General features: G+C 61.8%; 49 protein-coding genes and 1 pseudogene (2 of these 50 cut by a window edge). 30 read left to right on the forward strand and 20 right to left on the reverse strand.

The features are described 5' to 3' along the window. Both V6M90_RS05350 and argB read left to right on the forward strand, forming a co-directional pair. Positions 1–1,059 (forward strand): annotated as a pseudogene (locus V6M90_RS05350) (phosphomannomutase/phosphoglucomutase); its annotated part reaches 345 nt to the left of the window's first position; the annotation flags it as partial. Between the two features lie 18 nt (positions 1,060–1,077). Then, positions 1,078–1,983, forward strand: coding sequence for an acetylglutamate kinase (gene argB / locus V6M90_RS05355; protein WP_003176913.1), 906 nt, complete (start codon positions 1,078–1,080; stop codon positions 1,981–1,983). A gap of 148 nt (positions 1,984–2,131) precedes the next feature. Here argB and pyrE read toward each other — a convergent pair whose 3' ends face one another. Beyond that, on the reverse strand, positions 2,132–2,776 hold the full coding sequence (gene pyrE, locus V6M90_RS05360) for an orotate phosphoribosyltransferase (protein ID WP_021492595.1): 645 nt from the start codon (positions 2,774–2,776) through the stop codon (positions 2,132–2,134). Positions 2,777–2,858: 82 nt separating this feature from the next. On the opposite strand from pyrE, the gene V6M90_RS05365 reads away from it, so the two are divergent. Next, positions 2,859–3,638, forward strand: coding sequence for an exodeoxyribonuclease III (locus V6M90_RS05365; protein ID WP_003176915.1), 780 nt, complete (start codon positions 2,859–2,861; stop codon positions 3,636–3,638). A 58-nt stretch (positions 3,639–3,696) separates the two neighbouring features. Here V6M90_RS05365 and V6M90_RS05370 read toward each other — a convergent pair whose 3' ends face one another. Next, positions 3,697–4,065 carry a DUF4870 domain-containing protein gene (locus V6M90_RS05370; protein WP_003176916.1) on the reverse strand — a complete coding sequence of 123 codons (369 nt, stop codon included), beginning with the start codon at positions 4,063–4,065 and terminating at the stop codon, positions 3,697–3,699. A gap of 22 nt (positions 4,066–4,087) precedes the next feature. After that, positions 4,088–4,810 (reverse strand): ribonuclease PH, encoded by a 723-nt coding sequence (gene rph / locus V6M90_RS05375; protein ID WP_003176917.1) that lies wholly within the window; start codon positions 4,808–4,810, stop codon positions 4,088–4,090. Between the two features lie 197 nt (positions 4,811–5,007). Here rph and V6M90_RS05380 point away from each other — a divergent pair, with 197 nt between their 5' ends. The 6 genes from V6M90_RS05380 to V6M90_RS05405 all read left to right on the forward strand — a co-directional run bounded on the left by V6M90_RS05380 (position 5,008) and on the right by V6M90_RS05405 (position 10,320). After that, complete coding sequence (locus V6M90_RS05380; protein ID WP_003176918.1) at positions 5,008–5,871, forward strand: YicC/YloC family endoribonuclease; 864 nt, start codon at positions 5,008–5,010, stop codon at positions 5,869–5,871. Between the two features lie 10 nt (positions 5,872–5,881). After that, complete coding sequence (gene gmk, locus V6M90_RS05385) at positions 5,882–6,502, forward strand: guanylate kinase (protein WP_003176919.1); 621 nt, start codon at positions 5,882–5,884, stop codon at positions 6,500–6,502. 167 nt (positions 6,503–6,669) lie between these two features. Further along, positions 6,670–6,933 carry a DNA-directed RNA polymerase subunit omega gene (rpoZ, locus tag V6M90_RS05390; RefSeq protein WP_003176920.1) on the forward strand — a complete coding sequence of 88 codons (264 nt, stop codon included), beginning with the start codon at positions 6,670–6,672 and terminating at the stop codon, positions 6,931–6,933. A gap of 60 nt (positions 6,934–6,993) precedes the next feature. Then, positions 6,994–9,099: a bifunctional GTP diphosphokinase/guanosine-3',5'-bis pyrophosphate 3'-pyrophosphohydrolase gene (gene spoT, locus V6M90_RS05395; RefSeq protein WP_003176921.1), complete on the forward strand. Its 2,106-nt coding sequence runs from the start codon at positions 6,994–6,996 to the stop codon at positions 9,097–9,099. A gap of 40 nt (positions 9,100–9,139) precedes the next feature. After that, entirely contained in the window at positions 9,140–9,520 is a 381-nt protein-coding gene (locus V6M90_RS05400) for a RidA family protein (protein ID WP_003176922.1), read from the forward strand. A 56-nt stretch (positions 9,521–9,576) separates the two neighbouring features. Next, positions 9,577–10,320: a hypothetical protein gene (locus tag V6M90_RS05405; protein WP_003176923.1), complete on the forward strand. Its 744-nt coding sequence runs from the start codon at positions 9,577–9,579 to the stop codon at positions 10,318–10,320. A 78-nt stretch (positions 10,321–10,398) separates the two neighbouring features. On the opposite strand, the gene V6M90_RS05410 is transcribed toward V6M90_RS05405, so the two are convergent. Then, positions 10,399–11,250 carry an SDR family oxidoreductase gene (locus V6M90_RS05410; protein ID WP_003176924.1) on the reverse strand — a complete coding sequence of 284 codons (852 nt, stop codon included), beginning with the start codon at positions 11,248–11,250 and terminating at the stop codon, positions 10,399–10,401. 189 nt (positions 11,251–11,439) lie between these two features. Here V6M90_RS05410 and exbB point away from each other — a divergent pair, with 189 nt between their 5' ends. The 6 genes from exbB (at position 11,440) to V6M90_RS05440 (ending at position 18,222) form a co-directional block, all read left to right on the forward strand. Continuing rightward, on the forward strand, positions 11,440–12,411 hold the full coding sequence (exbB, locus tag V6M90_RS05415) for a tonB-system energizer ExbB (protein ID WP_305428097.1): 972 nt from the start codon (positions 11,440–11,442) through the stop codon (positions 12,409–12,411). Between the two features lie 6 nt (positions 12,412–12,417). Continuing rightward, the gene (exbD, locus tag V6M90_RS05420) at positions 12,418–12,843 is read left to right on the forward strand and encodes a TonB system transport protein ExbD (protein ID WP_003176926.1); all 426 of its coding nucleotides are present in this window, start codon (positions 12,418–12,420) and stop codon (positions 12,841–12,843) included. Further along, on the forward strand, positions 12,840–13,589 hold the full coding sequence (locus V6M90_RS05425; protein WP_078826583.1) for a TonB family protein: 750 nt from the start codon (positions 12,840–12,842) through the stop codon (positions 13,587–13,589). The genes exbD and V6M90_RS05425 overlap by 4 nt, the downstream gene beginning before the upstream one ends. 147 nt (positions 13,590–13,736) lie before the next feature. Continuing rightward, on the forward strand, positions 13,737–14,660 hold the full coding sequence (locus V6M90_RS05430) for a hydrogen peroxide-inducible genes activator (protein WP_003176928.1): 924 nt from the start codon (positions 13,737–13,739) through the stop codon (positions 14,658–14,660). An 8-nt stretch (positions 14,661–14,668) separates the two neighbouring features. Beyond that, positions 14,669–16,744 carry an ATP-dependent DNA helicase RecG gene (gene recG, locus V6M90_RS05435; RefSeq protein ID WP_003176930.1) on the forward strand — a complete coding sequence of 692 codons (2,076 nt, stop codon included), beginning with the start codon at positions 14,669–14,671 and terminating at the stop codon, positions 16,742–16,744. Between the two features lie 77 nt (positions 16,745–16,821). Then, positions 16,822–18,222 carry an aminoacyl-tRNA deacylase and HDOD domain-containing protein gene (locus V6M90_RS05440; RefSeq protein ID WP_003176931.1) on the forward strand — a complete coding sequence of 467 codons (1,401 nt, stop codon included), beginning with the start codon at positions 16,822–16,824 and terminating at the stop codon, positions 18,220–18,222. A 176-nt stretch (positions 18,223–18,398) separates the two neighbouring features. Here V6M90_RS05440 and V6M90_RS05445 read toward each other — a convergent pair whose 3' ends face one another. The 13 genes from V6M90_RS05445 to tagH all read right to left on the reverse strand — a co-directional run bounded on the left by V6M90_RS05445 (position 18,399) and on the right by tagH (position 35,962). Then, positions 18,399–18,779, reverse strand: coding sequence for a hypothetical protein (locus tag V6M90_RS05445; protein WP_042945972.1), 381 nt, complete (start codon positions 18,777–18,779; stop codon positions 18,399–18,401). 124 nt (positions 18,780–18,903) lie between these two features. Beyond that, complete coding sequence (gene tagQ, locus V6M90_RS05450) at positions 18,904–19,833, reverse strand: type VI secretion system-associated lipoprotein TagQ (protein ID WP_003176933.1); 930 nt, start codon at positions 19,831–19,833, stop codon at positions 18,904–18,906. A gap of 82 nt (positions 19,834–19,915) precedes the next feature. Further along, positions 19,916–21,628, reverse strand: a complete 1,713-nt coding sequence (locus tag V6M90_RS05455) for a formylglycine-generating enzyme family protein (protein WP_332846178.1) — start codon at positions 21,626–21,628, stop codon at positions 19,916–19,918. Further along, on the reverse strand, positions 21,621–22,805 hold the full coding sequence (locus V6M90_RS05460; protein ID WP_141062854.1) for an FtsX-like permease family protein: 1,185 nt from the start codon (positions 22,803–22,805) through the stop codon (positions 21,621–21,623). The genes V6M90_RS05455 and V6M90_RS05460 overlap by 8 nt, the downstream gene beginning before the upstream one ends. Beyond that, positions 22,805–23,509 (reverse strand): ABC transporter ATP-binding protein, encoded by a 705-nt coding sequence (locus tag V6M90_RS05465; protein WP_332846179.1) that lies wholly within the window; start codon positions 23,507–23,509, stop codon positions 22,805–22,807. Before V6M90_RS05465 ends, V6M90_RS05460 begins: the two co-directional genes overlap by 1 nt. After that, positions 23,509–26,517 (reverse strand): serine/threonine-protein kinase, encoded by a 3,009-nt coding sequence (locus V6M90_RS05470; RefSeq protein WP_332846180.1) that lies wholly within the window; start codon positions 26,515–26,517, stop codon positions 23,509–23,511. Before V6M90_RS05470 ends, V6M90_RS05465 begins: the two co-directional genes overlap by 1 nt. Further along, on the reverse strand, positions 26,514–27,233 hold the full coding sequence (locus V6M90_RS05475; RefSeq protein ID WP_078826590.1) for a PP2C family protein-serine/threonine phosphatase: 720 nt from the start codon (positions 27,231–27,233) through the stop codon (positions 26,514–26,516). Before V6M90_RS05475 ends, V6M90_RS05470 begins: the two co-directional genes overlap by 4 nt. Then, positions 27,234–27,887, reverse strand: a complete 654-nt coding sequence (gene tagF / locus V6M90_RS05480; protein ID WP_003176939.1) for a type VI secretion system-associated protein TagF — start codon at positions 27,885–27,887, stop codon at positions 27,234–27,236. Further along, the gene (gene tssM, locus V6M90_RS05485) at positions 27,884–31,384 is read right to left on the reverse strand and encodes a type VI secretion system membrane subunit TssM (protein WP_332846181.1); all 3,501 of its coding nucleotides are present in this window, start codon (positions 31,382–31,384) and stop codon (positions 27,884–27,886) included. Before tssM ends, tagF begins: the two co-directional genes overlap by 4 nt. Then, positions 31,381–32,670, reverse strand: a complete 1,290-nt coding sequence (locus V6M90_RS05490; RefSeq protein ID WP_078735233.1) for a DotU family type VI secretion system protein — start codon at positions 32,668–32,670, stop codon at positions 31,381–31,383. Before V6M90_RS05490 ends, tssM begins: the two co-directional genes overlap by 4 nt. Before the next feature lie 6 nt (positions 32,671–32,676). After that, on the reverse strand, positions 32,677–34,011 hold the full coding sequence (gene tssK / locus V6M90_RS05495; protein ID WP_003176942.1) for a type VI secretion system baseplate subunit TssK: 1,335 nt from the start codon (positions 34,009–34,011) through the stop codon (positions 32,677–32,679). A gap of 18 nt (positions 34,012–34,029) precedes the next feature. Then, on the reverse strand, positions 34,030–34,539 hold the full coding sequence (gene tssJ, locus V6M90_RS05500) for a type VI secretion system lipoprotein TssJ (RefSeq protein WP_003176943.1): 510 nt from the start codon (positions 34,537–34,539) through the stop codon (positions 34,030–34,032). A gap of 55 nt (positions 34,540–34,594) precedes the next feature. Next, positions 34,595–35,962, reverse strand: a complete 1,368-nt coding sequence (gene tagH, locus V6M90_RS05505) for a type VI secretion system-associated FHA domain protein TagH (RefSeq protein WP_332846182.1) — start codon at positions 35,960–35,962, stop codon at positions 34,595–34,597. Between the two features lie 393 nt (positions 35,963–36,355). Between tagH and tssA the strand changes: the two genes are divergently transcribed. The 15 genes from tssA (at position 36,356) to V6M90_RS05580 (ending at position 55,880) form a co-directional block, all read left to right on the forward strand. Further along, the gene (gene tssA, locus V6M90_RS05510) at positions 36,356–37,375 is read left to right on the forward strand and encodes a type VI secretion system protein TssA (protein WP_003176945.1); all 1,020 of its coding nucleotides are present in this window, start codon (positions 36,356–36,358) and stop codon (positions 37,373–37,375) included. A 54-nt stretch (positions 37,376–37,429) separates the two neighbouring features. Then, the gene (tssB, locus tag V6M90_RS05515; RefSeq protein ID WP_003176946.1) at positions 37,430–37,936 is read left to right on the forward strand and encodes a type VI secretion system contractile sheath small subunit; all 507 of its coding nucleotides are present in this window, start codon (positions 37,430–37,432) and stop codon (positions 37,934–37,936) included. Between the two features lie 2 nt (positions 37,937–37,938). Then, positions 37,939–39,435 (forward strand): type VI secretion system contractile sheath large subunit, encoded by a 1,497-nt coding sequence (tssC, locus tag V6M90_RS05520; RefSeq protein ID WP_078735238.1) that lies wholly within the window; start codon positions 37,939–37,941, stop codon positions 39,433–39,435. A gap of 140 nt (positions 39,436–39,575) precedes the next feature. Then, positions 39,576–40,064, forward strand: a complete 489-nt coding sequence (locus V6M90_RS05525) for an Hcp family type VI secretion system effector (RefSeq protein WP_017526783.1) — start codon at positions 39,576–39,578, stop codon at positions 40,062–40,064. Between the two features lie 90 nt (positions 40,065–40,154). Then, the gene (gene tssE / locus V6M90_RS05530; RefSeq protein ID WP_042945974.1) at positions 40,155–40,670 is read left to right on the forward strand and encodes a type VI secretion system baseplate subunit TssE; all 516 of its coding nucleotides are present in this window, start codon (positions 40,155–40,157) and stop codon (positions 40,668–40,670) included. Continuing rightward, a complete protein-coding gene (gene tssF, locus V6M90_RS05535) occupies positions 40,667–42,526 on the forward strand; it encodes a type VI secretion system baseplate subunit TssF (RefSeq protein ID WP_003176950.1) in 1,860 nt (619 codons plus the stop codon). The genes tssE and tssF overlap by 4 nt, the downstream gene beginning before the upstream one ends. Continuing rightward, positions 42,490–43,533 carry a type VI secretion system baseplate subunit TssG gene (gene tssG / locus V6M90_RS05540; protein WP_332846183.1) on the forward strand — a complete coding sequence of 348 codons (1,044 nt, stop codon included), beginning with the start codon at positions 42,490–42,492 and terminating at the stop codon, positions 43,531–43,533. Before tssF ends, tssG begins: the two co-directional genes overlap by 37 nt. Beyond that, a complete protein-coding gene (gene tssH, locus V6M90_RS05545; protein WP_141062848.1) occupies positions 43,526–46,189 on the forward strand; it encodes a type VI secretion system ATPase TssH in 2,664 nt (887 codons plus the stop codon). Before tssG ends, tssH begins: the two co-directional genes overlap by 8 nt. Positions 46,190–46,577: 388 nt before the next feature. Next, a complete protein-coding gene (locus tag V6M90_RS05550; RefSeq protein WP_003176953.1) occupies positions 46,578–48,521 on the forward strand; it encodes a type VI secretion system Vgr family protein in 1,944 nt (647 codons plus the stop codon). 14 nt (positions 48,522–48,535) lie between these two features. Then, a complete protein-coding gene (locus V6M90_RS05555; RefSeq protein WP_003176954.1) occupies positions 48,536–48,970 on the forward strand; it encodes a DcrB-related protein in 435 nt (144 codons plus the stop codon). A 12-nt stretch (positions 48,971–48,982) separates the two neighbouring features. After that, the gene (locus V6M90_RS05560) at positions 48,983–53,359 is read left to right on the forward strand and encodes an RHS repeat-associated core domain-containing protein (RefSeq protein ID WP_332846184.1); all 4,377 of its coding nucleotides are present in this window, start codon (positions 48,983–48,985) and stop codon (positions 53,357–53,359) included. Beyond that, positions 53,353–53,904: a hypothetical protein gene (locus V6M90_RS05565; protein WP_332846185.1), complete on the forward strand. Its 552-nt coding sequence runs from the start codon at positions 53,353–53,355 to the stop codon at positions 53,902–53,904. Before V6M90_RS05560 ends, V6M90_RS05565 begins: the two co-directional genes overlap by 7 nt. Next, positions 53,901–54,209 (forward strand): hypothetical protein, encoded by a 309-nt coding sequence (locus V6M90_RS05570; protein ID WP_332846186.1) that lies wholly within the window; start codon positions 53,901–53,903, stop codon positions 54,207–54,209. Before V6M90_RS05565 ends, V6M90_RS05570 begins: the two co-directional genes overlap by 4 nt. Positions 54,210–54,817: 608 nt before the next feature. Then, positions 54,818–55,204 carry a hypothetical protein gene (locus tag V6M90_RS05575; RefSeq protein WP_332846187.1) on the forward strand — a complete coding sequence of 129 codons (387 nt, stop codon included), beginning with the start codon at positions 54,818–54,820 and terminating at the stop codon, positions 55,202–55,204. A 13-nt stretch (positions 55,205–55,217) separates the two neighbouring features. Continuing rightward, positions 55,218–55,880 carry a hypothetical protein gene (locus V6M90_RS05580; protein ID WP_332846188.1) on the forward strand — a complete coding sequence of 221 codons (663 nt, stop codon included), beginning with the start codon at positions 55,218–55,220 and terminating at the stop codon, positions 55,878–55,880. A gap of 126 nt (positions 55,881–56,006) precedes the next feature. Here V6M90_RS05580 and V6M90_RS05585 read toward each other — a convergent pair whose 3' ends face one another. The 3 genes from V6M90_RS05585 to V6M90_RS05595 form a co-directional block, all read right to left on the reverse strand. Then, positions 56,007–56,282 carry an HU family DNA-binding protein gene (locus tag V6M90_RS05585; RefSeq protein WP_003176958.1) on the reverse strand — a complete coding sequence of 92 codons (276 nt, stop codon included), beginning with the start codon at positions 56,280–56,282 and terminating at the stop codon, positions 56,007–56,009. Positions 56,283–56,473: 191 nt separating this feature from the next. Next, a complete protein-coding gene (locus V6M90_RS05590) occupies positions 56,474–57,622 on the reverse strand; it encodes an NAD(P)/FAD-dependent oxidoreductase (RefSeq protein ID WP_332846189.1) in 1,149 nt (382 codons plus the stop codon). 37 nt (positions 57,623–57,659) lie between these two features. Next, positions 57,660–57,671, reverse strand: partial view of a rubredoxin gene (locus tag V6M90_RS05595; protein WP_027616797.1) — the 3' end only. It continues 156 nt past the right edge of the window; the window shows 12 of its 168 coding nt (coding positions 157–168); its start codon lies off the right edge, out of view — the gene reads right to left on this strand; the stop codon is at positions 57,660–57,662.

Consider the following 57,671-nt stretch of genomic DNA (forward strand, 5'->3'; position numbering starts at 1 on the left):
TCGGACTACAACGGCTTCAAGATCGTCATCGCCGGTGACACCCTCGCCAACGAGCAGATCCAGGCCTTGCATAACCGCCTGAAAACCAATGACCTGACCAGCGGCAAAGGCAGCATCACCAAAGTTGACATCCTGCAGCGCTACTCTGACGAAATCACCCGTGACGTCAAACTCGCGCGCCGCTTGAAAGTGGTGGTGGACTGCGGCAACGGTGCGGCCGGGGTGATCGCCCCGCAACTGCTCGAAGCCCTCAATTGCGAAGTGGTCCCGTTGTTCTGCGACGTTGACGGCAACTTCCCCAACCACCACCCAGATCCGGGCAAGCCTGAGAACCTGGTGGACCTGATCGCCAAGGTCAAGGAAACCGCCGCCGACGTCGGCCTGGCCTTCGACGGTGACGGCGACCGCGTGGGCGTGGTGACGAATACCGGCGAGAACGTGTTCGCCGACCGCCTGCTGATGCTGTTCGCCCGCGACGTGGTGGCGCGCAATGCCAACGCCGAGATCATCTTCGACGTTAAGTGCACCCGCCGTCTCACGCCGCTGATCAAGGAATATGGCGGCCGTCCACTAATGTGGAAGACCGGTCACTCGTTGATCAAAAAGAAAATGAAGGAAACCGGCGCGCTGTTGGCCGGCGAAATGAGCGGCCATGTGTTCTTCAAGGAGCGCTGGTTCGGTTTCGACGACGGCATTTACAGCGCCGCTCGTCTGCTGGAGATCCTCAGCAAGGAAAAATCCACGGCGCAGGAGCTGTTTCAGACCTTCCCGAACGATATTTCTACGCCAGAGATCAATATCCATGTGACCGAGGAGAGCAAATTCAGCATCATTGACGCACTGCACGATGCGCAATGGGGTGAAGGCGCCAACCTGACCTCCATTGATGGTGTGCGAGTCGATTACGCCAAAGGCTGGGGCCTGGTTCGCGCGTCCAACACCACACCGGTGCTGGTCCTGCGTTTCGAGGCGGATACCGAGGCCGAGTTGCAGCGCATCAAGGACGTGTTCCACGCCCAGTTGAAACGTGTTGCCCCTGATCTCCAATTACCGTTCTGATTTTTACCGGAGCCCTGAATGACCCTCGAACGCGAAGCCGCTGCCAACACCGCCAAGGTCCTGTCCGAAGCGCTGCCTTATATTCGACGCTACGTCGGCAAGACGCTGGTGATCAAGTACGGCGGCAATGCCATGGAAAGCGACGAGCTGAAAACCGGCTTTGCTCGCGACATCGTGCTGATGAAAGCCGTGGGGATCAACCCGGTGGTGGTCCACGGTGGCGGCCCGCAAATCGGCGATCTGCTCAAGCGCTTGTCGATCGAGAGTCACTTCATCGATGGCATGCGCGTTACTGACGCGCAGACCATGGACGTGGTGGAGATGGTCCTCGGCGGCCAGGTGAACAAGGACATCGTCAACCTGATCAACCGCCATGGCGGCAGCGCCATCGGCCTGACCGGCAAGGATGCGGAGCTGATCCGCGCGAAAAAACTGACCGTGACCCGTCAGACACCGGAGATGACCCAACCGGAAATCATCGACATCGGCCAAGTGGGCGAAGTGATCGGCATCAACACCGACCTGCTCAACCTGCTGGTCAAGGGCGATTTCATCCCGGTGATCGCGCCGATCGGCGTGGGTGCCAACGGTGAGTCCTACAATATCAACGCCGACCTGGTGGCGGGTAAGGTTGCCGAGGCACTGAAGGCTGAAAAGCTGATGCTGCTGACCAACATTGCCGGCCTGATGGACAAGCAAGGCAAGGTACTCACCGGCTTGACGACCCAACAAGTGGACGACCTGATCGCCGATGGCACCATCTACGGCGGCATGCTGCCCAAGATCCGCTGCGCGCTGGAAGCAGTGCAAGGCGGCGTTGGCAGCTCGCTGATCCTGGATGGTCGGGTGCCGAATGCGATTCTGCTGGAAATCTTCACCGATACCGGTGTGGGCACGCTGATCAGTAACCGCAAGCGTCCTTAACCGCTGAAAACTAAAAAGCCCCCGTTCAATTCAATTGAACGGGGGCTTTTTGCATAGGCCTTGAAAACACCGAAGATCAAATGTGGAAGGCGGTGCGACGATTCGACTTGCCCCCTCCCACACAAGCCCTCACACAATGGGTTCTGTGTCAGACGCCGAACTGCTCGCGGTACGCCCGTACTGCCGGCAAATGCTGCTTGAGCTGCGGGTCATCTTCCAGGAACTGCAACACCTGGTTCAACGACACGATGCTCACCACCGGGATGCCGAAATCGCGCTCCACTTCCTGGATCGCCGACAACTCACCGTTGCCACGCTCCTGGCGATTCAGCGCGATCAACACGCCAGCTGCCTTGGCGCCGTCCTGGGAGGCGATGATCTGCATCACTTCACGGATCGCAGTACCGGCGGTGATGACATCATCGATGATCAACACATCGCCAGTCAGGGGGGCGCCGACCAGGCTGCCGCCTTCACCGTGGGCCTTGGCCTCCTTGCGGTTGAAGCACCAAGGCAAATCCCGCCCATGATGTTCCGCCAGGGCCACGGCCGTTGCGGCAGCCAGGGGAATGCCCTTGTAGGCCGGGCCGAACAGCACGTCGAAGGAAATACCGCTTTCAACGATGGCTGCCGCGTAGAAACGACCCAGCTGAGCCAGGGCCGAGCCCGAGTTGAACAAGCCTGCATTGAAGAAGTACGGGCTGGTGCGCCCGGACTTGAGGGTGAACTCACCGAAGCGCAAAACGCCGCGATCGATGGCAAAACGAATGAAATCGCGTTGATACGCCTGCATGAAAAAAGCCTCAGATACCACGGATTTAGCTAATTAGGTAGACGGCGTGTATCATACACGCACGCGATTTTTGGGGCCATTTATGCGGATCATCAGTGTGAACGTTAATGGTATTCAGGCTGCAGTCGAGCGTGGTTTGCTCAGTTGGCTGCAAGCCCAGAATGCCGACGTCATCTGCCTGCAGGATACCCGCGCCTCCGCCTTTGAACTGGACGACCCAGCCTTCCAACTGGATGGCTACTTCCTTTATGCCTGCGATGCCGAAGTCCCTGCCCAAGGTGGCGTGGCTTTGTATTCGCGGTTGCAACCCAAGGCGGTCATCAGCGGCCTCGGCTTCGAGACAGCCGACCGCTACGGGCGCTACCTGCAAGCCGATTTCGATAAGGTCAGCATCGCGACCTTGCTGCTCCCTTCGGGGCAGAACGGCGATGAGGATTTGAACCAGAAGTTCAAGCTAATGGACGACTTCGCCCGTTACCTGGATAAACAGCGGCGCAAACGTCGCGAGTACATTTATTGTGGCTCGCTGTATGTGGCGCAACAGAAGCTGGATATCAAGAACTGGCGCGACAGCCAGCAATCACCGGGCTTCCTGGCGCCGGAACGGGCCTGGATGGACGAGATTGTCGGCAACATGGGCTATGTGGATGCCCTGCGCGAAGTCAGCCGCGAAGGCGACCAGTACAGCTGGTGGCCGGACAACGAACAGGCTGAGATGCTCAACCTGGGTTGGCGTTTTGACTACCAGTTGCTGACCCCAGGCCTGCGCCGGTTTGTTCGCAGTGCACGCTTGCCGCGCCAGCCGCGCTTCTCGCAGCACGCGCCGCTGATCGTGGACTACGACTGGACACTGACCATCTGAGGTCTTTTTCCAGGCACAAAAAAACCGACATCGCTGTCGGTTTTTTTGTGGGCGCTCATTATTTGACCAGACGCCAGGTCAAGGGATAGCGATAGGCAATCCCCTTGTTGGCTTTGATCGCACCAATGATCGTCAGCACCACGCTCGCGATTGCCAACGCAGTCATCAGGAAGAACCCGATTACCGCGAAGGCCAGCACGATGCAAACGATCCAGGCGATGGCCACGGTGAGCTGGAAATTCAGGGCCTCCTTACCCTGATCATCAATGAACGGGTCCACTTCTTTTTTCATTTGCCACAGGATCAGCGGGCCGACGACACTGCCGAAGGGGAACACAAACCCCAGGAACGCCGCGAGATGACACAACATGGCCCCCTGACGGACTTCATAGGAAGGCGTGGGTACCGGCATCTGGTTGTCATTCATGGCGTTTCTCCTTGAGGCCGGTTCAGTCAGCCAGCGCGGCGTTCTGCAGGGCGAAGATCTCGGTCATGCCTTTCTGGGCCAAGGCCAGCATGGCGTTCAGCTCGGCCGGCTGGAAAGGCGCGCCCTCGGCGGTGCCCTGCACTTCGATGAAGCCACCGGTGCTGGTCATCACCACGTTCAGGTCGGTCTCGGCAGCCGAGTCTTCCAGGTAATCCAGGTCCAGCACGGGCTCACCCTGATACATGCCGACCGATACCGCGGCGATCATCTGCTTGAGCGGATCACCGCCCTTCAGGCCGCCACGTTTCTTGATCACTTTGAGTGCGTCGACCAGGGCCACCATAGCGCCAGTGATCGATGCCGTGCGGGTGCCGCCGTCGGCCTGGATCACATCGCAGTCGACATACAGGGTCACGTCGCCCAGCTTGGACATGTCCAGGGCAGCGCGCAGGGAACGACCGATCAGACGCTGGATTTCCAGGGTACGGCCGCCCTGCTTGCCACGGCTGGCTTCTCGCTGGTTACGCTCGCCGGTGGCACGCGGCAGCATGCCGTACTCGGCGGTCAACCAACCCTGGCCCTGGCCCTTGAGGAAACGCGGCACGCCGTTTTCGACGCTGACGGTGCAGATCACCTTGGTATCGCCAAACTCGACCAGTACGGATCCCTCGGCGTGTTTGGTGTAGTTGCGGGTGATGCGGATCGAGCGGAGCTGATCGGCAGCGCGACCACTTGGACGTTTCATAGGGGATACCTGTACGGAGGACGAAAAACTGCCGAGCATTATAGAGCCGCGAGCCGATTCGGGGCACTTCTAAAAAATTCGGTTACGAATGGTCAACTATTGCCCATTGCTTGGGCGCGCCCGCCCCACTGCGCTACAATCCTGCGCCTTCTTAATCATCAGCCCGTGTTTGCGGGACTGCAACGCGAGGTACCTCCATGGTGCACAGCATGACCGCCTTCGCCCGCGTCGAAAACGCCGGCGCCCAAGGCACCCTGAGCTGGGAACTGCGTTCGGTCAACAGCCGTTACCTGGAGCCGCACCTGCGCCTGCCGGAATCGTTCCGCGACCTTGAGGGCGCCGTGCGTGAAGCGCTGCGCCAAGGCATCTCCCGCGGCAAGCTGGAGTGCACCCTGCGCTTTACCGAAGAGACCACCGGCAAACCGCTGCAGGTCGACCGCGACCGCGCCGCGCAGCTGGTCGCCGCCGCCGAAACCATCGCCAGCCTGATCCAGCAGCCGGCCGCACTGAACCCCCTTGAAGTGCTGGCCTGGCCCGGCGTGCTGGTGGCCGACGCCGCCGACCCGCAAGCCCTCAACGCCGACGCCCTCGCCCTGTTCAACCAGGGCTTGAAGGAACTCAAGGCCGGCCGCGAGCGCGAAGGCGCCGAACTGGCACGCCTGATCAACGAGCGCCTGAGCGCGATCGAAGAAGACGTGATCACCCTGCGTGAGCTGGTGCCGCAGATGCTCGCCACCCAGCGCCAGAAAGTCCTCGACCGCTTCACTGACATGAAGGCCGACCTCGACCCGGTGCGCCTGGAACAGGAAATGGTCCTGCTGGCACAGAAGAGCGACGTCGCCGAAGAACTCGACCGCTTGAGCACCCATATTCTTGAAGTGCGCCGCGTGCTCAAGTCCGGCGGCGCCGCCGGTCGACGCCTGGACTTCCTGATGCAGGAACTCAACCGCGAAGCCAATACACTCGGCTCCAAGGCATTTGACCCGCGCAGCACCACGGCTGCGGTCAACCTCAAAGTGTTGATCGAGCAGATGCGCGAACAAGTACAGAATATTGAGTAAGGCACCCTCCATGACCCATAGCACCGGCACCCTCTACATCATTTCCGCCCCTTCGGGCGCGGGCAAAAGCAGCTTGGTCAAGGCGCTGACCGACACCAATGACCAGATCCGCATTTCGGTCTCCCACACCACCCGCGCCATGCGTCCGGGTGAGGTGAACGGCGTGCACTATCACTTCGTCGAGCGCACCGAGTTCGTCAAGATGATCGAACACGGTGACTTCCTGGAGCGCGCCGAAGTGTTCGGCAACCTCTATGGCACTTCGCAAAGCCACCTGCAGCAGACGCTGGACGAAGGCCACGACCTGATCCTGGAAATCGACTGGCAGGGCGCCGAGCAAGTGCGCAAGTTGATGCCCCAGGCGCGCTCGATCTTCATCCTGCCGCCTTCGCTCGAAGCCTTGCACCAGCGCCTGACCAACCGTGGCCAAGACAGTGACGAGATCATCGAAGGCCGCATGCGTGAAGCCGTCAGCGAAATGAGCCACTACGTCGACTACGACTACCTGATCATCAATGACGATTTTTCCCACGCACTGGATGATCTGAAGGCAATTTTCCGCACCAATCAGCTCCAGCAAAAGCGCCAACAGCAGCGTTTCGGCAAATTACTCGCCGAACTGCTGGGTTGATTGGCACTTCCCAAAACGGCTGCGAGGGCTTTACATTGGCGCTTGTAGCGGTTTGGCGAGGGCCTGCGAAAAATCAGCGCTTCCCTAAACGCTGGTGATTTTTTAAACTGCTCAGTCCGCTCGCCCAACCGGGCAGCGCGCATCTTGCATTCGCTCCGAGGAATACCATGGCCCGCGTAACCGTTGAAGACTGCCTAGAACACGTGGATAACCGCTTTGAGCTGGTCATGCTCTCTACCAAGCGTGCCCGTCAACTGGCCACCGGCGGCAAAGAGCCCCTGGTCCAGTGGGAAAACGACAAGCCTACCGTTGTAGCCCTGCGTGAAATCGCCGAAGGCCTGATGAGCTACGAGTTCATCGCCAACGCTGAAATCGTTGAAGACGAACCGCTGTTCGCAGCGTTCGAGGACGAGTCCAACGAGGCCGTCTAAGCCTATGCCTGGTCGACGTAGCACGGCGCGCAGTCACAGCCTTCGGCAGGAGTTCACACCTTGCCGAGCATAGACGCCCTCGCCGATCGCTTATCGACCTACCTCGGCCCCGACCAGGTCAACCTGGTCCGCCGAGCGTATTTCTACGCCGAACAAGCCCACGACGGCCAACGCCGCCGTAGCGGTGAGGCGTACGTCACCCATCCTCTTGCGGTGGCCAATATTCTGGCCGACATGCACATGGACCATCAGAGCCTGATGGCCGCGATGCTGCATGACGTGATCGAAGACACCGGCATCGCCAAGGAAGCGCTCAGTTCGCAATTTGGCGAAACCGTGGCCGAACTGGTCGACGGGGTCAGCAAGTTGACCCAGATGAACTTCGAGACCAAGGCCGAAGCCCAGGCGGAAAACTTCCAGAAGATGGCCATGGCCATGGCCCGGGATATCCGGGTGATTCTGGTCAAGCTCGCCGACCGGCTGCACAACATGCGCACGCTGGAAGTACTGTCGGGCGAGAAACGCCGGCGCATCGCCAAGGAAACCCTGGAAATCTACGCGCCCATCGCCAACCGGTTGGGCATGCACGCCATTCGAATCGAGTTCGAAGACCTCGGTTTCAAGGCCATGCACCCGATGCGCTCGGCGCGCATCTACCAGGCGGTCAAGCGTGCCCGGGGCAACCGCAAGGAAATCGTCAACAAGATCGAAGAGTCGCTGAGCCATTGCCTGGCGATCGACGAGATCGAGGGCGAGGTCAGCGGGCGCCAGAAGCACATCTACGGCATCTACAAGAAGATGCGCGGCAAACGGCGGGCCTTCAACGAAATCATGGACGTGTATGCGTTCCGGATCATCGTCGACAAGGTCGATACCTGCTACCGCGTGCTGGGTGCTGTACATAATTTGTACAAACCCCTGCCGGGCCGCTTCAAGGACTACATCGCCATTCCCAAGGCCAACGGCTACCAATCGCTGCATACCACGCTGTTCGGCATGCACGGCGTGCCGATCGAGATCCAGATCCGCACCCGCGAAATGGAAGAAATGGCCAACAATGGCATCGCTGCCCATTGGCTGTACAAATCCAGCGGCGACGAGCAGCCAAAGGGCACCCATGCCCGTGCGCGCCAGTGGGTCAAAGGCGTGCTGGAAATGCAGCAACGTGCCGGCAACTCCCTGGAATTCATCGAGAGCGTGAAGATCGACCTGTTCCCGGACGAGGTCTACGTGTTCACGCCCAAAGGCCGGATCATGGAGCTGCCCAAAGGCTCCACGGCGGTCGACTTCGCCTACGCGGTGCATACGGATGTCGGCAACAGCTGCATTGCGTGCCGCATCAACCGGCGCCTGGCCCCGCTGTCGGAACCACTGCAAAGCGGCTCCACCGTGGAGATCGTCAGCGCACCGGGCGCACGGCCGAACCCGGCGTGGCTCAATTTCGTGGTCACCGGCAAGGCGCGCACGCACATCCGCCACGCACTGAAACTGCAGCGCCGCTCCGAGTCCATCAGCCTCGGCGAACGCTTGCTGAACAAGGTACTCAACGGCTTCGACAGCGCGCTGGACAAGATCCCCCAGGAGCGCGTGCAAGCGATGCTTCACGAGTATCGCCAGGAAACCATCGAAGACCTGCTGGAAGATATCGGTCTTGGCAACCGCATGGCCTATGTGGTCGCTCGCCGCCTGCTGGGCGAAGGCGAACAGCTGCCAAGCCCGGAAGGCCCACTGGCGATTCGTGGCACCGAGGGCCTGGTGCTCAGCTACGCCAAATGCTGCACGCCGATCCCGGGCGACCCGATCGTCGGGCACCTGTCCGCGGGCAAGGGCATGGTGGTGCACCTGGACAACTGCCGCAATATCACCGAAATCCGCCACAACCCGGAAAAATGCATCCAGCTCTCCTGGGCCAAGGATGTCACCGGCGAATTCAACGTCGAGTTGCGCGTGGAGCTGGAACACCAGCGCGGCCTGATTGCCCTGCTGGCCAGCAGCGTCAACGCGGCCGACGGCAATATCGAAAAAATCAGCATGGACGAGCGCGATGGCCGCATCAGCGTGGTCCAGCTGGTGGTCAGCGTCCACGACCGTGTGCACCTGGCCCGCGTGATCAAGAAACTGCGTGCCTTGACCGGTGTGATCCGCATCACCCGCATGCGTGCCTAGCGCTTCAAATTAAGTCATCGCTTATTACAAGGAGTCATTCATGACCAAGACAGTAATCACCAGCGACAAGGCCCCGGCCGCCATCGGCACCTACTCCCAGGCGATCAAGGCGGGCAACACCGTCTACATGTCCGGCCAGATCCCGCTGGACCCGAAGACCATGGAACTGGTGGAAGGCTTCGAAGCACAGACCGTGCAGGTCTTCGAGAACCTCAAGTCCGTGGCCGAAGCCGCCGGCGGTTCGTTCAAGGACATCGTCAAGCTGAACATCTTCCTTACCGACCTGAGCCACTTCGCCAAGGTCAACGAGATCATGGGCAAGTACTTCGAACAACCTTACCCAGCCCGCGCCGCCATCGGCGTTGCCGCTCTGCCAAAGGGCGCACAGGTTGAGATGGACGCAATTCTGGTCATCGAGTAAAACACCCGGCGCAGCCCAAACAGGCTGCGCCGACTTCGTTTTAAAAGGATTTCATGATGCGCAAAGCGCTTGTAGCCACTTCGTTGCTCGCCCTGCTGCTCGGCGGCTGCGCCAGCAACCCTGCCGACCTGGATGTGAGCGGCACCTGGATCAACCAGGTCGCCATCGATGCGGCAGCCAAGGGCGGCCCTTTGCGTGAAGCGCTGCAAAGCTTCGGACCGAACCTCGAATGGGAGGTGAATACCAAGGCTTCCCAGGCACGCTACTACAACGGTTTTGAAGTCGCGGAAGGCAAGCTGCTCGGTGAAAAATCCGGCGCCTGGAGCGTGGATTTCTATGGCAGCTCCGCCACCGAACTCAAGCGTAAAGGCAAACAACTGCTGCAGGTTGCCAACGATAACGAGCCCGAACAGTTGTTTGCCCGCGCCAAGGACCCGGCACCGGAAGGCGCGCCACTGGGCGCCAATTTCGAGCGCGCCTTGTATGCCGCCTACATGGGTGGCGACTGGAAGATCACTGACGGTTTCGGTAACGGCGCCATCGTGCAGTTCCAGGCTGACGGCAAAGTCGCAGGCTTGCCGGGCGTCGATCGCTACTCGTTATGCCTTGCCGGCGACTGCGCCTCAATGAGCGGCGGCTACGACAGCATCTGGCTGCAGCTCAACGGCGTAGGCAACCCGTGGATCTTTGCGCGTAAAGGCAAGCAACTGGAGATATTCCAGGGGATCAATACCGCGCAGACGGATGAAGTGCCTCAGTTCACTCCCGGCCCGCGCCAGTGGCTGCTTGAAAAGCAATAACCAGCCCTGCACAAATCCCAATGTGGGAGGGGCGGTGCGACGGTTCGACTTGCTCCTTCCCACATTTTTGACCGCGTTTCAGCCTTTGAGAATCGCGGCATAGCCTTCCCGGTAAGTCGGATAGGTCGGCTTCCACCCCAACGCCTTGCTCCGCGCATTACTGCACTGCTTGCTGCCCGCACGCCGCACACTGGCGTCCTCGGACCACTCCGTTACCCCCAGATACTCACGCAACCACGCCACCACCTCAGCCAACGGCGCTGGCGCGTCATCGACGCCGATATAGACCTTGTCCAGCGAACCGCCCTGCTCCACATGACGCAACAAAAACGCCAGCAATCCCGCGGCGTCATCGGCGTGTATGCGGTTGCCATACAAAGGTGGGTCCACCGCCACACGATAACCTTGGCGCACCTGGGTCAGCAGCCATTCGCGGCCCGGACCGTAGATGCCGGTCAAGCGCACGATACTGGCAGGTATGCCGCTGTTGAGCGCCACCTGTTCGGCTTCGAGCATGACTTGTCCGGAATAGCCCTTGGCCTGGGTTTGCGAGGTTTCATCGACCCACTCCCCATTCTGCTGCCCGTAGACGCTGCTGCTGGAGACAAACAGCAGGTGTTTAGGCTCCTGGCCGTAATCCTTCAGCCACTCCAGCACATGCTGCAAACCTTGAACGTAAGCGGCGCGATAACCGGCTTCATCGTGGTCCGTCGCAGCGGCGCAATACACCAGGTAATCCACCCCGCCGATGGGCCAGGTGTCGGGACAATCCTTGTTGAACAGGTCGCCGGCGATACCGATGACGCCCTCGGGCAGTCGCGAAATATCGCGGCGCAGGCCATGAACCTCCCATTCCGAGGCCAGCAATTGGCTAGCCAGCCGACTACCCACATCGCCGCATCCGGCAATCACAACAGAAGGCGCAGACATCACAAAACTCCGTTTTCAAAGGTCTAGATTAGCCCTCACAGCCGACTGGCGGCCAGAAAAAGCACAAATAAAGTTACTGTATTACTTCTGTTAACAAGAATTACTTGCAATAATGACCTCCCATTTGTCCTCGGCCGTTCAGGGTCTGGTAGGACGATCACTCATTTTTTCTTCTCAGGTCCGGCCAGCATGACACGTCATACAACCCCCGCTTCGCCAACCAAGCTTCACAGCCCGTCCCGCGCCTGGCGCGCGATTGCTGCGCTGCTGTTCAGCGTACTGCTGGCGCCGACCGCCGCATTCGCCGACGCCACCGCACCCGCCGCTCCGGCAGCCGCCGAGCACAATGCCGCAACGCCCGCCGCCCCCGTCGCAGCGCCAGCCGCTGCCACCCCTGCTGCGCCCGCCGTCGCTGACGACACCGGCGTAGTGCTGGAAGAAGACAACACCCTGGGCATGGCTCACGACCTGTCGCCATGGGGCATGTACCAGAACGCTGATGTGGTGGTGAAAGCCGTGATGATCGGCCTGGCCATCGCCTCGATCATCACTTGGACCATCTGGATCGCCAAGGGCTTCGAGCTGCTGGGCGCCAAGCGTCGTCTGCGTACTGAAATCGTCCATCTGAAAAAGGCCACCACCCTCAAGGAGGCGAGCGAGACCGCGACCAAGAAGGGCACCCTGGCCAACCTGCTGGTGCACGACGCACTTGAAGAAATGCGCCTGTCAGCCAACACCCGCGAAAAAGAAGGCATCAAGGAACGTGTCAGCTTCCGCCTGGAGCGCCTGGTTGCGGCCTGCGGTCGTAACATGAGCAGCGGCACCGGCGTGCTGGCAACCATCGGTTCCACCGCGCCGTTCGTCGGCCTGTTCGGTACCGTATGGGGCATCATGAACAGCTTCATCGGCATCGCCAAAACCCAGACCACCAACCTCGCCGTCGTTGCCCCAGGCATCGCCGAAGCCCTGCTTGCCACGGCCCTGGGCCTGGTTGCCGCGATTCCTGCGGTGGTGATCTACAACGTCTTCGCCCGTTCGATTGCCGGCTACAAGGCCCAGGTATCCGACGCGTCGGCAGAAGTCCTGCTGCTGGTCAGCCGCGACCTCGATCACCAGCCTTCCGAGCGCAGCTCGCAACCGCACATGGTGAAAGTGGGGTAATCGGCCATGGGCCTGCATTTGAATCAAGGCGACGACGAGCTCGTCGAGAACCACGAAATCAACGTCACGCCGTTTATCGACGTGATGCTGGTGCTGCTGATCATCTTCATGGTTGCCGCACCGCTGGCCACCGTGGACATCAAGGTCGACCTGCCAGCGTCCAGCGCCAAGCCTGCGCCGCGCCCGGAGAAGCCGATCTTCCTCAGCGTCAAGGCGGACCAACGCCTGTTCCTGGGTGAAGAAGAAGTCAAAACCGAAAGCCTGGGCCCGGTGCTCGACGCCAAGACCCAGGGCAAGAAAGACACGACGATCTTCTTCCAGGCCGACAAGGGCGTGGACTACGGTGACCTGATGAGCGTGATGGATGCCCTGCGGGCAGCCGGCTACCTCAAGGTAGGCCTGGTCGGACTTGAGACGGCAGCCAAGAAATGATCACGACGCGCCACAAACTGACGCGTTATGGCACCAGCCTCGCCGTCGTGCTGGGCGTGCATGCCGTCGCGATCGCCATCGCGCTCCACTGGTCGGCGCCGCGCACGGTGCAGTTGCCACCGGCCGCCATGGTCATTGACCTGGCGCCGATGCCTGCACCACCGCCACCGGCTCCGCCGAAAGTGGTCACGCCGCCGCAACCGCCTGCTCCGGTAGAAGAGTTGCCTTTGCCGAAACTGGCCGAGGCGCCCAAGCCGACAATCCAGGTGCCCAAGCCGGTCAAGCCCAAGCCCAAACCTCAGCCGCCCAAGCCGGTGGAGAAAAAGATCGAGCCGCCCAAGGAGAAACCCTCCGAGGAGCCGCCGAGCGATGCTCCGCCCACCCCGGCACCCGCGGAAAAATCGGCGCAGCCGGTTCCCGGTCCGTCGCCTCAGCAAATCGCGGCCAAAGCGTCCTGGGAAGGCGCCCTGCTGGCGCACTTGCAGAAGTACAAGAAGTACCCGCCAGGCGCTCAGGCAAGTGGCAAGGAAGGCTTGAACCGCCTGAAGTTCATAGTCGATGCCGACGGCAACGTGCTGTCCTACGAGCTGGTGGGCCGTTCCGGCAACGCCGACCTGGACCGTGCAACCCTGGACATGATCCGTCGTGCCCAGCCGCTGCCCAAGCCACCGGCGCACATGTTGAAAGGCGGCAGTATCGAGATCGTTGCACCGTTCGTGTACAACATCGAGAAGCGTCGCCGCTGAGTGTGGGAGGGGCTTGCCCCTCCCACCGCTGATTGCGCGCGGCTAAAATCTCAGCTATTTCCCGCTCAATCCCCAGCAAAGTTCTGATAACGTGCGTCTATCGATTGCAGCCGGTATGCTTGGCCCGCAACCTCATGGACGCTCGCTATGACTCTTACAGAATTACGCTACATCGTGACCCTCGCCCAAGAACAACACTTCGGCCACGCGGCGGAGCGTTGCCACGTCAGTCAGCCGACACTGTCGGTGGGCGTGAAAAAGCTTGAAGACGAACTCGGTGTGCTGATTTTCGAGCGCAGCAAAAGCGCCGTGCGCCTCACCCCGGTGGGCGAAGGCATTGTGGCCCAGGCGCAAAAAGTGCTGGAGCAAGCGCAAAGCATTCGCGAGTTGGCCCAGGCCGGCAAGAACCAGCTGACCGCCCCGCTCAAAGTCGGCGCGATCTACACCGTCGGCCCGTACCTGTTCCCGCACCTGATCCCGCAACTGCATCGCGTCGCGCCGCAGATGCCGCTGTATATCGAAGAAAACTTCACCCACGTATTGCGCGACAAACTGCGCAACGGCGAGCTGGACGCGATCATCATCGCCCTGCCGTTCAACGAGGCGGACGTACTCACCCTGCAGCTCTACGACGAGCCCTTCCAGGTGCTGATGCCGGCCTCTCACCCGTGGACGCAAAAAACCACCATCGACGCCGGCCTGCTCAACGACAAGAGCCTGCTGCTGCTCGGCGAAGGCCACTGCTTCCGCGACCAGGTGCTCGAAGCCTGCCCGACCCTCACCAAGGGCAACGACGGCGCCAAGCACACCACCGTGGAATCCAGCTCCCTGGAAACCATCCGTCACATGGTCGCCTCCGGCCTGGGCATCTCGATCCTGCCGTTGTCGGCGGTGGACAGCCATCACTACGCTCCCGGCGTGATCGAAGTGCGCCCACTCACGCCGCCGGTGCCGTTCCGCACCGTGGCGATTGCCTGGCGTGCCAGCTTCCCGCGGCCAAAAGCCATTGAGATCCTCGCCGACTCGATCCGCCTGTGCTCGGTGGCCAAGCCGCCCGCCGCCGCGAGCTGATCCGCCGTATGACTGAGCTGTCGAAGGTGCCGGTGACGGCACTCAAGGGTGTCGGTGAAGCCATGGCCGAGAAGTTGGCCAAGGTCGGCCTGGAAAACCTCCAGGACGTGCTGTTCCACCTGCCCCTGCGTTATCAGGACCGCACCCGCGTGGTGCCTATCGGCCAGTTGCGCCCTGGGCAGGATGCGGTGGTCGAAGGCACCGTCAGCGGCGCCGATGTGGTAATGGGCAGGCGCCGCAGCCTGGTGGTGCGCCTGCAGGACGGCACCGGCGGCCTGAGCCTGCGCTTCTACCATTTCAGCAACGCACAAAAGGAAAGCCTCAAGCGCGGCACCCGCGTGCGTTGTTACGGCGAAGCGCGGCCCGGCGCGTCCGGCCTGGAAATCTACCACCCCGAATACCGCGCGATCACCGGCGACGAACCACCGCCGGTAGACACCACCCTCACGCCGATCTACCCGCTCACCGAAGGCCTGACTCAGCAACGCCTGCGCCAGTTGTGCCTGCAGACCCTGACGATGCTCGGCCCGCAAAGCCTGCCCGACTGGCTGCCGCTGGAACTGGCCCGCGACTACCAACTGGCGCCGCTGGACGATGCGATTCGCTACCTGCATAACCCACCGGCCGACGCCGATGTCGACGAACTGGCCCTGGGTCATCACTGGGCCCAGCACCGCCTGGCCTTCGAAGAACTGCTGACCCATCAACTGTCGCAACAACGCCTGCGTGAAAGCATGCGTTCCCTGCGCGCCCCAGCGATGCCCAAGGCCACGCGCCTGCCCGCGCAGTACCTGGCCAACCTCGGCTTTGCGCCCACCGGTGCCCAACAGCGTGTGGGCAACGAAATCGCCTATGACCTCAGCCAGCAAGAGCCCATGCTGCGGCTGATCCAGGGCGACGTGGGCGCGGGCAAGACCGTGGTCGCCGCCCTTGCCGCCTTGCAGGCATTGGAAGCCGGTTACCAGGTGGCGTTGATGGCACCTACCGAAATCCTCGCCGAACAGCACTTCATCACCTTCAAGCGCTGGCTCGAGCCATTGGGCCTGGAAGTGGCATGGCTGGCCGGCAAGCTCAAGGGCAAGACCCGCGCAGCCGCACTGGAGCAGATCGCCGGCGGCGCGCCCATGGTGGTGGGCACTCACGCATTGTTCCAGGACGAAGTGCAGTTCAAGAACCTGGCCCTGGTGATCATCGACGAACAACACCGCTTCGGCGTGCAACAGCGCCTGGCCCTGCGCCAAAAAGGCGTGGGCGGGCGCATGAACCCGCACCAGTTGATCATGACCGCCACACCGATCCCGCGCACCCTGGCCATGAGCGCCTACGCTGACCTCGACACCTCGATCCTTGACGAACTGCCGCCCGGCCGTACCCCGGTCAACACCGTGCTGGTCACCGATACTCGGCGTGTGGAAGTGATCGAACGCGTGCGCGGTGCCTGTGCCGAAGGGCGCCAGGCCTATTGGGTGTGTACGCTGATCGAAGAGTCCGAAGAGCTGACCTGCCAGGCCGCCGAGACCACCTTCGAGGACCTCACCAGCGCCCTCGGCGAACTCAAGGTCGGGCTGATTCACGGCCGCATGAAACCTGCGGAAAAAGCCGCCGTGATGGCTGAATTCAAGGCTGGCAACCTGCAACTGCTGGTGGCCACCACGGTCATCGAAGTGGGCGTGGACGTGCCCAACGCCAGCCTGATGATCATCGAGAACCCCGAGCGCCTGGGCCTGGCGCAATTGCACCAACTGCGCGGCCGCGTAGGCCGGGGCAGCGCCGCCAGCCACTGCGTATTGCTGTATCACCCGCCGCTGTCGCAGATCGGCCGCCAGCGCCTGGGCATCATGCGCGAGACCAACGACGGTTTTGTCATCGCCGAAAAAGACCTCGAACTGCGCGGACCCGGCGAAATGCTCGGCACCCGCCAGACCGGCCTGCTGCAATTCAAGGTCGCCGACCTGATGCGCGACGCCGACCTGTTGCCTGCCGTGCGCGATGCGGCGCAGGCCCTGCTGGAGCGCTGGCCGGATCACGTCAGCCCGCTGCTGGATCGCTGGCTGCGCCACGGGCAGCAATACGGCCAAGTGTGACGACTGAATCACTTAAGCGACCTACAGGTGTATCAAGCTGGTTATACTTCGGTGACTGTACGAATTTGGATCAGGCCATGTCAGAAGTTGCCCTCGTCACAGCCACAGTGACCGCCCCGCCGGTCATTCGGGCTCTGCTCGCAAAACTCGCCATCCCCTACACGGAAGTCACCGAACATCCGGGCCTGAATCCAGCACGAAAGGTCCAGGCTGTGCTGCTGGAAGATGCGGTGGGCGCACTGATGGTGCTGTTCCCGCAAAACCAGTTGCTCGACCTCAACCGCCTCACCGAACTCACCGGCCGCCGCCTCACCGCCGTGCCGCCGGAGCGCGTCAGGCGCATGCTGGACAAGCATGAGCTGAACCTGCTGCCAGGCCTGCCGGCACTCACCAGCTCGCCGTGCCTGTACGAAGGCAGCCTGCTCAATGAGCCAAGCCTGCTGGTGCACTCGGGCGAAGCCGGCCTGCTGCTGGAAATCGCCAGTGACGCTTTCAAGACCATGCTCACCAAGGCCAGCGCCGCGCAGTTCGGCGAGCCGGTGAGCAACATTCGCCCCAACCTCGACCGCCCCAATGATGACCGCGAGGAAATCACCCAGGCGATGCAGGCATTCACCGCCCGCCGTATCCAGCAGCGCCTGGAAGCGACCATCGAGATTCCGCCGCTGGCCGATACCGCGCAAAAGATCATCAAGCTGCGCGTCGATCCGAATGCAACCATCGACGACATTACCGGCGTGGTCGAAACCGACCCGGCCCTGGCCGCCCAAGTGGTGAGCTGGGCGGCGTCGCCGTACTACGCGTCGCCAGGCAAGATCCGCTCGGTGGAAGACGCCATCGTACGGGTGCTGGGCTTTGACCTGGTGATCAACCTGGCGCTGGGCCTGGCCCTGGGCAAGACCTTGAGCCTGCCCAAGGACAACCCGCACCAGGCCACGCCGTACTGGCACCAGTCGATCTACACCGCTGCCGTGATCGAAGGCCTGACCCGCGCCATGCCCCGCGCCCAGCGCCCGGAAGCCGGCCTGACTTACCTCGCCGGCCTGCTGCACAACTTCGGCTACCTGCTGCTGGCCCACGTGTTCCCGCCGCACTTCTCGCTGATCTGCCGCCACCTGGAGGTCAACCCGCACCTGTGCCACAGCTATGTCGAGCAACACCTGCTTGGCATCAGCCGCGAACAGATCGGCGCCTGGCTGATGCGCTACTGGGACATGCCGGACGAACTGTCCACCGCCCTGCGCTTTCAGCACGACCCGACCTACGACGGCCAATACGCCGAATACCCGAACCTGGTGTGCCTGGCCGTGCGCCTGTTGCGCAGCCGTGGGATCGGCTCCGGGCCGGATGAAACCATTCCGGACGAGCTGCTTGAGCGCTTGGGTTTGAGCCGGGAAAAGGCTGAGGAAGTGGTCGGCAAGGTGTTGGATGCCGAGGTGCTGTTGCGTGAGCTGGCGTCGCAGTTCAGCCAGGGCTGACGCGCACTCTAAGGATGACGGGGCTTGTTGTGGTGAGCGGGCTTGCCCCGCGCTGGGCCGCGTAGCAGCCCAATACAGCCACCGGGATATTTCAGGCACACCGCAGCGCCTGGTTTTGGGGCCGCTTCGCAGCCCAGCGCGGGGCAAGCCCGCTCACTACAGGGCCAGGTGCTCTGTCAGGCCGACTTCTTTTTCTTCGGCTTCAAATACTTGGTCAACCCCTGGAACCAGATCACCAGCGCCGGGTTGCCCTTGATCTGGATCGATTTGTCCTGAATCCCCGTCATGAACGCCAGTTGCTTGTTTTTCGCCTGCATGGTGGCAAAGCCGTAGGCGGCATCTTTAAAGGCAATTGCAAACGCCGGCGCCGGGTGCACCCCTGAGCGGCTGGTGATGCGCTGGTCTTTGACGATGAAGTGACGGGCAACCTTGCCGTCGAGGGTCTGCAACTGGAACGCCAGGTCTTTGTCACCCAACTGTTGCTGGAAGGCGGGATTGGTGCGGCTGGCTTTGCCCATCATCAGGCCAAGCACCCACAGCAGAAGACGAAATTTCATGCACACGGCCTCGGTGTATTTATTAAGTGGCCGCAGCAGTGTAACGATTTGCAGGCAGAACGCCACCGATCTCGCGCTTTAGGCGCAGATCGGTTGGCGTTTAACGCTTATAGCAACATGTTACTTAAACGTTAGGGCAAGGTACCGGTGCCCAATCGGCCAGGTTTGGATCGCGGCAGGTGCCTTCGATCTGTGCCTTGCCGGCGCTGGCGACCTTTTTGCTTTCATCTTGCTTGGTCTGGGCGGCCTGGAAGGTTTTCTCGGTGGACACCGCTTCGGTCGGTACGGCTGGCAGCGGCGGCTTCTTCGGCGGCTTGGTACCGTTGCCTTTCTTCTTATTGGCCGGCGGCACGACAGGCGTTACATCGGCCTGGGCCACGGTGACCACGTCGGCACGTTGCACACCCACTTGTTGCAGGTCTTTTTCGTAGGCCTGGGTGTAGTTGTTCAGGTCTTCGGCGGCTTTGCCGTTGACCGCAACGATCAGGTCGTTGGATTCCTTCAGGCCCGCGACGATTTCCGCCAGGCGCTTGCGGCCCTCGGTGTCGTTGACCGTCTTGGCTTTGCGATCCGAGACCAGCTTGGTGAACGCGCTCTGGTAGCACTGCTGCGATGCCTTGGCGTACGCGGTGCTGCGGTCGATGTCGGAGACGCTTTTGTTCACGTCGGCGGCATAGGAGGCAATGCGCTGGTTATCATCGGCAATCTGCTTCTGACGCTCGGTGTAGTAACCCGCCGCGCCGCCGGCCAGGGCGCCGCCCGCTGCGCCGATCGCGGCGTTACGACCGCGCTTTTCCTTGTCGCCGGTCAGGGCGCCCAGCAGGGCACCGCCGGCAGCACCGATGGCCGCGCCGGTCACAACCGACTTGGTCATGTTCGAATCGGTAGCCCGCAGATGCTGCACCGGCTCGTAGCAGTTGGGGTAGTACTCGACCTTGGTGCTGGACGCGACCTTGGAGGCCGGCGACGTGGCGCAACCGGTCAGCACGGTGCTGAAACCGGCTGCGATCAGCAGCAGGTGACGCTTGGAAACCGCCTTACGGGAAAAAAGCATAAGTTGTGTTCTCTTCTAAGTTTGACTTGCCCAGCACGGCCCCTGCCGCCTGAGTCCCTTCCAAGCTCGCTGCAACCAACGGTCAAGACCGCTGACCGCTCGCTGCGAGCAATTCCTTCAAGATCGTCGCCGGGTCGGCCCGCTGTTGCTTGCGGTAGTTGCCGACATGGCGAACGAACAGTGTCGCGCGCGTTACCAGGCTCTTGCCGAGCACAGGCTTGCGATCCAACTCTTCCTTGATTCGTTGTAACTGTGCCTGGATCACCGCATCGGTGTAGCGCGTGCCGGTGGCCAGGTTGTCGATGTAAATCGCCACCGCGCCGTCGAGGGCGCTGCGTCCGTTGTCGATGGCCGTGGCAAACAGCGCCGCACTGGCCTCGTCTTTATTGTCCACCGCCTGCTGACGACTCTTTTGCAGGTTGGTCAGGCGGATGTTGTAGTTGCTAATGGTCTCGGCCACCAATGCGGCCGACTGAATCAGGTTGCCGGCCGCCTCTTCGCGTTGTTGGGCGATCAGCGAGACGTTGCGCTTGAGCTCTTCGTTGACCAGCCCCAGCTCGGCTTGCAGCTTGGGGTCGACGCTGGCGGCGATGATGCTGTCCAGGCGCTTGGTGGGGTCCTGGGCGTCGTCGATGGCGTCGGTCAACGACGCCAGGCGCCCTTCCTTTTGCCACTGCGCGAACAGCTCCTTGTAACGCGAACGCGGCGCCGACAGCGCGCCAATCGCCACGCGAAAACCGGTGGTCTCGTTGCTCTGCTCGGTGCCGTCGGCGGCGAACAGCGGGTATTCGCGGCGCATGCCGGTAAACAGCGTGCCCTCGCCTTCCAGGTAGTTGCCGCCCTTGACCACGAAGCCGCCATAGGTGCCCTGGCGACGCCCGGCGTGTACCAGTTGGAAGGATTCCTGGACCATTTCCGCCGCGTTGCCAATCACATCGAACAGACCGATCGGGTTGGGCAATTTGGTGCCGATGGGCATCAGGCGCGCCGCTTGGCCGGTACCGCCGGCGACCTGGTTGAACACCGCGTAATCGCCCAGCGGGCCATCGCTTTCGCTGCCTTCGACGCGGCGCGGGAACAGCCGCCCTTCCAGATCCTGACGGCTCACCGCCTGGCCTCCGCGCGCGGCGAACTCCCATTCAACCTCGGTCGGCAGGCGCACAAACCCCAGGCCACCGTCTTCCGCCGACGTACCGCGCCCGCTCACCGGCAGCAACTCACGGTGATATTTCATCAGCCAGGCGCTGTACACCGCCGAGAAGCGCTCGGCCTCAAAGCGCGACAGCTTCACCTTGGGCAAACGCCCGGCCATGCCGGTGGGCGCCTCGCAGGCCGGGGCCGGCTCGCCACTGGCCAGGGACTGCGCCTGGGCCATCACCTGAGCGTACTGGCGCGCGGTCACTTCGTACTTGCCGATGAAATACAGCATGGGCTTGAGCGGGGTCTTGGCGTCGGTCTTCGGCATCAGCGGCGCGATGACCTTGCTCCAGTCCTGCGGCAAGTCCTTGAGGGTGAATTGGCCGTTGATGAAGTCGCGGCGATAGCCGGAAATAAACGACTGCTGGTAGCCCGCCTCGCCTTCGGCAAAGGGATAGCCGAGGCTGATCTCACGGTCATCGAGGGTGCCCTGGGCCAATACGTAGGCGTAGCGGAACACCATATTGCCGTCGCACGGCAGCGGCAGGCTGACGTCGTCCGGCAACGGCTTGGGGTTGTCCAGCTTATCGCTCGCTTCATCGGCCCAGGCCAACGAGGCCAGGCTCAGCGCCACACAGGCGCCCAGTAACTTATACATCCCTGATTCCTTCAGAAGCCTGGATACGCGCCACTCGCCAACCACCACAGGCCGCCGCCACGGCACTGACGCCGAGGACTGCAACCAGGGCCAGGCCGTAGTGATGCGCCAGCAGGTGGCTGGCGTGCTCGCCGGGCACCTGCACAAATAGTTTATTCAAAGCTGCTTCGGCCAGGCCATACAACCCGCCGCTGAGCACGGCGGCCAACCCTGCGCTGTACAGGGCCTGCAGCACCACAAACAACAATAGCGCGCCGGTGGAAAATCCCAACAGGCGCAGCACTGATAATTCTCGACGCTTGCGCGCCACGGCGGCCAGGGCTCCGGCGAAGATCGCCGCGAACGCTCCCGCCAACGCCAACCCGGCGATGATCCAAAATACGATCGACAGGTTGCGGCTTAACGACTGCACCTGAGCGATGGTGTTCGCCTGGGTCGCTACCAACAGGTTTTGCCCGGCAAAAAACACGCGCAGCGTTTCTACATCGGTAAGGTTGCGCGCGTACAGGCGGAACGCCGGATACACCCGCTGCTCGCCTACCGCCACCTCATCACCCAGCCATCCCAGCGCCGGTACGGCGCGACCATCGCGGTAATCTTCCGCCGCCTCCAGCAGGCCGAGGCCTGCGAACAGACCGTCCCGGGCAAAGGCTTCCAGCGGCAGGATCGCAACCACGCGTACTCGCGTACGCTGCTCTTCGACACGGCCCGACACCTGACGGGCAAACCGCGCGTCCAACACATCCCCAGGCCGCGCCGCCAACTTCTCGGCCGCGGTGTGGCTCAGCACGATCTGATCCAACCCCTTGGGCATCGGCAGGCCGCTCAACAACGGATCGCCCGGCGCCGTCGGCAGCATCTCCAGGGCCAATGTACCGACCTGCGCCGTCGCCGCGATCTGCCGCGTACGCGGTATGGCGAACGCGACATCAGGGCGCCGGCCCAGTTGCTCGATCAATGCGCTGCTGAATCGACCACCGCCCAACGGAATAATTTCACGGGTGGCCGGATCGGTCTCCAAACGTTCGGTCAAACTGCTAACCAGTCCAAATTTCAGGCCGAATAACACCAGCAACGGCGCGATCACCGCCACCAGCGCCAGCACCGAACAGGCCGACAGCCACGCATCGTTGCGGTAATCCTGCCAGGCCAACGACGCCACCAAGGGGATACGCATCAGCACGCCTCCCCAAGGGTCGCGGTAACGCCGCCGTCGGCATCGCGGCGACAACTGATGCGCCGCACCTGCAAGCCACTGGCGCGGGCCAGGGGTTCGTCATGGGTGGCGATCACGCAGGCGGCGCGGTATTCGCGGGCCTGGGCCAACAGTGCATGCATCACACGTTCGGCATTCAGCGGGTCGAGGGACGCGGTGGGCTCATCCGCCAGCACCAGTTGCGGTGCGTGGGCCAGGGCACGCGCGCAGCTCACGCGCTGGCGTTGCCCCACCGACAGTACCGAGGGTTTCTTGGCCAACTGGTCGCTGATTTCCAGCTGTTCGGCCAGACGCGTCACGCTGCCATCGTCCCTCAAGCCCAGCAGTTGGCGGGACAAAGCGATATTGCCGCGCACATCGAGAAACCCCAGCAGCCCGCCGGTTTGCAGGACATAGCCCAGGTGTTGGCGGCGCAATGCGGCGAGTACGGACTGCTGATCGGCGCGCCACAAGCCAGCGATGTCCTGCCGATTGAATTCAAAGCCGCCCACCTGATCCGGCGCCAGCACCAGCGCGAGCAAATCCAGCAAGGTGCTTTTGCCGCAACCGCTGGGCCCGACAATCGCTACTTGCTCGCCCGCGCGCAGCGTCAGCGCCGGGATCACCAGGCTATAACGCTGGCTACCGACGCCCCGGCTCTTGTGCACCGCGCTCAGGTTCAGCATTACGGCAGCGTCGACAACGGCACGCGGTACAACGCATCGCCCGGCTCGGCATCGCCGAAACGGACCCAGTTGGCCAAGTCATTGTGGAAGGTTTCGTAGAGGCGGATTTTCGAATCCAGCTCGTCGATAAAGTCTTCCTGCTCGGCCACGCTCAACGACAACCACAAATCCTGGGTCATGTTCAGCGACTTGCTGCGGTACGGCAGGCCTTCCAGGTATTCACCAAGGATGCCGCCGTCGGCCAGATTGCCGCCCTTGCGCAAGGCTTGCGGGTCGCGGCTCATGTAGGCCGAGGCGCTGGCAATTTCCTGGAAGAAATCCTTGGGTGAGGTCTGGGTCTTGCGCGCCGCGTCGACGATCAGCTTCAGCGACTGCTGCAAATCGTTGAGCTGCAACTTGGTCAGCATCACGCACACCTGGAACGCTGGCAGTGCCGGGTTGGTCAGGTCGCGGTCGGCGGTCCAGGCGCTGACCAGTTGCGGCGCCTGGCTCGCGCTCTTGCGGCCGAGGAAATCCATGTGCATCGCATAACCGACTGCCGCGGACTTGTCCGCCAGGCTTGGCGCGGCGCTCAGCAACGGCACCGGTTGCGGCGTATCGCTGCGCACCTGATGCACCAGGTTGGCGAAGACCGTGCCGATCTCGTCGACACGCTCGCCCAACTTGCGCACATCGCCACCGGGCACCGGTGTGTACAGGTCGCCGATCCGCGGGTTGGCGTCGGCGGTGAGCACGCGGTACTGGGTCTCGGCGCCGGCGTGGGTTTTCTTGCCGGCGTCGGTGCGCAGGTGCAGGGCGTAGATCTTGATCTGCTTGCCCAGCGCGGCCTGGCGCACTTCGGCCTCGTTCATCTGGGTGGTGGCAAACGGGTCGTTCTTGCGCAGCGCACCGGCGTCGGTGACCAGCAGGATGATGCGTCCGCCATAGCCGGACCAGTCCATGCCGTTCACTGCCTGCATCACCCCGGCAAACGCGTCTTCGTTGAACGAATGGCTGGACACGCTGGAAGCTTTGACCTGCCGCGCCATGTCGAGGAAGCGTTGCGGGTCGCGGCCTTGATCCAGGGTGATCAGGGTCTTGGCCACGTATTCCAGGCCGGGGGTTTTCTTGATGCTGTTGCGAAAGCCGACCATGCCGAAGCTGACGCTGTCCAACTCGCCGCGCTCGGCGATGCGGGTTTGCAGTTCGTGCACCACGTCGCGGATCTGGTCGATATACGGTTGCATCGACACCGTGGTGTCCACCACCAGCACCACGGCAGTGCGGAAGGCGTCGGCGTTCGCATTGATCACTGGCGTGGCCGGCTTGGCCACCGCGTTGCTGCCGGGGTCGATGGAGGCGACATTGAGCAACTGCACCGGCTGGCCGTTCTCGTCGAAGCTCTCTTTGGAATCGAAGATCGGCAACAGGTAGAACTGGTTCTGCGGCACCGCGCTGGCAGCCGGTTCCAGGGCCAGGACCTGGCCGTTGTCGTCGCTGTTCTTCTGCGCCTTGGCCAGCACACCTTTGGCGGCGGCGGGGTCGGCCAGCAGCTTTTCCACTTCCCCCGGTTGGCGCAGGAACATCACCGGCGCACGCCCCGAGCGCTCGGTGAACTTGAGCACCAGGCTCTGCTTCCAATCGCTGACCTGAGCGGCCGGCAACCAACCGTCGCTGCGCCCATCGGTGGCGGCGCCGACGCGCACCCACGGCTGGCCGTTGGCGTCTTTGCGTTGGTACACGTAGAGCACGGAGAACGCCGGCAGGGCTTTGCCGGGTGCGCTGCCTGCATCAGTGGAAAGCTTGGCGCCGGGCTTGCTCAGCACCCGCTGGAACAAGGTCTTTTTACCCGCCATCAACAGCGGGCGCTGGCCGCCATCCACTTCAGCCACCGCCGCAGGGGGCACGGCTGAAGTGGCTGACGGCGTGGCCGCAGGTGTGGCTGCCGGAACAGCGGCCGCAGGCGGTTTCGCCGGCTCGTCGCTGCCGCTCATCCACCAGTAACTCGCGCCGCCAATCGCCAGGGCCACCGCCACGGCCACCGCCGCCAGCGCCAACACCGGCCCACGCCGCTGTTCGGACACAGGCTTGTGCTGCGTCGGGGTCACCACCGGTTGGCGCACGGGCTGCGGCTGGGGTTTCGCGGTGGGGATCTCGATGGACTCCGGCGTGATCCCCGCCAAATCAAAATTCATCGGAATAGGCAGCGGCCGCACCAACGTGGCTTCCGGCGATTCTGCCGGCAGTTGCTCCAGCGCCAGCAGCAACGCCGCCGCATCCGGGAACCGTTCGGCCGGGTCCTTGGCCAGCAGCTTGCGCAACACGCCCTGATAACGGCCGTGGTGCACCGGCAATTCCGGCAACGGCTCGGTCAGGTGCGCCAGTGCGGTGGACAGCGCATCGGTGCCGCTGTACGGCAGCTTGCCGACGAGGATTTCATACAGCACCACGCCCAGCGCATACAGGTCGGCGCGACCATCGATCTCCTGGCCCCGCGCCTGTTCCGGGCTCATGTAGCTCGGCGTGCCCACGGCGAAACCGGCCTGGGTGAACTGGGTGCGGTCATCCAGCGACTTGGCGATGCCGAAGTCGGACAACACCGCCGTGCCGTCGGCGCGAAACAGAATGTTCGCCGGCTTGACGTCGCGGTGCACCAGGCCCTGGGCATGGGCGTACCCCAGCGCCGAGGCAATCTGGCGAATCAAGGTCACGCCCTGCTCCGGCGTCATGCCGGCGGCGATACGCTCCTTGAGCGTGCCGTTGGGCAGGTATTCCATGGCCATGTAATACAGCTCACCGACATTGCCGATGTCATGGATGGTCACCGTGTGCGGGTGCGACAGGCGCGCCAGGGTCTTGCCCTCGCGCAAAAAGCGCTCGCAGAACGTCGGGTCGGCCGCCAGTGCCGCCGCCATCACCTTCAACGCCACCTTGCGTTCCAGCGAGCGCTGGGTCGCCAGGTACACGCTGGCCATCGCGCCTTCGCCGATCTCGCCTTCGATGTCGTAGCCCGGAATCACAATGTTCATGCCGATACCTTCACAACGATGGCGGTGATGTTGTCCGGTGCGCCGCGATTGAGCCCCAGGTGCACCAGGCTGCGCACAATTTCATCCGGCGCATCGTGGCTGAGCACTTCGCGGATTTCGTGGTCTTCAACGGTCTTGTTCAGGCCATCGCTGCACAACAGGTAGCTGTCGCCGGGGGCGATCAACAGGTCGAGCACCGCCACCTCCAGCTGCGCTTCCACACCCACGGCGCGGGTGACGATATTGGCGCGCGGATGTGTGCGGGCGTCGGCCTCGCTGAGCAGACCGCTGTCTTGCAGGTCCTGCACGTAGCTGTGGTCGCGGGAGATGCCGTCCAGCACGCCGTCGCGCAGGCGATACAGGCGACTGTCACCGGCCCACAAACACACACCGCGCAAGCCACGGGCGGCCAGCGCCACCACGGTGCTGCCCATCATGGTCACGCCACGGTTGGCGGTTTCTTCGCGCACGGCGGCGTTGATGCGGATCAAGTCGTTGCGCAAGGCCGCCGAGTATTCGTCGAGGGAGCGGCCTGTCGGCACATTACGCAGGCTGTCAACGATCAGGCTGCTGACATAATCCCCCGCCGCGTGCCCGCCCATGCCGTCGGCCACCACCCACAGGCGGTTCTCCGGCAAGTCCAGACAGGCGTCTTCGTTAACCTGGCGCACCATGCCGACATGGCTTTTGCTTGCGGATTTGTACGTCGCCCCCATCTACACCACACCTTCTTGTCCGAGCAAAAACTGCGCAAAATCGTCGGCGGCAGGCAAGCCCTGACACCGCAATAAACCAGGGGAAATCCGTTGCGAGCCACGTCCCCACCAGAGGCTGGCGCCTGCGCAAGCCTGTTCGGCGAGCGCGGCCAGGCGCCCGTGGGGCTCGGTGGCGGCCACGCGTTGCAGGCCGGCGAAACGACTGTCGACCGCACGCGGTTCAGTCGCCGGCGGGCCGAGGCTGTCGAGGCCGTCGTTGAAACCTTCAAACGTCGCGCCGGCGTCCAGGGTGCTGAGCAGCAACTCTTCAGCCTGCTCGAACCAGGCGTCCGACCCGCCCACCAGCGAAGCGGGGTTGGTGTCGTGATCGAGCAGGGCCACCACCGCCAGCGGAAAGTAGCGCCCCACCCGGTCGATGCTCGGCATCACCACGCCCGTCGCCGCATCCGGCCCGCACACGCCCGGCGCCAGGACAAAGCGCCACAACGGGCTGACCAGGTACACATTGAGCCAATCACCGCCCAGGCGGTTCTGGCTGGCGAGCAACCCCGCAGCCAGCCAACTGTCCCACGGGCCGATAAAACTCTGCGGCAAGGCGCGGCTGACAAAATCCCCGCGGCTGGCTAATTTGCCGTAGAAACCCAGGCTCGTCATAGCCGCTCCGGCAGGCTGAAGCCACTGAGCACGCGGCTCTTGAACGGGTTGAAAGCACTGTTGGCGCGCAACTCGTAGGCGATGCTCGCGCCATCGACCCGCAGACGCAGGTTGAAACGGTCCGGTGAGTTGCCGGCGGTAAGGTCCGATTGCTCCAACAGACGGAACCACGCCCACGGGCCATCGAGGGTCACGCCGGAACGGCCACTGGCCGACGGCGGCATGATGGAGATACGCACCACGCCAATGCTGCCGGGGTTCGGCCATTGCATGGCTACCGGACGGCTCGGGCCGTGGTCGTAGCTCAATTGCTGGCCGTCGAGGTCGAGCAGGAACTGAGTGATGGTGGGGTCCATCGACACCGGCTTGAGCTCGAAACGCACGATAGGCTGGGTGCCACCCGATCTGAAGAACGCGTCACGAATGGTCGCGGCACGCTGGAAGGTTTGCAGCACACCCGGTGCAATCCCCAATTTCTGCGCCGCGCCCGGCTGCCAGCGCCAGGTCGGCGCGGAGGTGTCCACATAGGGTTGCAGGTATTTGCGGAAGTAGTTGTCCATCACCCCGCCCACGCCGAAGAACTGACCGAAGTCATCCAGGGTGGCATCGCGGGCGCTGCCCGGCGACATCGGGTAACGCCCGGCCAGGGACTGGCGGTACACGTTGACCACTTCGCTGACCCATGCCGCGTTCAGTTGGTTACGCACCCCGCCCATCATGCTGTTGGTGGTGGAGTTGACTACCGACTTGACCATGCCCTGCACCAGCGGCGGCTGGCGCTCGGCATTCAGGCTGACCCGCGTCGCAGCGGCCGCCGCCTGGTTCTTGGCTTCGCCGAGCAAGGCGTCGCCGCTGGCGCCGACCATGGCGCTGACCTGCACATACAGGGCATTCATGTCCGAGAGCAGACCGTCGATGGCCGCCGGCTCGCCTTCGTTTTTGCTGACGATGCCGTTGAGTTCGGCGAAGTGCGCGGTCACCGGATCATCCGCCGCCTGCGGCGCATTGGTGTTCGGTTGTTCCTGGCCGAGCAGGCTACCGAGGCGCTCCTTGAGCTTGTCGACGCCGCCTTCCACCGGGACGCCTTTGGCCGCCAGTTGGCGCTCTTCGGCTTGCAGGTCGGTTTCCTTGGCCACCGCCCCCAGCAGCTTTTTCAGCGGCGAGGTCGGCCCGGAAATCACCCGCAGCACGTCGGCCGCCTGGGCCACGCTGGTGATCGGCACAAAGTCGATGTCGGCGAGCAGCGCATCCCACTGGCGCTGGTAATCCTGGAAGTACAGACGACGCACATCGGCGGCCAGGCTCACCACGTTCTGCTGATCGGCCTGTTCATGCCCAAGCACCCATTGCTCTTCGGCGAGGGTGCCGGTCTGGTTCAGGCTGCTCAGCAGGAACGCCTGGCGATAACCCTTGGCGGTAAAAAACCCGCTCAATGGCTCGCCCAACGGCTTGCCGCTCTTGCGGCTGAACACCAATGCGGCGTCGCGACCCGCGGCTTCGTTGATACGAAAGTCCGGAATGCCTTCCGGCAGTTTCTGGCGTTTGACCCGGTCGTAGACACGCTGGGCCACCGGCAGTTGTTGCAGTTGGCGGCGCAGGTCGTCGATCAGGCGCGGGTCAAGACGCGCACTCGGTGGGTGGCGCTCGAACAACGCCTGCAAGTGCCCGGTCAATGCCTGGCGCTGATCGGCCGGCAAGTCGCGCGGCAGGTTGCGGTCCCAGTCGAGGGCGATCCAGGCTTTGATGAAGTCCGGGTCGTAATGCTCGCTGTCGGCCAGCATCAGGTAGGCCTTGAGACCTTCGTAGAGGAAGTCCGAGTTGCCGCCGCCATGCAATTGTTCTTCGATGCGCGTCACCAGGCGTGGCGCAAACACAGCGATCAGCAGCTTGCGGTAGACGCTGGCGGACTCGGCTTCGAGCATGTCGCCCTGATACAGGCCCAGGCCTTCGGACCAGCTCGGCGAATCGCCCGCCAGGTTCTTCACCGCGTTGAGCAACGGCAGCACCGCGAGGACTTCGCGCTGTGCCGGGCTCAGGTTCTGCACGGTCTGGCCCAGCGGCGCGACCTTTTGGTCGACCTGGGCGATATACGCCTGGTTGGCGCGATAACTCACCCACCACAGGCCGCTGACCACGACCACCAGGGCGACGGTAGCCGCAAGGACACCGCGTGCAATCCATTTGCGCCGCCGCTCGACCTTCGGGTTGACGCCCACCAGCCCGCGCTCGGCAAATGCCACGGCGGTAAAGAGTTTTTCGATGAAATAACTGCGCCCGGTGCCGCTCTGGCGCGCCAGGTGCTGGCGGTCCAGGTTCATGCTCTGGGCCATGGCGCCGATCAGGCGATCGATCGGGCTGCCTTCCTGAGTGCCGCTGGTGAAATACACACCGCGCAGCAACACACGCTCTTCAAAGGCGTTGGGTTTGAACACGCCTTCGAGGAAGCTTTGCAGACAGTCCTTCAATGCGCCGAACTGCTGTGGGAAGCCGTAGATCAGGTCGCGTCGCGCCGGATCGCGTTCCTGTTGCAGGCGCTCCACCAGGCGTTCGTTGAGGCGCTGTTCGAGGCCGGCGAACTCGCTTTGCAGATGGGCCAGCGGGCTGTCGCTGTTTTTACCGTCGTCCAGGGCAAAGGTCATGCCCCACACCTGGGCACGGTCTTCCTTGCTCAGGTTGTCGAAGAACTCCATGAAGCCCGGCACCAGGTCGAGCTTGGTCAGCATCAGGTAGATCGGGAAACGCACGCCCAGTTGGGTGTACAGCTCCTGGATACGCAGGCGAATCGCAGCGGCGTGGGCGGCGCGCTCGGCGTCGGTGCCGAGCAGCAGGTCCGACAGGCTGATCGCAATGAATGCCCCGTCGATCGGGCGGCGCGAGCGCTGCTTTTTCAGCAGGTCGAGGAAGCCCAGCCACGCGGCTTTATCCACCGTGGAGTTGCTGTCTTGGGTGGTATAGCGGCCAGCGGTGTCGAGCAAGACGGCCTGATCGGTAAACCACCAATCGCAGTTGCGCGTACCGCCGACGCCGCGCACCGCACCGGCCCCCAACTGCGCGGCCAGCGGGAAGTGCAGGCCGGAATTGACCAGCGCGGTGGTCTTGCCCGAACCCGGCGGGCCGATGATCACGTACCACGGCAGCTCGTAGAGGTTGCGCCGCTCATCGCCACCGAGCTTGGCTTTTTTCAACAGCGCGAGGGCTTCGTCCATGCGCTGGCGCAGGGTCGACAACTCTTCGGCGGTGGCCACGCTGTTGGGGTCGGCCGGGGTTTCAGCGGCAAGGCTGCGCATCACTTCGGCGGCCTGGCGGCGCGCCTGGATGATGCGGAACACGCGGTAGGCGATCCATACCCCGAACATCAGGATGATCAGCGCCCAACGGCGCCCTTGTGGCACCAGCACGTCGAGCAGCGGCCCGACAAACCAGATGATCAGGCTCAGGGCGATCAGGCCCAGCACCGGGATCACCCAGCGAATCATGAAACTGAAAAACGCCTTCACTCGACGCCCTCCGCCAATACGGTGATTTCAACCCGACGATTGCGGGCGCGGCCTTCGGCTGTGCTGTTGGTGGCCAGCGGCTCGGTGTCGCTGCGGCCCTCGGCACTGAAACGGTCGGCTTGGCCGGTCTTGGCCGCAAGGATTTCCAGCACCGACTTGGCCCGCGCCTCGGACAACGCCCAGTTGGACGGGAAGCGCAACGTGGCAATCGGGCGGTTATCGCTGTGGCCGGTGACGCGCACCTGGCCCTTGACCTTGCGGATGGCGTCGGCGATGCGCAGCATCAGCGGCTGGTAGTCATCGACAATGCTGGCGCTGGCGGACGCGAACAGCTCATCGCCACGAATGGTCACCACGGAGCGGTCGACCTTGTCTTCCACCGCGACGCGCCCGGCCTTGATCTCTTCGGCCAGGAAGCCCGCCAGACGCGGCCGCTCGATGACTTTGGGCTGCGCCACCGGACGGTCGATGGCCTGCACCGGGATCTCGCCCAGGGCATGGATATTCTTGAACACCGGTTCCGCCTGCGCCGCCAGCAGCATGCGCAAGGCGAACAGCAACGCCAGCAGCAACGCCAGGCCGATGGCCACGGCGATCCACGGCGGCATGAATTGCGCCAGGCGGTCGCGCGCCACGGTCACGCCGCGCCAGTGCGGCGACAGCTCGCGCTCGTGATCGCCACGGGCACTGCGAATTGCAGCGGCCGTGCGCTCGCGCAGGGCCTCCAGCTGGCTGCGACCGTCGTTCATTACGCGGTAGCGGCCTTCGAAACCCAGGCACATGCACAGGTACAACAACTCCAGCAGGTACAGGCGTTCCCGTGGGCTTTGCAGGCAGTGATCGAGCAGCTGGAAGACTTTCTCGCCGCCCCAGGCTTCGTTGTGCACGGTGATCAGCAGGCTCTGCTTGCCCCACTCGCTGGTGCTGCCCCATGGCGTGCTCAACACCGCTTCATCGAGGGCGGTGCACAGCGCGTAACGCGCCAGCAGCACTTCGTTGCGCGCCACGCCGGCGGCCTCGGCACGCTCTTCGAACTGGCGCAGGTACGCCAGCAATTGCGCGCGCAGACTCGCTGGCGCCGGGTGGGCAATGGTGTTGCGCAGGCGCGTCAGCAAGGCCAACAGCGGGCCGGCGGCGCTTTCCAGCGGGTTGAGGCCCTGGCTCTTGCCGGTGAGCATCGGCGCGGCCGGCATCGACAAGGGCGCGGGTTCGGCGCGCGCAGGCTCCGGCGCACGGCCCCCCGGGCGCGGCATGAACTGGGTGCGGTCGTCATCATTGGGATGCATCGCGGATTATCCTCGGATCGCCCAGAAGGCCAGGTTCAAACCCGGGAACTGCCCGGCGATATGGAAGGCAAAACCGCCGGAATTACTCAACTGTTGCCAGTGTTCGCTGCCCCGGTCCAGCTCGTAATAAGTGCTGCCCGCGTGGTAAGGCAATTGGCGCGGCGCCACTGGCAACGGCACCAGGCCGATGCCCGGCAGTTGCAGGTTGACCATGTCGCGGATGTGTTCCACCGCGCCGACCTTGCTCTGCTGGCCGAAGCGCCCGCGCAGGGTTTCGCCGGGCACATCGGCACGCACCACCAGGATGAAACTGGCGTTGTCGAGCAGGGTCTTGTCCGCCAGCATCGCCACGTGGATGCCGTAGGCTTTCTCGACGATGGGGATTGGCGTGGCCTTGCTGTCGATCAGCATCGACAGCGCTTCACGCAACGCCGCCATCACCGGGGCGAAGCTCAGCGCCAGGTCGTCGTGTTGGTACTGCGGGTATTCCTGGGGGCGGCGGCCCGACGTGGAAAAGGTCGAGAACTCACCGGCCAGGCTCACCAGTTCGCTGAAGAAACGCTCCGGGTGCAGCGGGCTCAACTGGCTGAAATGCTGGATCAGTGGCTGGGCGCGGTTGACCAGTTGCAGCAACATGAAGTCGGCGATCTCCGACGCGCCACCGGCACCCGAGGCGACGACACGACCGGCCAAGGCTTCGCCGCGCTGGTGCAACAGGCCCAGCAACTCGCTGCGAAACGCGGTCAGCGGTTTGCTCGCGGCCACGTCCAATACTGGCGGGATGTAGCTGTCGTCGAGCACCAGGGCGCGGTCGGCGCGTTTTTCCTTGATACGCACCAGGCCCACGGCGGCGTAGTCGCTGATGCCATCCTGCGCGGTCAACAGGCGTAACGCCCGCGAACCCACGGCCACCGGCGCGCGGTTTTCGAACGGCGCGTTGTCGTCGCGCACTTCGCGTACCTGGCTCACGTAGCGCGCGGCTTCCAGCGCCTGGCCTTCGTCCACCGTGTCACGCGCACCCGCGCGCTTGAGCGGCAGGGCCAGGTACACCAGGCCGTCACGCAGGTTGTCGTCGATATTCAACGGACTCGGCGCCAGGTCGTCCTGGGGGATATTGAACGGCGTGCCATCGGGCAACAGGCCTCGGGCCGAGACGATGGCCAGTTTGCCCTGGGCCAGCAGGCCCTGGTCGATCAGCAACTCGGAAAAGCCCCAGGCGCCCGCGGACAACGGGCGGCTGCGGGCGTCGATCAGGTTTTCCAGGTAACGGTCATGCTGCTGGAAGTGCTGCGTTCCGATGAACATGCCTTCCGACCAGACCACGCGATTGTTCCAGGACATGGGGGCTCCGATTGCTTGTTATTGGGCAGGGCTGGATGGGGGAACCACGACGTCGGCGCGCACGGCACGCACATCGAGGCTGATCTGGTATTCGGTGTATTGGCGCGCCGGCACGTTGATCACCGTGCGCCATTGCGCACGGTCCAACTCGCGATACCCCACCAGCAAGCCGATCTGGCGCGTGGACGGGTCAAGGTCGCGCTGGATGCTCAACTGTTGGCCGGGCTGCACCATCACTTCATCCTGGTCCAGCAGGTCCAGGCCGAGGGTGGATTGCGCACGGTCGGCCAGGGCGAAGTAATCGGAGCGTGCAAAGGTGGCGGCGTTTTTCAGTTCGAAAATGCGCACCCGCACCGGGGCTGGCTGGCCGTTGGCGCCGGGGTTAAGCCCGGCAATGGCGTGGAAATGCAGCTCGACGGCCGCGGTATCCACGTCTGCCTCGACGGCGGCTTCGGGTTTGACGGCATCCTTGGCGCACGCCGTCAGCAGAAGCGATGTGGCAACTGCGAGTAAAAACCTGGGAATCATCCTGCGTCCTCAATGACGTACTTAGCTATCCGTTGAATCCTTTGCGACGCCGTGTTCAGCGACGCTGTCGTGCGCTGTGTTCTTCGTAGGCCCGGCTGAATTCGCGGCCGAACAGGTCCTGGAAGTCTTCCTGGGCCTCGCGGGAAATATTGCTGTAGAGCTCGGTGAACTGCTGCCAGTACTGGGCCTGGCGCGAACCGTTGAACAGACTCGACAACCCGCCCGGCTTGCCCATGCGCTCTTCCAACTGTGCCGGTTCAAAACGCTTGAGCAGGTGTTTGATCGCCGCTTCCACGCCCGCCATCACCGCCAGTTGGTGGGCGCGCAGGTCATCGAAACTGTCGCGTACCGCGATGTCCGGCGCCATAAATGCCTGGTTGCCGTGGCGCAGGAGCAGCAATAACGCTTCATCGGCATTCGGTGCGAATTTCAATGGGTTGTTTTCGGCGGGCTGGATCATCGTCTGCTGCATGCGGAATTCGCCCTTGAGGCTGGCGCGGGCACGCAATACGTCGATCAGGCCTTCGACCATCAACCGGTAGCTGCGACCGATGTTTTCCATCTGCGCTTGCGCCTGGGCCTTGTCCAGGCGCAATTGGTCCAGGCCGGCGCCGCGCAGGAAGGCTTGCAGAAGATCGGGTTGCTGGCTGTCATCGGCCACGGGGAGCACAGGCTCGACCACAGGTGGCGGTGGGACGGCTGCCGCAGGTGGCGGCGGGACGATCGCCGCGGGTGGCGGCGGCGGTGGCGCGCTGACCACTGGCGCCGGGGCGTCGCCGAACAGGTCCCAGTCCTCGGGAATCACCGAACCCGAGACCACCGGCGCTTCAACCACCGGTAGAGCCACTGGCGTCGGCGGACGGAAGTCGTGCTGTTCGGACGGCACATGATCCGGCACGGTCGGCGGCGGCACGGCGGTGGGGCTGAGGAAGTCGAACAGGTCCGGCAGGGTGTCCATCGAGGAGGCGCCGTGGAACTGCGGCGCAATCACCGGCGTCGGCATCGGCGTTGGCATCGACGGGCTGGCCACGGCACCCATCAGCGCTTCAAAGCTGTTCGGCGAATCACCGGCAAACGGTTGGCTATCAATGGCTTGCACGTTGAAGTCGATACGCGCCTGGATTTCGTAGTCGCCGATGCGGATCAACTCGCCATCCTGCAGCGGCTCGCTGTTGCCCCGGCGCATACGCAGACCGGCCTTGACCAATTCCACACCGTTCGTGCTGTTATCGGTTAAATAATAACGACCGTCTTTGTACTGGATAACGCAATGTTGTGAAGACACCAGCCGCTCAGGATCAGGCAATACCCAGTCATTCTCCGAACTGCGGCCAATAGCCATCGAGCCCTGGTGCATGGACTTTTCGGCGCATTGCCCTGGGGTGATCTTGTGATAACTAGTGATAGTCAAACACAGCGACATCTTGCCTCCTTGCTGATACTTCGCGCGCGGTCGATTCCCGGGGCAGCGGTTCCCGAGAAATCCCCATCAGGTCGTGCAAGCGACCGTTCACAACCTGCCAAGCCAGCATGATCGCTGATCTTAACTGGGCTCCATGACAAAAATCCTGTCAGGGTGTGCCGTTCGACCCACCAGTCGCGCAGGTTGTTAATCACCGCACATCTGTCACAGAGGGCGAATAGCTTACCTTGACAAGGCATAAGTACTACACCAAAAATGCACAACTTCTTGAATACCAATGATGGCACATTAATAGCAATGTGCTTATATGACCAAGAAACCATGCAAAGTTCATTTGGCAACTAATGCATGAATTGCCCGGCATCTAACGGGCTGATAGGGAGATCGATTTCAGTGGATGTGCCGTTGCTGCTCACCGCCGTTTCCGCGAGCTCGCCCTGTGGCGAAGACATGGAGTATGACGCGGATTTTCTCCAGCTTGAGCGTGATGCCAAGGGCCAACCCGAGCGCAGCATGGGCGACTCCATCCTGCCCGCTGAACCGCCGGAGTGGCGCAGCATCCAGCAGCAAAGCCTCGACTTGCTGCAGCGCAGCAAAGACCTGCGCATCACCCATTTCCTGCTGCAAAGCTCCCTCGCTCTCCAGGGTGTGGCCGGGCTGGCCGAAGTCCTTACGCTGATCGATGCGCTGCTGCGCGAATACTGGGCCGAGTTGCACCCGCGCCTGGATGCCGACGACGACAACGACCCTACCGTGCGCATCAACGCCCTGGCCGGCTTGACCAGCGACGCGACCATTCGCCTGCTGCGCGAAAGTATCCTCACGCGCTCACGCACCTTCGGCCCGGTAAGCCTGCGCGCCGCGCTGAATGCCAGCGGCCTGATGAGTTTCCCGGACGAACAACTGGGCACGCAGCAGTTGAATGCCGCGTTCCTCGACAGCGATCCCGAACAGCTGCAAGCCACCCGCGACGCGTTGAGCGCCGCGCGTTCGGCCTGTGAAGCCATCGAACAACAGGTCAACGATCAGGTCGGTTCGGCCCAGGGCGTGGACCTGAGCCTGTTGAAGCAACCGCTCAAGCAGGCCCTGCAAATCCTCAATCAAGCGGTGCCGGGCACCGACAGCAGCAGCGAACCCGAGGCCGTCAGTGACGACAATGCCCCCTCGGTCGACTTCGCCGCCGCCCCCGCCGCACCACGCCCGGCCGGTGATATCGCCAGCCGCGATGACGTGTTGCGCAGCCTCGACAAGATTCTTGCGTATTACACCCGGCACGAGCCTTCGAGCCCGCTGCCGGTGCTGTTGAACCGTGCGAAAAATCTGGTGCACGCCGATTTTGCGGCGATCGTGCGCAATCTGATTCCCGATGGCATGTCCCAATTTGAAAACCTGCGTGGCCCGGACGGCGACTAAGTCGCCAGGCTTTGCAGTAACAACACCGTCGCTCAAGCGACCAGGAGCAGCAACGTGGCGAAGCAAAGTTCTCAGAAATTCATCGCGCGCAACCGCGCGCCTCGAGTGCAGATCGAGTACGACGTCGAGCTTTACGGCGCCGAGAAAAAGGTCCAGCTGCCCTTCGTGATGGGTGTAATGGCCGACCTCGCCGGCAAGCCTGTCGAGCCTTTGGCGCCCGTGGCCGACCGCAAGTTCCTTGAAGTGGATGTCGACAACTTCGACTCGCGCCTCAAGGCCATGCAGCCGCGCGTAGCGTTCCACGTACCCAATGAGCTGACCGGCGAAGGCAACCTGAGCCTGGACATCACGTTCGAAAGCATGGACGACTTCAGCCCGGCCGCCGTGGCCCGCAAGGTCGACGCGCTGAACCAGTTGCTCGAAGCCCGCACCCAGCTGGCCAACCTGCTGACCTACATGGACGGCAAGACCGGCGCTGAAGAAATCATCATGAAGGCGATCAAGGACCCGGCACTGCTTCAGGCACTTGCCAGTGCGCCTAAGCCTGCAGGGGACCAGTAATCATGACCGACAACACCGCACGCGAAGGCGTCCAGAACCTGGGCGCTACTGAAGAAACCAGCGAATTCGCATCCTTGCTGATGCAGGAATTCAAACCCAAGACCGAGCGCGCCCGCGAAGCCGTGGAAACCGCCGTGCGCACCTTGGCGGAACAGGCCCTGGCCCAGACCGACCTGGTGTCCAACGACGCGATCAAGTCGATCGAGTCGATCATCGCCGCCATCGACGCCAAGCTCACCGCCCAGGTCAACCAGATCATTCACCACCCGGATTTCCAGCAGCTGGAAAGCGCCTGGCGTGGCCTGCACTACCTGGTCAATAACACCGAGAGCGACGAGCAGCTCAAGATCCGCGTGCTCAACATCGCCAAACCCGAACTGCACAAGACCCTGAAGAAATTCAAGGGTACTGCATGGGACCAGAGCCCGATCTTCAAGAAGATGTACGAAGAAGAATACGGCCAGTTCGGCGGCGAACCTTACGGTTGCCTGGTCGGCGACTACTACTTCGACCAGTCGCCACCGGACGTCGAGCTGCTGGGCGAGCTGTCGAAAGTCTGCGCGGCCATGCACTCCCCGTTCATCGCGGCGGCTTCGCCGACCGTAATGGGCATGGGCTCGTGGCAAGAACTGTCGAACCCGCGCGACCTGACCAAGATCTTTACCACCCCGGAATACGCCGGCTGGCGCTCGCTGCGTGAATCGGAAGACTCGCGCTACATCGGCCTGACCATGCCGCGCTTCCTGGCGCGCCTGCCGTACGGCGCCAAGACCGACCCGGTGGAAGCCTTCGCCTTCGAAGAAGACACCGACGGTGCCGACAGCGCCAAGTACACCTGGGCCAACGCCGCCTACGCGATGGCGGTGAACATCAACCGTTCGTTCAAGCACTACGGCTGGTGCTCGCGCATCCGCGGCATCGAGTCCGGCGGTGAAGTGGAAAACCTGCCGGCGCACACGTTCCCTACCGATGACGGTGGCGTGGACATGAAGTGCCCGACCGAAATCGCCATCAGCGACCGCCGTGAAGCCGAACTTGCGAAGAACGGTTTCATGCCGCTGCTGCACAAGAAAAACACCGACTTCGCCGCGTTCATCGGCGCGCAGTCGTTGCAGAAACCGGCCGAATACGACGACCCGGACGCCACCGCCAACGCCAACCTGGCCGCGCGCCTGCCGTACCTGTTCGCCACCTGCCGTTTCGCTCACTACTTGAAGTGCATCGTGCGCGACAAGATCGGTTCCTTCAAAGAGAAGGACGAGATGCAACGCTGGTTGCAGGACTGGATCCTCAACTATGTCGACGGTGACCCGGCGCACTCCACCGAAACCACCAAGGCCCAGCACCCGTTGGCCGCCGCCGAGGTGATCGTGGAAGAAGTCGAAGGCAACCCGGGGTACTACAACTCCAAGTTCTACCTGCGTCCGCACTACCAGCTCGAAGGGCTGACGGTGTCGTTGCGCCTGGTATCGAAGCTGCCATCTGCAAAAGGCGCGTAAGTAACTTGCTCTTCTGTGGGAGGGAGCTTGTCCCGATAGCATCAACTCGGTTTGACTGACAGACCGAGTTGCCTGCATCGGGGGCAAGCCCCCTCCCACACAAACCAAATCAAGTGGCCGGTGCCACACAGGGAGAAAACATGGCTGTTGATATTTTCATCAAGATCGGCGACATCAAGGGCGAGTCCATGGACAAGGCCCACAAGGACGAAATCGACGTGCTGAACTGGAGCTGGGGCATGTCCCAGTCCGGCAACATGCACGTAGGCGGTGGCGGCGGTGCGGGCAAGGTGAACATCCAGGACCTGTCGCTGACCAAGTACGTCGACAAGGCTTCGCCAAACCTGATGATGCTGTGCGCCAGCGGCAAGCACATCGACAAGGTCAAGCTGACCGTGCGCAAGGCCGGTGGCGAAAGCCAGGTCGAGTACATGGTGATCAACCTGGAAGAAGTACTGGTAACGTCGCTGAGCACCGGCGGTTCGGGTACCGATGACCGCCTGACCGAAAACGTCACGCTGAACTTCGCCCAAGTGATGGTGGACTACCAGCCACAGAAAGCCGACGGCACCAAAGACGGCGGCGCGGTCAAGTTTGGCTGGAACATCCGTTCCAACACCAAGCGCTGATAGCCCTGGTGCCGTGGCCCTGCGCCACGGCACTACGGTCTCAAGTGCAGCATTTTGTCCCTCTCGCAACCCGTCCGTGGAGCTGCTTTGGTGGTAACTGAAATCGCTTCCCGCGACCGTCTGCAACCGTCCCTGCTGGACCGGTTGACCGACGACGATCCGACCAACCCGAAGGAAAGCGCCGACAAACGCGTGCTGTCCCTGACCCAATTGAAAGCCTCGGTACTGCGTGACCTGGCGTGGCTGCTCAACACCACGTCGTTGCTCGATGCCGATGCCACCCTGCACACCCCGGCCGGCACCTCAGTGGTCAATTACGGCCTGCCGGCGCTGGCGGGCAACAGCGTTTCCAGTGTCGACATCAAGGCCCTGGAAGCCCTGATCTACCAGGCCATTGCGACGTTCGAGCCGCGCATCCTGCGCCACACGTTGCGCGTCAAAGCCCGTGTCGGCCAGGGCGAGATGAACCACAACGCGCTGAGTTTCGAGATCGAAGGCGACCTGTGGGCACAGCCGGTGCCGTTGCGCCTGCTGCTGCAAACCGACCTGGACCTGGAGTCCGGCCATGTGCGCGTGGTGAACGCCGACCAGCGGAGACGCCCATGAACCCGCGCCTGCTGGAACTGTACAACCAGGAACTGCACCACGTGCGCGAAAGCGCCGCCGAATTCGCCAAGGAATACCCGAAGATCGCCAGTCGGCTGACCCTGTCCGGTATGGACTGCGCCGACCCGTACGTCGAACGTTTGCTCGAAGGTTTTGCCTACCTCACCGCGCGCGTGCAGCTCAAGCTCGACGCCGAGTACCCGACGTTCACCCACAACCTGCTGGAAATCGCCTACCCGCACTACCTGGCGCCGACTCCGTCGATGACCGTGGTGCAACTGCAGACCGACCCCGACGAAGGCTCCCTCGCCAGCGGTTTCCCCTTGCCCCGCGACACGGTATTGCGTGCCGCACTGGGCCGCGAAACCCAGACCTGCTGCGAGTACCGCACCGCGCACCCGGTGACGTTGTGGCCGTTGCAGGTCAGCAGCGCCGAATATTTCGGCAACCCCGCCGCCGTGCTCGGGCGCCTGGCCGCCAGCGAGCCCAAAGCCAAGGCGGGCTTGCGCCTGACCCTGCGCACCGGTGCCGAATTGCCGTTCAACAGCCTCGACCTGGACAACCTGCCGCTGTACCTCAGCGGCGCCGACGAGCAACCGTTCCGCCTCTACGAACAACTGCTGGGCAACGCCTGCGCGGTGTTTGCACGCAAGCCCGGCGGTGACTGGGTCGAGCGCTTGCCACAAGACGCGTTGCGCTCGCGTGGCTTTGACGATGCCGACGCGGCCATGCCGGTGGTGGCGCGGGCGTTCCAGGGCTATCGGCTGTTGCAGGAATACTTCGCCCTGCCCCACCGCTACCTGTTCGTCGAATTCGCCGAGCTGAGCCGCGCGGTCAAACGCTGCGACGGCCAGGAACTGGAGCTGATCGTGCTGTTCGACCGCCACGAGCCGAGCCTGGAAGGCAGCGTCGGCGCGGCGCAGTTCCTGCCGTTCTGCACGCCGGCGATCAACCTGTTTCCCAAACGCGTGGACCGGATCCACTTGTCCGACCGGGTCAACGAACACCACGTGATCGCCGACCGCACGCGGCCGATGGATTTCGAGATTCACTCGTTGACCGGCATCACCGGCCACGGCACCGGGCCGGAGCAGCCGTTTTTGCCGTTCTACGCGGTACGCGATCCTTCCCGCTATGGCCGCGACCAGGCGTATTACACCGTGCGGCGCGAGCCACGCGTATTGTCCAGCGACCAACGCCGTAACGGCCCGCGCTCGACCTATGTGGGCAGCGAAACCTTCGTCAGCCTGGTGGACAGCCGCCAGGCGCCGTATCGCCATGACCTGCGCCAACTCGGTGTGACCGCGCTGTGTACCAACCGCGACCTGCCGCTGTTCATGAGTGTGGGCAACAGCAAGACCGACTTCACCCTGGCCGACAGCGCGCCGGTACTGGCCGTGCGTTGCGTCGCCGGCCCCAGCCGCCCACGCGCCAGCCATGCCCATGACGCCAAGGCCTGGCGCCTGATCAGTCAGTTGTCGCTCAACTACCTGTCGTTGAGCGAACAGGGCCAGGGCGCCGGCGCCTTGCGTGAACTGCTGCGCCTGTATGGCGACAGCAACGACGCGGCGCTGCAATTGCAGATCGAAGGCCTGCGCGAAGTCAGCAGCAAAGCCGTGACCCGGCGCCTGCCGATGCCCGGCCCGATTGTGTTTGGGCGGGGCCTGGAAATCACCCTGGAATTCGATGAAAACGCGTTTCGCGGCACCGGCGTATTCCTGCTCGGCGCTGTACTGGAGCGCTTCCTGGCACGCTACGTGTCGATCAACAGTTTTACCGAGACGGTGATCCGTACCACCGAACGCGGCGAGATCATGCGATGGAAAGCCAAGCCCGGACGTCGTCCGACCCTGTGAGTACCCTCGATGCGATGCATCAGGCGCCCTGGGAATACGATTTCTTCCAGGCGCTGCGGCGTATCGAGTGCGAGTCGCCAAACCTGCCACGCCTGGGCCATTCCCTGCGCCTGGCGGATGATCCGCTGCGCCTGGGACAACAGGCCGATTGCACCTTCGCCCCGGCCACCCTGGCCTCGGTCGAACCCGGTGGCGATGGCAAGCCGGCGCGGCTGGAGCAGTTCTTCTTCGGCCTCGGCGGCCCCAACGGCCCGCTGCCGTTGCACATCACCGAGTACGTGCGCGAACGCCAGCGCAACAACGCCGACAGCACCAGCAAGCAGTTCCTGGACGTGTTCCACCATCGCCTGCTCAGCCTGTTTTACCGGGCCTGGGCCGAGGCGCGGCCGACGATCAGCCACGACCGCCCGGACGATGACTATTGGTCCGCGCGCCTCGCCGCCTTGAGTGGGCGGGGCATGCCGAGCCTGCTCAACCAGGGGCTGATTCCCGACACCGCGAAGCTGCATTACAGCGGCCACCTGTCGGCGCAAACCCGCTACCCGGATGGCCTCAAGGCGATTCTCAGCGAGTATTTCGGCCTGCCGGTGGAGATCGAAGAGTACGTCGGCCAATGGCTGGAACTGCCCGAGCGCAGCCGCATCGGTGTGAGCGCCAACCGCCTGGGCGTGGACTTTTGCCTGGGTAGCCATGTGTGGGACCGCCAGCATAAATTCCGCATCCGCCTGGGCCCGCTTACGCTCGACGATTATATGGGCATGCTGCCCGGCCATCAGCCGTTCAACGAGCTGGTGGCGTGGGTGGCCGAATACCTGGGCCATGAACTGGACTGGGATCTCAACCTGGTTTTGCAACAACCCGAAGTCCCTGCGCTGCAACTCAACGGCCAGTTCCGCCTGGGCTTCAATACCTGGCTCGGTAACCCTGAGCATGACGCCAACGACCTAATCCTGGCCCGGCACTACGCCGATCAAGCCACCACCTCAAGGAATCCAGAGCATGGGTGAAATCAGTCGCGCCGCACTGTTCGGCAAACTCAACAGCGTGGCCTACAAGGCCATCGAAGCCGCCACCGTGTTCTGCAAACTGCGGGGCAACCCGTATGTGGAACTGGCTCACTGGTTTCACCAGTTGCTGCAACTGCAGGACTCGGACCTGCACCGCATCATCCGCCAGTTCAACGTGGAACCGGCACGTCTGGCCCGCGACCTCACCGAGGCCCTGGACCGGCTGCCGCGTGGCTCGACGTCGATCACCGACCTGTCGTCCCATGTGGAAGAAGCCGTCGAGCGCGGCTGGGTGTACGGCAGCCTGATGTTCGGCGAAAGCCAGGTGCGCACCGGTTACCTGGTGCTGGGTATCCTCAAGACGCCGAGCCTGCGCCATGCGCTGCTGGGCTTGTCGTCGGAGTTCGACAAGATCAAGGCCGAAGCCCTGAGCGAACGCTTTGACGAGTACGTCGGCGACTCTCCGGAAAACGCCCTGACTGCCAGCGACGGTTTCAATGCCGGCGCCGTGCCGGGCGAAGCCAGCGGCGCCATGGCGCCGAGTGCGATGGGCAAACAGGAAGCGCTCAAGCGCTTTACCGTGGACCTGACCGAACAGGCCCGTAGCGGCAAGCTCGACCCGATCGTCGGCCGTGACGAAGAGATCCGTCAGTTGGTGGATATCCTCATGCGTCGGCGCCAGAACAACCCGATCCTCACCGGTGAGGCCGGCGTAGGCAAAACCGCGGTGGTTGAAGGCTTCGCCCTGCGCATCGTCGCCGGCGACGTACCACCAGCGCTGAAAGACGTGGAGCTGCGCAGCCTCGACGTGGGCCTGCTGCAAGCCGGCGCCAGCATGAAAGGCGAGTTCGAACAGCGCCTGCGCCAGGTCATCGAAGACGTACAGGCGTCGCCCAAGCCGATCATCCTGTTTATCGACGAGGCCCACACCCTGGTGGGTGCCGGTGGCGCCGCCGGCACGGGCGATGCGGCCAACCTGCTCAAACCCGCGTTGGCGCGCGGCACCCTGCGCACCGTGGCGGCCACCACTTGGGCCGAGTACAAGAAGCACATCGAAAAAGACCCGGCCCTGACCCGCCGTTTCCAGGTGGTGCAGGTCGCCGAGCCGTCGGAAGACAAAGCCCTGCTGATGATGCGCGGCGTGGCCTCGACCATGGAAAAGCACCACCAGGTGCAGATCCTCGACGAAGCCCTGGAAGCCTCGGTGAAGCTGTCCCACCGCTATATTCCAGCGCGCCAGTTGCCGGACAAATCCGTGAGCCTGCTGGACACCGCCTGCGCCCGCGTCGCCATCAGCCTGCACGCCGTACCGGCCGAAGTGGACGACAGCCGCCGTCGCATCGAAGCCCTGGAAACCGAGCTGCAAATCATCGCCCGTGAGCATGCGATCGGTATCGCCATCGGTGCGCGCCAGAGCAACAGCGAAGCCTTGCTGAGCGCCGAGCGCGAGCGCCTGGCCACGCTGGAAAGCCGTTGGGCCGAAGAGAAAACCCTGGTGGATGAGTTGCTCGCGACCCGCGCGACCCTGCGTGAAAAAGCGGGTGTGGTGGACAGCGGCAGCGATGAATTGCGTACGCAATTGGTCGACCTGCAACAGCGCCTCACCGCGCTGCAAGGCGAAACCCCGCTGATCCTGCCGACCGTGGATTACCAGGCCGTGGCCTCGGTGGTCGCCGACTGGACCGGGATTCCGGTGGGTCGCATGGCGCGCAACGAGCTGGAAACCGTGCTCAACCTCGACCAACACCTGAAAAAACGCATCATCGGCCAGGACCACGCCTTGCAGATGATCGCCAAGCGCATCCAGACTTCCCGCGCCGGCCTCGACAACCCGAGCAAGCCGATTGGCGTGTTCATGCTCGCCGGCACCTCCGGCGTGGGCAAGACCGAAACCGCCCTGGCCCTGGCTGAAGCCATGTACGGCGGCGAGCAGAACGTCATCACCATCAATATGAGCGAGTTCCAGGAAGCCCACACGGTGTCGACCCTCAAGGGCGCGCCACCGGGTTATATCGGCTACGGCGAAGGCGGCGTGCTGACCGAAGCGGTGCGGCGCAAACCCTACAGCGTGGTGCTGCTGGACGAGGTGGAAAAAGCCCACCCGGACGTGCATGAAATTTTCTTCCAGGTGTTCGACAAGGGCGTGATGGAAGACGGCGAAGGCCGGGTGATCGACTTCAAGAACACCCTGATCCTGCTGACCACCAACGCCGGCACCGAGCTGATTTCCCACGTGTGCAAAGACCCGGCGAACATCCCCGAACCGGAAGAAATCGCCAAGGCCCTGCGCCAGCCGTTGCTGGAGATTTTCCCGCCGGCCCTGCTCGGGCGCCTGGTGACTATTCCGTACTACCCGCTGAGTGACGAGATGCTCAAGGCGATTACCCGCCTGCAACTGAACCGCATCAAGAAGCGCGTGGAGAACACCCACAAGGTGGCCTTCGACTACGACGACGCGGTGGTCGACCTGATCGTCTCGCGCTGCACCGAGACCGAAAGCGGCGGACGCATGATCGACACCATCCTCACCAACAGCCTGCTGCCGGACATGAGCCGTGAGTTCCTCACGCGCATGCTTGAGGGCAAGGCGCTGGCCGGGGTGCGGATCAGCAGTCGGGATAACGAGCTGCATTACGACTTCAGCGACGCCGAATAACGACTGTTGGAATGCAATGCAAATGTGGGAGGGGGCTTGCCCCCGATGGCGGTGAATCAGTCGCCTGATACATCAACTGACACACTGCTATCGGGGCATAGGTATCTACACAACTTCCGCTGAGCGAATAATCTAGGGTCAATGGGCTGTTGTGGTGAGCGGGCTTGCCCCGCGCTGGGCTGCGCAGCAGCCCCAAAACCCGCACCTCGGTTTATCCTGACACACGGTGTTGGCCTTATTGGGGCCGCTGCGCAGCCCAGCGCGGGACAAGCCCGCTCACCACAGGGAGGATTTTCAGCTTTTAAAAATTGTGTAGATACCTATGGCTATCGGGGGCAAGCCCCCTCCCACATTTGGACTGGGCTCCTTCAGTTATTAAGGTACTTCGATGCTATTCAACCAAGCCTCACGCCTGGCCAAAATCACCAGCCCCCTCGGGCCGGATGTGCTGTTGCTCAATGAAATGGGCGGCGGCGAAGAACTGGGGCGGCTGTTCAACTATGAGCTGCAACTGACGTCCCTGGACGCCAACATCGACCTCAACCAGTTGCTGGGCAAGCCGATGAGCGTCGGCCTGCAACTGGCGGACGGCGGCGAACGGCACTTTCACGGTATCGTCGCGCGCTGCAGCCAGAACATCGACAAGGGCCAGTTCGCCAGTTACCAGGTGACGCTGCGCCCGTGGTTCTGGCTGCTGAGCCGCACTTCGGACTGCCGGATTTTCCAGAACCTGAGCATCCCGCAGATCATCAAGCAGGTGTTCCGCGACCTGGGTTTTTCCGACTTTGAAGATGCCCTGAGCCGGCCGTACCGCGAGTGGGATTACTGCGTGCAGTACCGCGAGACCAGCTTCGATTTCGTCAGCCGCCTGATGGAACAGGAAGGCATCTACTACTTCTTCCGCCATGAACAGGACCGCCATGTGCTGGTGCTGGCCGACGCCTATGGCGCCCACACCACGGTGCCGGGCTACGCGTCGATCCCGTATTACCCCAAGGACGAGCAGCAACGCGAACGCGACCACATGCACAACTGGCACCTGGCGCAGGAGGTGCAGCCGGGCTCGCTGGAACTCAACGACTACGACTTCCAGCGCCCCAGCGCCAGCATCGATGTACGCTCGGCGATGCCGCGCCCACACACCGCCGGCGACTACCCGCTGTATGACTACCCCGGCACCTACGTGCAAAGCGCCGACGGCGAACACTACGCGCGCACCCGCATCGAAGCCCTGCAAACCCTGCACGAACAGATCGAGTTCGCCGGCAACGCCCGTGGCCTCGGTTCCGGCCACCTGTTCAGCCTCACCGGCTTCAGCCGCCAGGACCAGAACCGCGAATACCTGATCGTTGGCATCCGTTACTACATCGTCCAGGAAAACCTGGAAAGCGGCGGCGGCTCAGGTTCCGCGCAGTTCGAAAGCAGCCTCACCTGCATCGACGCCCAGCAAAGCTTCCGCCCGTTGGCCACCACCCACCGCCCTATCGTAAAAGGCCCGCAGACCGCCCTGGTCGTCGGCCCCAAGGGCGAAGAAATCTGGACCGACCAGTACGGCCGGGTGAAGGTGCACTTCTACTGGGACCGTCACGACCAATCCAACGAAAACAGCTCGTGCTGGATTCGTGTGTCGCAATCCTGGGCCGGCAAGAACTGGGGCTCGATGCAGATTCCACGGATTGGCCAGGAAGTGATCGTGAGCTTCCTCGAAGGCGACCCCGACCGACCGATCATCACCGGGCGGGTGTACAACGCTGAGCAGACCGTGCCCTACGACTTGCCGGAAAACGCCACCCAAAGCGGCATGAAAAGCCGCTCCAGCAAAGGCGGCACGCCGGCCAACTTCAATGAAATCCGCATGGAGGACAAGAAGGGCCTGGAGCAGTTGTACATCCATGCCGAGCGTAATCAGGACATTGTGGTGGAGGTGGATGAGAGCCATTCGGTGGGGCATGACCGGAATAAAAGCATTGGCCATGACGAGGTAGTGACGATTGGCAACGACCGCGTGCGTGCGGTCAAGCATGACGACATGCTTATGGTGGGGTTCAGCAAAACCGACGCCATCAGCAAGAGCTATCTAATTGAAGTGGGCGAAAACTTGCGCCTGGTTTGCGGCAAAAGCGTGCTGGAGCTCAACGCCAGCGGCCAGATCAATCTCACGGGTGTGCAGATCAATGTGTATTCCGAGGGCAGCTCCGAGATCAACACCGGCGGCAATCTGCATTTGAACATTGGCGGCAAAGGCGGTACCACACCCATGGGCCAAGGGGTCAAGGGTGAAATCGACGCGGCCGTCAACTCCATGTTTCCCAAGCCGCCTTCCGGCCAATAACGAGATTCCGTTTCATGACCTATCAACTCAATGAACTGCAATTCACGCTGCCCAGCGATGACGTTCAAGATGCTTCCATCAATATCCTGAAGTTCGCTGCTCTGGGTACGTCGTTGATCGTCAGCCGTAGCCTTCTAGATGAGAGTGAAACGCTGCAAAGCAACTTCGAAGAGCAACTGGCGAAGCTGGAGAAGCAGGTACAGGACTTGCGCTACCAACCGGCCAAGGCACTTCGTGTAGGCGCGGCGCAGGATATAGACGCCATCGAAGTGCATAACCAGTTCAGCAAGGGCACCGAGCGTATTCATCAATACCAGTTAGCGCTTGTCATACCCGGCACTCGGCAGATGCTTGCCCTGAGTTATGTCAAAGCCCAACCCCTGGGCGATGCTGAAAGCGCCCATTGGGCAACCATCAAAAGCACCCTGCAGCTGAATCCCAAGCCTTGAAGTCCCTATTCCATGTCTGACGCTCTCTGGGCGGCACGTCTCGGCGACGGCCTGCTGCACACCTCGGCGATGGCCGACATCCTGGGCGGCGTGCTGGAAATTGCGGCCAACATCGCTATTACGGCCGTCGCCACGGCTGCGATTGTGGCCGCCACCGGTATTACCGTCGTTACCGGCGGTCTGGGCTGCTTTGTGCTCGGCGCGGTGGTGGGCATCATCGTCGGTATAGGCATGAGCAAGACGGGGGCGGACAAGGGACTGACAAAGGTCTGTGACTGGATAGGCAATGCGTTATTCCCGCCGGTGGTGATGGCAACCATCGCCACCGGCTCCCACAACACTTTTACCAACGGCATACCCTCGGCACGTGCCGCAGGCGCTATCGGCCCGGTCAGTTCGCAACCCGCCGAAGGTGGTAGTCCCGAAGAAGCCAGCTACCTTGACATGGCCAAGGGTTTCTTCTCGCAGATGTGGCGACCCACGGTGGCGGTTCCTGCACCAGGCGCAGTACCCAAACCGCTGGATATTGTGATCTGCACCAAACATCCACCGATGCCGCCGCAGTTTATTGCCGAAGGCTCCAGCAAGGTCACTATCAACGGTCAGCCGGCCGCCCGCAGCGGTGACCGAAGCACCTGCGACGCCTCGATTGTCGAGTCGGGGATGATCTCCAGCAACGTGCGTATTGGCGGAAGCCCCGTGGTGGTGCGCGAGATCCGCAGTGGCAAGACACCCGGTGTCGGGCTGGCGGTGACCGCACTGTTGATGCTGCGTGGTGGCGGCTCCAAGTTTTTCAGCAAGCTGCCGTGCATGGTCGTTGGTGGACTGGTGTCGTGGGGCACCAGCCAAGTGACCAATGCCATTACCTCTGCTGTAGCAGGCTCGCCCAACCCGGTACACAGCTCCACTGGCGCGAAAATTCTTGATGGGGAAGACGATCTGGACTTCGCCCTGCCCGGCCTGCTCCCTATCGAGTGGCAGCGCTACTACAGCAGCCGGGACGAGCGTCGCGGCGGTCTGTTCGGTGCCAGCTGGAGCGTGATCTACGAGGTCTGCGTCGAGATTGGCGTACACCCCGAAGGTGGGGAACGGCTGGTCTATACCGATGAGCAAGCGCGACAGATCGACATGGGCGTCATCCCGCTTGGCGGTGCCGTATTCAGCGCAGGAGAAGGCTTGAGCGTACGGCGCAATACCAATGGCCAACTACTGATTGAAAGCGTTGATGGGCTCTATCGGCTATTCGAACCAACGCCGGGCACCGCCTCACGCCTGCGCCTTAGCCAATTGGGGGATCGCAACGACAATCGAATCTTCCTCGACTATGACATTCAGGGTCGGCTGAGCCACTTACGAGATACGTTCGACCATGTGCGTGTCGAACTTGTTTACAGCCAGAAATGGCCGGCGCGAGTGGAACAAGTCGAGCGGCTATACCCCGATCACAGCCGCGAAACCCTTGTCAGTTACGGCTACGATGCTCGCGGCGACCTCGCCGAAGTTCGCGATCCCGACGCACATGTGCAACGCCGCTTCACCTACGACAGCGGCCAGCGCATGGTCGAGCATCAGCTGCCCACCGGGCTGCGTTGTTACTACCAATGGGGCTGCGTGGACGGCAGCGAATGGCGCGTGGTGCGGCACTGGACCGATGAGGGTGACGAATACCTGTTCGACTATGACCTGCCGGCCGGCGTGACGCGCATTACTGATGGCTTGCAGCGTCTCAGCACACGCCGCTGGAACTCGCAGTACCAGATCACCGAATACACCGATAACCTGGGAAAGACGTGGCAATTCGAATGGAATGAGGAGCGTCAGTTGCTCAGCGCGACTGACCCACAAGGCGGCAAATGGCAGTTCGGCTACGACGAGTCCGGTAACCTGTGCAGCACTCAGGATCCGTTGGGGCGTATCGAGTCGACGTTGTGGCTGGAGCATTGGTCGCTGCCGCTGGTGGAGACCGATGCGGCAGGCCACGCGTGGCAATATCAGTACGACCAGCGGGGCAATTGCGTCAGTGAAATCGACCCGTTGGGGCATGTCACGCGGTATCGCTACGATACGTTTGGACAGGTGGTGGAGATCATCGATGCCACGGGTAAAAGCAAAACCCTGCGCTGGAATGAAACCGGGCAATTAATCCAGCATATCGATTGTTCAGGGTATCCCACAGCGTTCGAGTACGACCGCCAGGGCCATCTGCAGGTGGTCGTCGACGCCTTGGGTGAACGACAGCGTTATCGACACGACGGCCAAGGCCGGCTGTTGCAGACCGAAATGCCGGACGGTCGCACCGAACAGTACCTGCGCGACACCAGCGGTCTGTTGATCGGCTATACCGATGCAGCGGGACACACCACCCGCTACCAATACGGGCGCCGCGGGCAAGTGCGGCAACGAATAGATGCACACGGCCGGCAGATTGAGTTCCGCTACGACGCCTACGGACACCTCCAAACCCTGACCAATGAAAATGGTGAGAGTTACCGCTTTACATGGGACCCGTGCGACCGTCTGGTGGAGCAACAAGACCTCGACGGTAGCGCCCGACGTTATGCCTATGACCTTCTGGATAACGTAGCCGCCGTTGAGTACGTGCCCACCGGGCAGACACCTGAGCCTTCAATTGTGCATCGACTCGAACGAGATGCAGTGGGCCGCTTGCTGTTGAAACAAACCGATGATGGTCGCACCGAATACGCCTACGACCCGTTGGACCAACTTACCGCTGTCACCTTCATCGGCAATGACGAAACCACCCAGGCACTGGCCTTCGCCTACGACGCGCGCGGCCAACTGCTCATCGAACAAAGCGCCGCCGGCAGCCTGAACTACCACTACGATGAGCTCGGCAACCTGATCCAGACGCAGTTGCCCGACGGCCGTTGGCTCAACCGCCTGTACTACGGCAGCGGCCACCTGCACCAGATCAACCTCGACGGGCGCGTCATCTGCGACTTCGAACGCGACCGCCTGCACCGTGAAGTGCTGCGCACCCAAGGCCAGATCACCACGCGCAGCGAATATGACCGCAGCGGCCGCCTGCGCTCGCGGATACGCCGTCCCAGTGGCCAGCCCACGCAACTGCCGGCTGCCCAGCAAAAACACTTCGACTATGACCCGGCCGATAACCTGATCGGCCGCCTGGAGCGCAACCGCGACAAGCATCGGGACCAGCGTCAACTGCTGCACTACGACGCGACCGGCCGCATCATCGCCAGCCAGGACAACGCCCAGGGCCAGCAGGAAACTTTCACCTACGACGCCGCAGCCAACCTGCTCGACGGCCCGCCAGCAGGTGCAGGGCTGGTCGTGCATAACAAGCTGTTGACCTATCAGGACAAGCGCTACCGTTATGACGGTTTCGGTCGAATGATCGAAAAGCGCAGCGCTGTGCGTGGTGTGCAATATTTCGCCTACGATGCCGAGCATCGCTTGATTGAAATCCGTAGCCAGAAGGATGGACGCGAAACGGTCGTGAAAATGACCTATGACCCGCTTGGGCGGCGCATCGCTAAAACCGAACATGACAACAATGGCTACCCGTTGGGTGAAACCCGCTTTGATTGGGAAGGCCTGCGCCTGCTGCAGGAACACCGGCACAGCCAGACCAGCCTCTATATCTATGAAGAAGACGGCTATGCACCGCTGGCTCGAGTGGACGGCACGGGTGAGCATCAAAGCGTGCGCTACTACCACAACGACCTGAATGGATTGCCTGAGCAACTGACCGAAGCTGATGGGAAAACGGTGTGGCAGGCGCGGTATCAGGTGTGGGGGAATGCGGACGAAGAAGTGCGTGAAGCGTACTTTATCGAAGAGCAGAATTTGCGGTTCCAGGGGCAGTATCTGGATCGGGAGATTGGGCTGCACTACAACACGTTTCGGTTTTATGATCCGGATGTGGGGCGGTTTACGACGCCGGATCCGATTGGGTTGATGGGTGGATTCAATCTTTACCAGTACGCGCCGAACCCCATTGGCTGGATAGACCCGTGGGGATGGGCAGGCGACCCTGCGAAAGCGACCCACATCACTTACGTCGGCGTGAAAGACGGTAAACCTTATGTGGGTTACGCCAGCAAGCCTGGGTTGGGGCATTCCGCGCAAGCTGTGTTGGACTACCGCTATCCTAATAAGCAAATTTTCGACGTTGCACCAGAGGCAGTATTCAAAGGAGATGGGCAAAAAGGAAAAGACATTGCAAGGGGCCTAGAACAAAGAATATATGAAGACAAATTGAAAGAAGGCCCTGTTGCGAATAAACAAAGACCTGTCGGCCCGAATAACAAAAGACGGGATATTTATCTCGCGGCCGCTGACAAACATAGAGGTGTCAAACCTCAAAAACCAACTCAGAAATCCAAAGGTCCGGGAAGATGCTGAAGAAGATCACATGGCAAGAAGGCAAGATTCTAAGTTTAAAACTAAAAGATGACCTCTACACGCTTGTCCAGATGCGTGAAAACTACTACCTGCAGTTTTTCGACTTGACAAATACTCAGGATACCTGGACAGGTGTAAACCTCGAAAAACTTGATCCGTTATTTTTTATTTTCACGTCCACGAAGGCTTTGAAGGGCCTCGCCATAAGTGAGCCGTCATCGGATAAAATCCGCATAGATATGCGCCCTCCCGAAAAAAAAATGCTGAGGGCTATTATTGGCGGTAATTACGGCGCGGATCTTATAGAACTGACTGATTCTTTTGAAACGCTTGATGCAATTACATTGAAAAGCAACTTAACATTAACCGATGACCTCGACACCATTTATAAATATGAATTATCAGGCATGGTCGGCGATCCAGAAAAGCTACAAAATCGTTTAATAAACTACTTTGAAAACGGAGTGAATTGGGACAAATCCAAAGAATTTTTATTCAAAGGCATCTCAGCGCCACACGCCAAAAAATTGAGTACAGCCAAATGAAAAACAAAGAATTACAGGACTTTCAAATGCATCACCTCACTCTAGAGGGTGAAAAAAAACTTATCGCCAAAATAAAGAGGTTGCTCGAAGCGCTTATCAGTGAACTTCAACAACTTCCCGAAAATACAAATCAATCAACCCTCTTGGAAAACTTCAAAAAGTGCATACTTAACATTAATTATTTCGAGGATGAAATAGAAACTGTCGAACGCGAATCTATATTTGAACACATTTACGCCATAGGGGAAATTGTCGGCCTTGACCCAACATCAGAGTACGCTGAGGAGTGGCGAGGCGATTGGTAAAGGATCAAATGGCTGAGGCAAAAATAGATGGATGCATTTATTTTAATTAAAGTTACCCTCTTTATCTACAATGGATGCGGAAGATTAAAATTCTTGAACTGATAGAAAATTCTGACTGTACGACAGAACCATCCATTGGTTTGCCGAACCATCCCGTTCCCGATGACTTATCGTATTTTTATCAACATTACAGTAGCGCAGTTTTTTATCCACAGGCCCGGCACAACTTCACAGTTCAGCCACCAGCGCTAGAACGTCCAGACTTTGCTGTAATGAACGAAGACTTAAAAAATTCCGACTCAGCTAACTGGTACGTGCTGGTTAAAAGTGAAGATCAAATAATTTCAATCGACCTGATGCCAGGCCCGCGATTTGGGTATTGCTACGACTCGTTCTGGGACAGTTACCCGACGGCCGATGAGAGCACATTGATCGCGAGATCTTTCACTGAACTGGTTGAGAAAATCATTAAATCCGGAGGTAAAAGCTTATTCTGGATACCAGGCCACACTTGATAGTGAGACCAGACTATATAACCCCACGGTCGTTGGCTGAACCGTCTGTACTACGGCAGCGCCCATCTGCACCAGATCAACCTCGACGGCCAGGTGATCAACGACTTCGAGCGCGACCGCGATAACCGTCGGGATCAGCGCCAACTGCTCCACTACGACGTGGCCGGCGCATCGCTAAAACCGAACATGACAGCAACGGTTATCCGTTGGGTGAAACCCGCTTTGATTGGCAGGGCTTGCGCCTGCGGTAAGAACATCGGCATAGCCAGACCAGCCATGGTGCATGCCGAGGAGAATCGTTTGCGGCGCACTAGTGGGATGGGACCCAATCAGATGCTTAAGCGCGGGAAGCTGGAGATTCGCCTCATGTCCCAAGCCATACACAACTCACTGGTCAAAACCGGCATCATCACGCAACAACAAGTCAGGACGGCGAGGCGCTCTGCCACGTCATTCGCCAAACGAAAAGGTTGTTTCTAAAGGATCACCGGCTATGGGTATCAATCAGATTATCCTCTCACAGCAAGACCATAACCTTGGACAAATAGGCGGAGGTGCGTGGCTTACAGACCTTGAGTTGTGGCCTAAAGACCCGCAGACCGGTCAGCTTATGCTGCCGGTGATTACGATGACCTCAACGTTCTTGGACGTCCCATTCATACCCTCCGGGATGGCGCTTACTGTGTTCGTCTCCGTTGAGCGAACTGACGAAACGTACACACGATCGTCTGTACGAAAGTTGACTGTTCATCAACAAAGCGAGATGGAAAAGCTCCAACTTGGCCATAGTCAAGTTCTGCTTCACGCACTGGCGACTTCCGAACTCACACCCGCTGCGTTGGTTGATCCAATCCCGCGAACGTATATTGCCCAGCAACCGTTCACTCCCGAACAAATGGAGGAAGAATTGGAAGACCTGGACAGTGGCGCGAGTATCAGCAAGGCCCTTGGGCGCCCCGCATGGTTGCAAGACCCTTTGTATGAAAGCCCTCGCTACTATTTCTTGGCTCAACTAACCGACGCCGACATTGCAAAAATCAGCCCTAGTCACGAAGGAATACTCGGTGGAGGTATCGGCTATGTGTTCGCCGATAATCGAGCGAAAAAGCTGAAAGAAGGGGATCTGGGCGGCTATTTCCTAGTTCAATTCACCTGAGAATGCGATTAGGCGGGCTGGCTTAATGCGGCATACGCATCAGTACCCAACAAAAAAGGGCACCCGACCCAATCGGCGTGCCCATTTTTCTTACCGCCCCGCCTCCCTTCGAGACGGTACTGCGCGTTAAGCGTTAACGGTATCTTTCAGCGATTTACCCGGTTTGAACGCAACGGTATTGCTGGCCTTGATTTTCACAGGCTCACCGGTTTGCGGGTTTTTGCCGGTGCGGGCGCCGCGGTGGCGTTGCAGGAAGGTGCCGAAGCCCACCAGGGTGACGCTGTCCTTGCGGTGCAGGGCGCCGGTGATTTCTTCGAGAACGGCGTTGAGGACGCGGTTGGCCTGCTCTTTGGTGAGATCCGCTTTTTCAGCGATGGCGGCTGCGAGTTCTGGTTTACGCATATGTGAAGCCTCTTTGACGGTTTTTTGTTGTTATGTCCGTGCCACTCTCTGACGGAGCGGCGCCCAAAGCGCCGCAGGCTCTACTCTGCGGCAGACGGGAGTGAGGATGGCATGCCCTCGCACGCTCCGCCAGTCTCGCGGCGAGCTTTCTGGGGTGAAAAACGGGCTTATTCCGACAGAACGACCGACATTTACGCCAGCAGTGGCGGAAGTTCCTTATTCAACGCCAGTTTTTCCATCACGGCGGTGCCGGTCAGCGCATACCCCAGCAGGCGGCCACTGGCATCGCGGCACAGCGCCTTGATGTCGGCGCCCTGGCCTTCGACAATCCATACGCCTTCGGTGCCGCGTGGTGGTGGCGAGACCACCAGCGGGCAGACCGGGGTTTTCACGGTGACGGGCATCGGGCCGTAGCTGACCGCCGTGGCGTTGCCGGCCAGGGTCTGGGCCAGCGCTCGGGCGCAGGTCATCAGCGGCATCACGTACAGCAGGTTCAAGCCATCGACCTCGGCGCAGTCGCCCAGGGCGTAGATGTTGGCGTGGGAGGTCTTGAGGTGGCGGTCCACCATGATGCCGCGGTTGGTCTGCAGGCCGGCGGCGGCGGCCAGGTCGGTGCGTGGGCGCAGGCCGATGGCCGAGACCACCAGGTCGCAGGGGATCACTGCACCGTCCGACAGGTGGGCTTCGAGGCCGTCCGCCGTACGCTGCAGGCGGCTGAGCACCGGCCCCAGGTGGAAACGCGCGCCCAGGCTTTCAAGGCCGGCCTGTACTGCGGCGGCCGCCGCCGGGTGCAGCAGGGTCGGCATGACTTGCTCGCAGGGGGCGACCAGGTCGATTTCATAACCGCCCAGGATCAAATCGTTGGCGAATTCACAGCCGATCAGGCCGGCGCCGAGCAGCAGCACGCGGCGCTTGCCGGCCGCGGCAGTGCGAAAGCGTGCGTAGTCTTCAAGGTCGTTGATCGGAAAAATCAGCTCGGCCGCATCGCCCTCGACGGGCACCTGCACGGTCTGGGCGCCCCAGGCCAGGACCAGGTCGCGGTAAGCCACGGCTTCCTCGCCGATCCACAGGCGCTTGTGGCCTGGGTCGATGCCGCTGATACGGGTGTGGGTGCGCACTTCGGCCTTGAGTTGCTCGGCCATGGCGCCAGGCTCAGCCATGCTCAGGCCGTCGGCTTCCTTGTTCTTGCCAAAGCCGGTGGAGAGCATGGGCTTGGAGTAGGAACGCCCATCATCCGCGGTGATCAGCAGCAAGGGGGTTTCGCTGTCGAGCTTGCGAAATTCCCGGGCCACGTTGTAACCGGCCAACCCTGTGCCGATGATCACGACAGGTGCGTTCATTCCATTCTCCTTGTAGTACGGTTCTTAAATGTTCAGATCAGGCGATTTC

The sequence above is a fragment of the Pseudomonas lactucae genome (assembly GCF_036688725.1).
GTDB classification, from domain to species: Bacteria; Pseudomonadota; Gammaproteobacteria; order Pseudomonadales; family Pseudomonadaceae; genus Aquipseudomonas; species Aquipseudomonas lactucae.

What these genes read in the sequence shown, in the direction of transcription:
- argB (WP_003176913.1), top strand. Translation starts at nt 1,078, where the DNA reads ATGACCCTCGAACGCGAAGCCGCTGCCAACACCGCCAAGGTCCTGTCC.
- pyrE (WP_021492595.1), bottom strand. Translation starts at nt 2,776, where the DNA reads ATGCAGGCGTATCAACGCGATTTCATTCGTTTTGCCATCGATCGCGGC.
- V6M90_RS05365 (WP_003176915.1), top strand. Translation starts at nt 2,859, where the DNA reads ATGCGGATCATCAGTGTGAACGTTAATGGTATTCAGGCTGCAGTCGAG.
- V6M90_RS05370 (WP_003176916.1), bottom strand. Translation starts at nt 4,065, where the DNA reads ATGAATGACAACCAGATGCCGGTACCCACGCCTTCCTATGAAGTCCGT.
- rph (WP_003176917.1), bottom strand. Translation starts at nt 4,810, where the DNA reads ATGAAACGTCCAAGTGGTCGCGCTGCCGATCAGCTCCGCTCGATCCGC.
- V6M90_RS05380 (WP_003176918.1), top strand. Translation starts at nt 5,008, where the DNA reads ATGGTGCACAGCATGACCGCCTTCGCCCGCGTCGAAAACGCCGGCGCC.
- gmk (WP_003176919.1), top strand. Translation starts at nt 5,882, where the DNA reads ATGACCCATAGCACCGGCACCCTCTACATCATTTCCGCCCCTTCGGGC.
- rpoZ (WP_003176920.1), top strand. Translation starts at nt 6,670, where the DNA reads ATGGCCCGCGTAACCGTTGAAGACTGCCTAGAACACGTGGATAACCGC.
- V6M90_RS05400 (WP_003176922.1), top strand. Translation starts at nt 9,140, where the DNA reads ATGACCAAGACAGTAATCACCAGCGACAAGGCCCCGGCCGCCATCGGC.
- V6M90_RS05405 (WP_003176923.1), top strand. Translation starts at nt 9,577, where the DNA reads ATGCGCAAAGCGCTTGTAGCCACTTCGTTGCTCGCCCTGCTGCTCGGC.
- V6M90_RS05410 (WP_003176924.1), bottom strand. Translation starts at nt 11,250, where the DNA reads ATGTCTGCGCCTTCTGTTGTGATTGCCGGATGCGGCGATGTGGGTAGT.
- exbB (WP_305428097.1), top strand. Translation starts at nt 11,440, where the DNA reads ATGACACGTCATACAACCCCCGCTTCGCCAACCAAGCTTCACAGCCCG.
- exbD (WP_003176926.1), top strand. Translation starts at nt 12,418, where the DNA reads ATGGGCCTGCATTTGAATCAAGGCGACGACGAGCTCGTCGAGAACCAC.
- V6M90_RS05425 (WP_078826583.1), top strand. Translation starts at nt 12,840, where the DNA reads ATGATCACGACGCGCCACAAACTGACGCGTTATGGCACCAGCCTCGCC.
- V6M90_RS05430 (WP_003176928.1), top strand. Translation starts at nt 13,737, where the DNA reads ATGACTCTTACAGAATTACGCTACATCGTGACCCTCGCCCAAGAACAA.
- recG (WP_003176930.1), top strand. Translation starts at nt 14,669, where the DNA reads ATGACTGAGCTGTCGAAGGTGCCGGTGACGGCACTCAAGGGTGTCGGT.
- V6M90_RS05440 (WP_003176931.1), top strand. Translation starts at nt 16,822, where the DNA reads ATGTCAGAAGTTGCCCTCGTCACAGCCACAGTGACCGCCCCGCCGGTC.
- V6M90_RS05445 (WP_042945972.1), bottom strand. Translation starts at nt 18,779, where the DNA reads ATGAAATTTCGTCTTCTGCTGTGGGTGCTTGGCCTGATGATGGGCAAA.
- tagQ (WP_003176933.1), bottom strand. Translation starts at nt 19,833, where the DNA reads ATGCTTTTTTCCCGTAAGGCGGTTTCCAAGCGTCACCTGCTGCTGATC.
- V6M90_RS05455 (WP_332846178.1), bottom strand. Translation starts at nt 21,628, where the DNA reads ATGTATAAGTTACTGGGCGCCTGTGTGGCGCTGAGCCTGGCCTCGTTG.
- V6M90_RS05460 (WP_141062854.1), bottom strand. Translation starts at nt 22,805, where the DNA reads ATGCGTATCCCCTTGGTGGCGTCGTTGGCCTGGCAGGATTACCGCAAC.
- V6M90_RS05465 (WP_332846179.1), bottom strand. Translation starts at nt 23,509, where the DNA reads ATGCTGAACCTGAGCGCGGTGCACAAGAGCCGGGGCGTCGGTAGCCAG.
- V6M90_RS05470 (WP_332846180.1), bottom strand. Translation starts at nt 26,517, where the DNA reads ATGAACATTGTGATTCCGGGCTACGACATCGAAGGCGAGATCGGCGAA.
- V6M90_RS05475 (WP_078826590.1), bottom strand. Translation starts at nt 27,233, where the DNA reads ATGGGGGCGACGTACAAATCCGCAAGCAAAAGCCATGTCGGCATGGTG.
- tagF (WP_003176939.1), bottom strand. Translation starts at nt 27,887, where the DNA reads ATGACGAGCCTGGGTTTCTACGGCAAATTAGCCAGCCGCGGGGATTTT.
- V6M90_RS05490 (WP_078735233.1), bottom strand. Translation starts at nt 32,670, where the DNA reads ATGCATCCCAATGATGACGACCGCACCCAGTTCATGCCGCGCCCGGGG.
- tssK (WP_003176942.1), bottom strand. Translation starts at nt 34,011, where the DNA reads ATGTCCTGGAACAATCGCGTGGTCTGGTCGGAAGGCATGTTCATCGGA.
- tssJ (WP_003176943.1), bottom strand. Translation starts at nt 34,539, where the DNA reads ATGATTCCCAGGTTTTTACTCGCAGTTGCCACATCGCTTCTGCTGACG.
- tagH (WP_332846182.1), bottom strand. Translation starts at nt 35,962, where the DNA reads ATGTCGCTGTGTTTGACTATCACTAGTTATCACAAGATCACCCCAGGG.
- tssC (WP_078735238.1), top strand. Translation starts at nt 37,939, where the DNA reads ATGACCGACAACACCGCACGCGAAGGCGTCCAGAACCTGGGCGCTACT.
- V6M90_RS05525 (WP_017526783.1), top strand. Translation starts at nt 39,576, where the DNA reads ATGGCTGTTGATATTTTCATCAAGATCGGCGACATCAAGGGCGAGTCC.
- tssF (WP_003176950.1), top strand. Translation starts at nt 40,667, where the DNA reads ATGAACCCGCGCCTGCTGGAACTGTACAACCAGGAACTGCACCACGTG.
- tssG (WP_332846183.1), top strand. Translation starts at nt 42,490, where the DNA reads ATGGAAAGCCAAGCCCGGACGTCGTCCGACCCTGTGAGTACCCTCGAT.
- tssH (WP_141062848.1), top strand. Translation starts at nt 43,526, where the DNA reads ATGGGTGAAATCAGTCGCGCCGCACTGTTCGGCAAACTCAACAGCGTG.
- V6M90_RS05550 (WP_003176953.1), top strand. Translation starts at nt 46,578, where the DNA reads ATGCTATTCAACCAAGCCTCACGCCTGGCCAAAATCACCAGCCCCCTC.
- V6M90_RS05555 (WP_003176954.1), top strand. Translation starts at nt 48,536, where the DNA reads ATGACCTATCAACTCAATGAACTGCAATTCACGCTGCCCAGCGATGAC.
- V6M90_RS05560 (WP_332846184.1), top strand. Translation starts at nt 48,983, where the DNA reads ATGTCTGACGCTCTCTGGGCGGCACGTCTCGGCGACGGCCTGCTGCAC.
- V6M90_RS05565 (WP_332846185.1), top strand. Translation starts at nt 53,353, where the DNA reads ATGCTGAAGAAGATCACATGGCAAGAAGGCAAGATTCTAAGTTTAAAA.
- V6M90_RS05570 (WP_332846186.1), top strand. Translation starts at nt 53,901, where the DNA reads ATGAAAAACAAAGAATTACAGGACTTTCAAATGCATCACCTCACTCTA.
- V6M90_RS05580 (WP_332846188.1), top strand. Translation starts at nt 55,218, where the DNA reads ATGGGTATCAATCAGATTATCCTCTCACAGCAAGACCATAACCTTGGA.
- V6M90_RS05585 (WP_003176958.1), bottom strand. Translation starts at nt 56,282, where the DNA reads ATGCGTAAACCAGAACTCGCAGCCGCCATCGCTGAAAAAGCGGATCTC.
- V6M90_RS05590 (WP_332846189.1), bottom strand. Translation starts at nt 57,622, where the DNA reads ATGAACGCACCTGTCGTGATCATCGGCACAGGGTTGGCCGGTTACAAC.